The sequence below is a fragment of the Brevundimonas sp. genome (assembly GCF_041648055.1).
Lineage (GTDB): Bacteria > Pseudomonadota > Alphaproteobacteria > Caulobacterales > Caulobacteraceae > Brevundimonas.
In genome coordinates this window covers 284,565-325,435 of sequence record NZ_JBAZPS010000003.1, presented here as the reverse complement: position 1 = coordinate 325,435, position 40,871 = coordinate 284,565, and the positions used below count along the sequence as shown (strand labels likewise).

The window sequence follows — 40,871 nt, the reverse complement described above, 5'->3', positions numbered from 1 at the left end:
CTTCCAGCGATCCCAGATTTCAGCCCGTTGAGCCGCCGAATAATAGATCCGCCGCCGCTGCTTCATGACCCACGCTCCATCTCCGAAGAAAAGTTAGCGTGTTGCGGTCACCGGTTGAGGCCACCACCCATAGCGGACATTCGCTGCGTCCGCTGTTGGCCGAACTGAAGAGCGGTCCTACCACAGCCACGACCGTTTCTGACGTACCCGCATGCCAGACTGCTCTCCATGTCGATGAGCACGCAAATCAATCCCGCCGATTACGATGAGGACGGCGGCAACGTCTGGGATCATGCGCGGCGGGAATATCTCGCGGGCGTGAAGGCGACGCATATCTGTCAGCGGTACGGCATGTCGCTCAGTTCGTTCCGGCTGCATGCGCGGGTCGGGGGCTGGCGGCGGATGGATCAGCCGACCTGTGACGCCCCGCCCGAGCCCGGCGAATACCATCCCGACGACGCCGTCAGCTTCGCCGACCTGGCCCAGGAGGCCTTTCTGAACATTCGCCGCGCTCTGGGCACGGGCCGCGCGTCCGAGGCCTCGACCTGGCTGCGCGTCTATGACCGCCTCGCCGACAAGGCCCGCGCCCACGTCATGGCCGAACTGCCCGACATCGTCACCCCGCAGATCGAGTCCAACCGCGACCCGCTGACCCTGTTCGCCGTGGAAGACGAAAACACCAACGATCTGAATGCGATGGCTGAAAACTCAGAGGCAGAACTTCACGGATTGGACTCCTTGCACCCGGTTTTTCCGGAGTCCAAATCATAGCTCAGGCGTAGGGGCGGCCTCCGATCGTCGACCGCTATCCCTGCCGGGCCGCTGCCAGGATCGGGCCACCCGACGCTGTCTGAACCAGGATGGCCGTGCGCAGGCCGGGTCGGCCCGACACGGGCGTGGCAAAGCCGACCGTCTGGCCCCGCCATTGGCCCAGTTTCACCAGTTCGCGCACGACATTGGCGTGGGGCAGGGTGCGGCCGGTATTCTCGCCCCGCGCCACCGGCACCTCGATCGGTCGGGGCTCATAGCGGACCAGCCAGACATCGGCCGGTTGACGCGGTGCCTCGCCGCCCGCCAGGCCGACTCCTCGGCCCTGAAAGCGGATAGTGGGCCCGGTGAAGGCGCGGTGCCGCGCGATCTCCCGCTCGATCTCGCTCATGCGCCCGCCCACGACGTCTTCGCGTCCATCGACGACGATCTGCGGCGTCCAGACGTTGCCGTTGCCCAGGCCCCGCTGATAGTCGCGCTGGCGGGCGGTGAAGGCCGGCTGGCCAAACGTGTCGCGCCACCCCAGCTGGTCCCAGTAGGTCACGCCGAAACTGAGCGCCAGAATGTCCGGGCGGCCGGATAGCCGCAACAGATTGGCATTGGCCGGCGGGCAGGATGAGCAGCCCTGACTGGTGAACAGTTCCACGACGGTCAGCTCGGTCGGAGGGGGCGGCGACGCCTCCGGCCTCGCTGGAGCCACAGATACAGCCCCGACCGTTGTCGCCACCGTGACGGCTGCGGCCAGTCCGAGCAGGCGCAGCGACGGGAACCGTCGACGGCGCACTGATGCGGTTGGGATCGGATCAGTCGGCTGGCTCATACCCGGCTATTCGGCGCTACCGCCGGTCAGGTTACAGGACGACCTTCAGAGCGCCCGCTCCGCCACCTTGGCGGCGTCCCACAGGGCGTCCATCTCGGCCAGGTCGCTCTGCTCCGGCGTTCGTCCATCCCTCGCCAGCTCCGCCTCGATGAAGCCGAAGCGGCGGACGAACTTGGCATTGGCCCCGCGCAGGGCGTCCTCGGGCTCGACCCCCAGCTTGCGCGCCAGATTGGCGACGACGAACAGCAGGTCGCCCATCTCCTCGCGGGCCTTGTCCAGGTCGCCGGCGGCGATCTCGACCCGCAGCTCGGCGACCTCCTCGTGCAGCTTGTCGAAGACCTCGTCGGTCGAGGGCCAGTCGAAGCCGACGCGGGCGGCACGCTTGGTCAGCTTGGCCGCCCGCGCCAGGGCGGGCAGGCCGGCGGGCACGTCGTCCAGCACCCCATGCTGGGCCTTCGCGACCCGCTCGGCCGCCTTGATGTCTTCCCACCGCGCCTTCTGGGCAACGCCATCCGCCTTGGCGGCCTCGTCGCCGAAGACGTGGGGATGCCGCCGCTCCAGCTTGTCAGCCATGGCGTTGGCGACGTCGTCGAAGACGAACAGCCCCTGTTCCTCGGCCATGCGGGCGTGGAAGACGACCTGAAACAGCAGGTCGCCAAGCTCGCTCCTCAGGTCGTCATAGTCACCGCGCTCGATGGCATCCGCCACCTCATAGGCCTCCTCGATCGTATAGGGGGCGATGGTGGCGAAGGTCTGCTCCACATCCCACGGACAGCCGCCCACGGGGGCCCGCAGCCGGGCCATGATGGCGTTCAGGCGGTCGATGGGGGTGCTCATCCCTGCGCCTTCGCGTCCAGCGCCGCCCGGATCTCGGCATGGCGTGCCTGATCCAGCGGATAGCGGTGCAGCGCCACCGCCGCCACCAGCAGGCACAGCGCGGGCAGGCCGGCGAACATGATCTGCAGCCACATCAGGGCCGGGCCAGAGTTCTGTCCGCCCAGACCCGGATCGAACCCGGCCATCTGCAGCCCTGCGAACGTCAGGACCGAGACCGCATAGCCCAGCTTCGACGTCGCCGTCAGGATGGAGAACAGCAGGCCGGTCCGGTCCGCCCCGTCATCCAGCCGCACCTGATCGCTGACGTCCGCCATCATCGCTCGCAGCAGCAGGTCGCCCGAGGCGAAGGCCAGCCCCACCAGCGCCACCATCGCCCCAGCCATCATCAGGTCGGCATAGGGGGCCGGATTGCCGGTCATGGCCTCCAGCGCCGACCGCGCCGGCTCGACCAGCACGGGGGCCAGGAAGGCGGCGAACATCAGGGTGACGGCAAAATAGACGCAGGCCCAGATCAGCGCCTTGTGCTTGCCCAGCCTGACCGCCAGCCAGCTCCACGCCGGAGCCCCGAACAGGCCGAAGACGAAATAGACCAGCAGCAGGATCGAGGTCTCCGCCCGCTCGAACCCCCGCGCCGCCTCGAAGAAGTAGAAGAACAGGGCCCCGACCACGCCGCGCGCGATGCCCAGCGCCAGGTCCGCCCCCAGCAGCCGCTGGATCACCGGCCGCTTGAACAGGGCCAGATAGCCGAAACGCGTCTCGGCGGCGGTGGCCGGTCCGGGCGGCGGCTCGGGCGTGAAGGCGAAGGTGATGGCCAGCGAGACGGGCAGGGCGATGATGATGAACCACCCCTGCCACTGCACCGCCCGCGCATAGTCGCCCCAGCCCATGTTCTGGACCAGCACAGGCACCAGCAGGACCGCCAGCACGCCGATGATGTTGGCCGTCTGCCACCACCCATAGATGCGCGAGCGCTGGTTGTAGTCGCTCGACAGGGCCGAGGCCCAGCTCACCTGTGACAGCAGGCTGACCGAAAAGCCCAGCGACAGCACCACCAGCCAGACAGTCAGATAGGCCGGTCCCGCCCCGGGCCGCGCCATGAACAGCATGCCGACCGCCAGCATCAGCACCGGTGCCGCCAGCCCCATCCACAGCCGGTAGCGTCCGAAGCGGCTGTGGGTCCGGTCGATGACCATCCCCAGCGCCGGGTCTACGACGATGTCGGCCATCCGGATGATCAGAAAAATCAGCCCGACCACGGCCAGGTCGACGCCCACATGGCTGGCATAGAACTCCGGCAAGGTCACATAGACCGGCAGGCCCAGCGCCGCATAGGGTAGGCAGGCAGCGGAGAAGGCGGCCAGAACGCCATTGCTGCGACGCGGCGCGGCGGCTGTAGCGGCAGGGGAGGCGACGGTGGCGTCGGTCATGGACGGGTCCATCTGGAAAGCCGGTGAATCGGCCTGTCGCACCATGCCGCCTTTGCGGGCAGGGCGCGAGACGGGCGGTGACGCTTTCGTCACCGGCGGCGCGGAAATGGCCTTGCCGCCGCCACAGGGCTGGGGTCAGCATGCCTGCCATGTGGACTCGTCTCGTGCCCGGTCTCCTGGCCGCCCTGTGTTTGTTCGCTCTGGCGCAGCCGGTAGCGGCCCAGACACGCGATCAACCGCGCGATCAGGCGGAGGCCTGCGAGGCGACGTCGCCGGAGTGGGACGGCGCCGCCTTCGCCAACTTCATCTCGGTCAACTCGCTGGAGTGGACCCCCTTCAATCAGGTGGAGTGGGGCTGGCAGACCTATGTGCCCCTGATCCAGCAGGAGATCGGCACCCGTTGCGACGTCGGCACCGTCCGCTTCGCCCAGGCTCTGGCGCAGTTCCAGTCGCAGCGCGGGCTCATCGCCAACGGCATCTTCGACGACGCCGCTTTTCAGGTCTTCAAGGGCATCTGGCAGGAGCGCCGCCCCTTCATCATGGCGCGCGTGAGGGGAGAGCCTTGCCCCGCACCGCCGCCTCTGTCCGAACTCGGCTATCTGGTCGAGGAAGAAGAGCACGCTGACCGCCTGACCCGCCTGCTGCGCCGCGACGTACTGGTCGCCTATCGCCGGATGGTGCAGGCTGCCCGGCGCGAGGTGCCCGAGGTCGCGGCCAACCCCGAACTGCTGCAAATCTTCTCCGGCTTCCGCGACCCCGAGGCCGACGCCGCCCGATGCGCGGCCCAGGGCAATTGCGACGGCCTCAGGCGCGCGGTCTGTTCCGCCCATCGCACGGGCACGGCCGTCGATCTTTATGTCGGTCAGGCTCCGGGTCTGGGCGTCGACAACACCAGCCCGGCCAGTCGCGCCGCCATGAGCCAGACCCAGACCTATATGTGGCTGGTCCGCAATGCCCGGCGCTTCGGCTTCGTGCCCTATGCCTTCGAGCCCTGGCACTGGGAATGGATCGGTCCAACGGGCGAGAGCGGCGCGTCGTGATCCGGGGCCTGACACCGGGTGAGCAGGGGCTGGCGAGGGAGGCTCTGGGTGACGCGGTCGATCTGGCGACGGTTCGGTTCTTCCCGACGCCCTGGCCCTTTGATCGCGCCTTCGTGCCGGGGCGATGGTTTGGCCGCGACTGGATCGCCTGGCCGGTTCGGCAACTTCCCCGCGACTTCGCCGCTGCCCCGCTGAGGCTCCAGGCCGTCCTGATCCATGAACTGGTTCACATCTGGCAGGCCCAGACCGGGGTCAATCTGCTGACCGCCAAGCTGAGGGCCGGGGACCATGCGGACTCCTATCGGTATGCGGTCAGTGACGACTGCCGCTGGGACGCTTTGAATATTGAGCAGCAGGCCATGGTCGTAGAGCATCGCTTTCGGCTGTCGCGCGGAGAACGAACGCCGGCGGATCGGGCTTTCTATCACCGCGTCTGCCCACTGCCGGCCCACATGGCTTGAAATCCAAAGGGGCAAGATTATATCCGCTACAGATGCGGTTGCGAATTGGCGCGCCGTCCAAGCGGAGAGCGAAATGCCCAAGGTTCTGGTCCTTTATCATTCCACCTATGGCCATCTGGAAACCATGGCCGAAGCGGTCGCCGAGGGCGCACGATCGGTTGAAGGGGCCACGGTCGACATCAAGCGCGTTGCCGAGACGGTGCCAGACGAACTGGCCAAGTCGAGTGGCTACAAGCTGGATCAAGCGGCCCCCATCGCCAAGGTCGAGGACCTGGCCGATTACGATGCCATTATCGTCGGGGCAGGTACGCGTTTCGGCACGGTCGCCTCGCAGATGCGCAACTTCTGGGATCAGTCCGGCGGGCTGTGGTTCCAGGGCAAGCTGGTAGGCAAGGTCGGTGGCGTCTTCACTGCCACGGCGACCCAGCACGGCGGGCAGGAGACGACCCTGATCGGCATGATCCAGACCCTGATGCACCACGGCATTCTGGTGGCTGGTCTACCCTATTCCTTCCAGGGCCAGATGCGAAACGACGAGATCACGGGCGGCTCGCCCTACGGTGCGACAACCATCACCAACGGTGACGGCTCGCGCATGCCCAGCGAGAACGAACTGGACGGTGCTCGCTTCCAGGGCAGGCATATCGCCGAGGTGGCCAAGAAGCTCCTCGGCTAAGCCATCGGGTCCGCCGTCAGCACGTCTGGCGGCGGATGTTCGATCAGCGGCGGCGCTTGCCGCGGAGATTATCGACAGCCCAGGCTCCGGGCCCGGCGAAGATCAGGTAGAAGAAGACGAAGCAGTACAGTGCGGCCAGTTCGCCCTGATTGACGATAGGGTAGGGGCTCTGGGGCGCATGCACCATCCAGTAGGCCACAGCCATGAAACCGGACAGGATGAAGGCCGTGCCTCGCGTGAAGAGACCCAGGATGATCAGGACGCCACCGACCAGCTCGATCGGCCCTGACCATCCGGCGAGGGTAGAAAGATCGATGCCACCGCCCTGACCGCCCGGCGGGAAGTGCAAAATCTTCTGTGTCCCATGCTGCAGCAACAGCAGACCCGACACAATCCGGAGAGCGCTCAGTATGCGCGGTGATAAAGCGGAAAGGCTAGCCGTATTCATATTCGCTCCTTTTTATGCACTAAGATGGTAGTCCAGCTTCACAAAGACACAATAATCGGAGTTGTGGATAATACCTTTGGACTACATCATATCGTCTATCTTCATTGTTCGCTCCAACCATTCCACTATGGTCGAAGCCGCTTCTTTTGCGGAGGTCGTTGTCGTATCGATCACGATTTCTGCCGCGAGCGGAGGCTCATAAGGGCTGTCGATCCCCGTAAAATTTTTCAGATCACCCGCACGCGCCTTTTTGTACAACCCCTTGGGGTCGCGACTTTCAGCGACTGAAAGAGGCGTCGAAATGTAAACTTCGACGAATTCGTCTGCTTGCACTAAATGCCGCGCCATATCGCGTTCGGCACGAAATGGCGAAATGAAGCTGACCAGAACAATCAGTCCCGCATCGACCATCAGGCGCGAGACCTCGGCCACACGTCGAATGTTCTCGACCCTGTCCTCTTCTGTGAAGCCGAGATCACGGTTCAAACCGTGACGAACGTTGTCCCCATCAAGCAAATACGTGTGGCGACCCAAGCCGTGTAGCGCTTGTTCAACGAGATTTGCGACTGTGGACTTTCCGGCCCCGGACAGGCCTGTTAGCCATACTACCCGACCTTTCTGGTGTTTGGCTACGGCACGCGCACGCTTGTCGATGGTAATGGGCTGCCAGGAAATGTTGTGCGCACGACGCAAGGCAAAATTTATCAGTCCGCATGCGGCGGTCGCATTGGACGATCGGTCGATCAGGATGAAACCTCCGAGCACGCGGTTGTCTCTGTACGGCTCAAAGGCGACCGGACTCGTCAGGGAAAGATTGGCGAATCCCACTTCATTGAGCGCCAACTTCTTCGCGGCATGATGCTCTAGTGTACTGACGTCCAGTTTGTATTTCAGCTCGGAGATAGTCGCCTCCACCAAGCGCGTCCCGATTTTCATCAGGTATCGTCGCCCCGGCAACATGGGTTCATCGCTCAACCAGATCAGGGAACATTCGAACTGGTCTGCCATAACGGCCGGACTATCTGGAGCGCAGAGCATGTCCCCGCGCGCAACATCGATATCATCAGCGAGCGTCAGCGTGATGGATTGGCCGATGTTAGCCTCCCCCAGGTCACCATCAGCGGTCACCAATCGACTGACATGCGTCATGATGCCGGAAGGCAGGCTCATTATTCTATCGCCAGGCCTTATCGTACCGGCGGCGATTTGACCCGAGTAGCCCCGAAAATCCTGGTTTGGTCTGTTGACCCACTGGACCGGAAGTCGAAATGGGGCTGTCGCGACGGGCAAAGTAGTATCGAGAGTTTCGAGCAAAGCCAGCAGCGTGGGACCATCGTACCACGGCATGCTGTCGTTTTGCGACACCAGGTTTTGACCCAGTGACGCAGATATCGGCACGGCGTGGACCGATGCCCGCTCTAGTCCATCGCAGAAAGTCTTGAACTCTTGGGATATGCGCTCAAAGGCATCCGACGACCAGCCGACCAAGTCCATCTTGTTGACGGCCAAGATTAGATGACGAACGCCAAGCAAGGAAGCCAGATAGGCGTGCCTATGAGTCTGGGTAAGCAGCCCCTTGCGCGCATCCACCAGAACCACGGCGGCATCGGCTGTGGACGCCCCCGTCACCATATTTCGAGTGTACTGTTCATGCCCAGGGGTATCAGCGACGATAAATTTTCGCTGCGGCGTGGAGAAGTAACGATAGGCGACGTCGATCGTGATTCCCTGTTCACGCTCCGCTGACAGACCGTCAATGAGCAGTGCATAATCGACATCTTGGCCAGTGGTGCCATAACGCTGACTATCCGTTCTCAAGGCAGCGAGGTGATCGCTCAGGACGAAGCCGGCATCGTGTAGAAGCCGCCCAATCAAGGTGGATTTTCCGTCATCGACGGAGCCGCAGGTTATGAACCTCAACATGGGCCGGTCATCGGGAACATTCGGATTTCTGGCTGGCTCGCCCGACATCAGAAATAACCCTGCTGCTTCTTAATCTCCATCGAGGTCGCAGTGTCGTGGTCGATGAGCCGACCTTGGCGTTCTGAAGTTTTTGCCGCCGCCATCTCCGCAATTACGTCATCAAGGTTTGAAGCCTTGCTCAGAATCGCTCCGCTCAATGGGTAACAGCCCAGAGTTCGGAAGCGCACCGATTGGATGGAAGGGGACTCGCCGGGGCGGAGCCGAAAGCGTTCATCATCAACCATGATGAGTGTGCCGTTGCGTTCAATGACCGGCCGGTTTGAAGCGAAATACAAGGGAACAACAGGAATGGCTTCCCAGCGGACATATTGCCAGACATCCATTTCCGTCCAGTTCGATAGTGGAAAGACGCGCAGACTTTCGTCAGGTCTCTTTCGGGTGTTGAATAGCGCCCAGAGTTCCGGCCTTTGCTGGCGAGGGTCCCACTGGTGATCCTTGCCTCGAAATGAGCAAATACGTTCCTTTGCCCGCGATTTTTCCTCATCACGCCTCGCCCCTCCGAAGGCGGCGTCAAAGCCGTGCAGAGTGAGCGCCTGTTTCAGGCCGTCCGTTTTCCACATGGCGGTGTGACGATCCGGGCCGTCGTCGAAAGGATTGATACCAAGGTCTCTGGCTGCAGGATTTTCGTGAACTATCAACTCGATATCGGGCAGCGATGCGACCCGATCGCGATCCGCGTACATGTCCCGAAACTTCCAGGTGGTATCGACATGAAGCAGAGGGAAAGGTAGCGCCGCAGGGAAGAACGCCTTTCGAGCCAGATGCAGCATGACCGCTGAGTCCTTACCCATCGAATACAGCATCACCGGCTTCTGGGTCTCAGCGACGATCTCACGAAATATATGGATGCTCTGAGCTTCTAGTTCCCGCAGATGTTTTGGTGCAGCAGGAGACTTCATGGGATGCTTCATTTGGCACGTACGCACGTTTATGACGCGCGGCGATGCAGTTACGGTGTGAGGTCATGGACAAGTTGAATGTTCCAACCCACGCAATCTGGTCCCGGGATGCTCAGTCGTCCAGAAAAAGATCCCGCTGGGGACGCGCATCTGCGGGGACCCGGAACTGGCTTTCGTCCAGCAGGTGGCGCGGGGCGTCCAGGCCGTAACGTTTGACTGCGGCCCGAAAGCGGGTGGCGATCAGCTCGGCGACGGGACCGGTTCCCTTCATGCGCGTGTTCCAGTCGGGATCATAGTCGCGGCCGCCGCGCGTCTGACGGATGAGGGACATGACGCGGGCTGCGCGGTCCGGACGGGCGTCGGCCAGCCACTCGCGGAACAGATCCTTGATCTCCAGCGGCAGACGCAGGGTGACGTACATGGCCGTCGTGGCTCCGGCTTTGGCGGCGGCCTCCAGGACGGCTTCCAGCTCATGGTCGTTCAGACCGGGGATGACGGGGGCGAAGCCGACACCGACGGGCACCCCGGCCTCGGCCAGGCGCGAGATAGCCTCCAGCCGTTTGGCGGGCGTGGAAGCGCGAGGTTCCATGGCGCGGGCCAAGACCCGGTCCAGGGTGGTGATGGAGACGAAGGCCGAGGCCAGGCCGTCGCGGCCCATGGGTCCCAAGATATCGGCATCGCGCGTGATCAGCACGGATTTGGTGATGATACTGAACGGGTGGCGGAAGCGCTGCAACACTTCCAGCACGCCGCGCGTGGACTTCAGCTCGCGCTCGACCGGCTGATACGGATCGGTATTGCCGCCTATGTGAATGCGTTTGCAGACGTATCGGGGGCGGGTGAGTTCCTGCTCCAGCAGACGCGCCGCTTCGGGTTTCCAGAACAGTCGGCTCTCGAAATCCAGGCCCGGGGATAGGCCCATCCAGGCATGGGACGGACGGGCGTAGCAGTAGATGCAGCCATGTTCGCAGCCCTTGTAAGGGTTGATTGACCGGTCGAAACCGATGTCCGGACTGGTATTCCTGGCGATGATCGTCCGGGCGTGCTCGGGCGTCAGGGTCGTGCGCAGGGGCGCAGCCTCGGCATCCTGATCGGTCCAGCCGTCATCGAAGGCCTGAACAGTTTCCGGTTCGAATCGCCCGGTCGCGTTCGACCGTGCCCCTCGTCCCTTTTCCGCTTCAGCCATTCCAAGAGGATAGCACCGGAACGGAACAAATCAAGAACAACAACGGCCGCGCTTATCGACCGTGATAACGGCCTGTGCTTAGAGGGGCGGCCACCTAGCCCTCAAGCAGAAGTTCGCCGCGCGATGTGCGGTAGGGCAACATAGGTGGTGCGGATGAGAGGACTCGAACCTCCACGCCTTGCGGCGCTGGAACCTAAATCCAGTGCGTCTACCAGTTCCGCCACATCCGCATAGGTCTTGGAGACAGCCTCTAGGCGATGCCGCGCAAAAGCGAAAGGCCCGGGATCGCTCCCGGGCCTTTGCTGTATCGATAGGACTGAAAGGATCAGTCCTTCTGGTTGTCGACACCCTCGCCGAAGGCGGCGGCCGGTGAGGTGATGGTCGTCTCCTCGGTGATGTCGATGCCCTTGGCCAGCTTGGAGTTCCAATAGCCGTAAGCGATGTAAACCACAGCACCAACAATCGCATAGATGCCCAGGATGGTCAGGGGCAGCGGGTTGTCGTTGAGGGCGTGCTGAACCATCGGGATGAAGTTCAGACCGGCCAGGGCCGCACAGGCCAGGATGCCCAGCACAGCTGTGAAGATGCCGCCCGGAACCTTGAACGGACGCTCCATCTCCGGGTGCTTCAGGCGCAGCATGATCACCGACAGGCAGACGATGGCGAAGGCGCTGGCCGTACCCAGGGAGACGAGGTCGCCCAGGATGGAGATCGGCAGGAAGGACGCCGCCACCGCGATGACGATGCCTAGCAGGATGGTGCCGATCCAGGGGGTACGGAACTTCGGATGGATGATCGCAAAGGCTTTGGGCAGCAGGCCGTCACGCGCCATCGTATAGAAGACGCGCGTCTGACCGTAGCACAGCACCAGCATAACCGAGGACAGGCCGGTGATGGCGCCGATCTTGATCAGGAAGCTGATCAGGTTCAACTGCCCACCCGGCGCGACGGCCAGCGGGATGTTGGCCCACGTCAGGGCCATGCGATCGATGGCGACGGCGATCGGGGCGGGCGAGGCCAACTCCAGATAGGGCACCACGCCGGTCATGACAGCCGCAACGGCCATGTAGATCAGCGTACAGACCACCAGCGCACCCAGGATGCCGACGGGGACATCCTTGGACGGGTTCTTGGCCTCGGCCGCAGCGGTCGAGACCGCTTCGAAGCCGACATAGGCGAAGAAGATGATCGAGGCCCCACGGAAGATGCCACCGACGCCGAACTGGTCCCAGGTCGCGCCCTGGGCCGGGATGAAGGGATCCCAGTTGGCCGGGTTGATATACTGCACGCCCACCAGGATGAACGTCAGCAGCACGATGATCTTGATGACCACGATGGCGTTGTTGATGTTGGCCGATTCCGACACGCCGAGCACCAGCAGGCTGCAGACTGCAGCGATGCCGATGGCGGCGACCAGGTTGAAGGTTCCCGTCAGCGGGAAGCTGGAGCCAGCCTCGCTCTGGACATACTGGACCAGCGGCGTGGCCCACTGGGGTCCTTCGCCACCGGCGTACTGTATGGTCGGGAACAAATTCTCGGTCACGCCGAAGTCGGACAGGATCGAGATGACATAGCCGGACCAGCCGACGGCCACGGTCGAGGCCGCGACGCCATACTCCAGCACCAGCAGCCAGCCCATGATCCAGGCAAAGACCTCGCCCATCGTGCCGTAGGCATAGGTGTAGGCCGAGCCGGAAACCGGCATGGTCGAGGCCAGTTCGGCGTAGCAAAGGCCCGCAAGGCCGCAGGCGATGCCGGCCAGCACGAACGAGAACATGATCGCCGGACCGGCATGGGCCGAAGCGACCTGTCCTGTCAGCACGAAGATACCGGCACCGATGATGGCGCCGATGCCCAGGCTCATGAGGTTGAGTGGGCCCAAGGTCCGTTTCAGCTCGCTCTTGGCGGCTTCCTTCTGGATCTGAGCAATGGATTTCTTGAGGAAAAAGCGGTTCCCCTTGGGCCGAAGGCCGTCTGCGGACATAGAGTCTCGCCCCCTGATACTACGGTGAACCCTCCCCGGGCCACCTTCAATGGCGCGGACGCTAGCGGGGCAAGACCGCGCTGGCAACGCGGTTTAGGAATGGTGAAGGCCCGACGACGCTTTCGTGAAGCTGGTAGAGGCGTCTAAAGCACATCGCAGGATGCGCCTGGCGCACCTCGCATCTGTCGAGTCGCATGACCCTTCTGCCTATCCACGCTGTTCTGGAACCGCTTAAGGCCGCGCTTGTGGCCAGCAATGCCGTTGTGCTGGCTGCGCCGCCAGGAGCAGGCAAGACGACCGTCGTGCCACTGGCGCTGCTGGATCAGCCGTGGCTGGGCGATCAGCGCGTGCTGGTCCTGGAGCCACGCCGACTGGCGGCGCGAGCGGCGGCAGAGAGAATGGCGGCGACGCTGGGTGAGCAGCCGGGCGAGACCGTCGGCTATCGCACCCGCCTGCAAAGTCGGATCGGGCCGCAGACGCAGATCGAGGTGATCACCGAGGGCGTCTTTACCCGCATGATTCTGGACGATCCCGGTCTGGAGGGGGTCGGGGCAGTGTTGTTCGACGAGTTTCACGAACGCAGCCTGGATGCGGACCTGGGGTTGGCCCTGGCGCGCGAGAGTCAAACGATCCTGCGAGACGACCTGCGGGTGCTGGTCATGTCGGCGACGCTGGATATCGCGGGCGTGTCGCGGTTGCTGGCGGACGCCGACGGTGCAACTGCTCCCGTGATCCAGGCCGAGGGACGAGTATTTCCGGTCCAGACGCGCTACCTCGGGCGCAATCCGGTCGAGCGTCTGGAGGACGCCGTGACGCGTGCGGTTGTCCAGGCGCTGGGCGAGGAGACGGGGTCTTTACTGGTCTTCCTGCCTGGGCAGGGCGAAATCCACCGCACAGCGCAGAAGCTGGCCGAACGGCTGCGTGACCCAACGGTTGATTTGGTGACGCTGTATGGCGGGCTCGATCGAGCCGCTCAGGATCGGGCCATAGAACCTGCGGCACCCGGACGCCGCAAGGTCGTGCTGGCCACCTCGGTCGCGGAGACCAGTCTCACGATCGACGGCGTTCGGGTTGTAATCGATACGGGATTGTCGCGTGTGCCCCGTTTTGAGGCGGCGAGTGGCCTGACCCGACTGGCAACGGTCAAGGTCAGCAAGTCGTCGGCCGAGCAGCGGCGAGGGCGGGCAGGCCGGACGGAGCCAGGGGTCTGCCTGCGTCTGTGGGACGAGGAGCAGACGCGAGGACTGGTGCCCCATCAACGGCCGGAGATACTTGAGGCGGACCTGACGGGGTTCGCGCTTGACCTGGCGCGCTGGGGGCGAACCGATGTGGACGGGCTGATATTGCTGGATGCGCCACCTGCGGGCGCGTTTGCAGAGGCGCGGACGATACTCGGGCGACTGGGCGCGCTGGATGAAGCGGGGGCTTTGACCTCGCACGGACAGAGGCTGACGCGGATGCCTCTGTCGCCAAGGCTGGCGCATATGGTCTGTGTGGCCGCTGATGGCGGGGACGCCGGATTGGGGGCCAGGGTTGCGGCAGTGCTCAGCGAGCCTGGGCTAGGCGGGAATGCAGTCGATCTGGGCGACCGGTTGCAGGGTCTGGCCCGTGACCGATCGCAACGGGCGAGAGACGCCATGACGATGGCCGATCGCTGGGCGAGGGCAGCAAGGAGGGGGTCTGAAACCTCGGTAGTGGATGCAGATTTAGTTGAAGCTGGCTGGCTGTTGGCTGAAGCCTTCCCGGAGCGGGTCGCCAAGGCGCGGGGCAAGCCGGGAGAGGTGCTGTTGGCGTCCGGTCGCGGAGCTTTTCTGGACCCGACGGATGTGCTGGCGCGCGAGTCGTGGCTGGCGGTGGCGGAGATGGGGGGAGGGGATGCCCGTGATCGCATCCGTCTGGCCGCACCCGTCGATCCCTCACGGTTGGAGGCGCGGATCGAGGTCGAAGACCGATTGGTGCAGGAGCCGTCGGGGCGCATGACCGTGCGCCGCCTTCGAAGGATCGGAGCCATCGTTGTCGATGAGAGGGTGATGGGGCCGCCTGACCGGGCAACAATAACGCTGGCCTTGCAGGCACAGGTCGAGCGCGAGGAACTGATACAGATAAGTTGGGGTGAACGCTCAGCCAGCCTGCGGGCACGGCTGGCCTTCCTGCATGGGCTGGACGCCACCTGGCCGGATGTTTCCAACTCTGCGTTGCTGGCGACGCGACAAGACTGGCTATGGCCGCTTCTTGAGGGTGTTCAGGCCCTGTCGGCGATCTCCGACGCCGCACTGGAGCAGGGATTAAGATCACTGGTCCCATGGGATCGCCACCGGGCAATCGACACTCTGGCACCGGCGAGGCTGGATACACCGCTGGGCTCGGCCGTCATTGACTATGCGGCCGAGGGCGGGCCGCGCGTCGACATCCGGGTTCAGGAGCTTTTCGGTGTTACGCAACATCCGAATGTGGGCAGCGGATCGGTACCCCTGACCCTTGCCTTGCTGTCGCCGGCGCGCCGTCCGGTTCAGGTGACGAAGGACCTGCCTGGCTTCTGGGCCGGCAGCTGGGCAGCGGTTCGGGCGGAGATGCGCGGTCGCTACCCCCGCCACCCATGGCCCGAAGACCCGGCTATTGCAGAGGCGACGTCTCGTGCAAAGCCGCGCGGGACGTGACGCTTGCCTTTTATGCCCATCGCGCCTAGAGACGCCCGCACTTCACACGCAGGCGTGGCGCAAGTCGGGGAGACATCCCGGTTTGCACCGTTCCGAGGGTCATCTGACCTTTCAACGCCTGCGGCGGATCAATCGGATAAAGGACACTACCCTCATGGCTCTGCCAGAATTCTCCATGCGTTCGCTGCTCGAAGCCGGCGCACACTTCGGTCACCAGACGCACCGCTGGAACCCGAAGATGGATCGCTACATCTTCGGCTCGCGCTCCAACATCCACATCATCGACCTGTCGCAGTCGATCCCGCTGCTGCACCAGGCTCTGGTCGCCGTGCGCGACGTGGCCGCCAAGGGGGGTCGCGTGCTGTTCGTCGGCACCAAACGCCAGGCCGCCGATCCTGTCGCCGAGGCCGCCAAGCGTTGCGCCCAATACTACATGAACAACCGCTGGCTCGGCGGCACCCTGACCAACTGGCGTACCGTGTCGGGCTCCATCGCCCGCCTGCGTGAATTGGACGCCCTGTTGGAAACTGGTGGCGAAGGCCGGGTCAAGAAGGAACTGCTGACCCTGACGCGCGAGCGCGACAAACTGGAACTGTCGCTGGGCGGCATCAAGGACATGGGCTCCGTGCCGGACATCATGTTCGTGATCGACACCAACAAGGAGGCCATCGCCATCCTTGAAGCGCGCAAGCTGAACATTCCGATCATCGCCATCCTGGACACCAATTCCGACCCGGACGGCATCACCTATCCGATCCCCGGCAACGACGACGCCGCCCGCGCCATCCAGACCTATTGCGACCTGATCGCCGATGCCGTCCTCGACGGTCTGGCGGCCGGTGCCTCGCAGTCGGGCGTGGATCTGGGTGCCGCCGTCAACCCGGACGAGCCCATGCTGCGCGAAGCCAAAGCCCCCAAGGTTGAAGCCGAAGCCGCCCCGGCCGGTACGGAGGCCGTCGCCGCTGATATGGAAGCCGCTGCTGAACCGGCCGTCGCCGATGAAGCCGCTCAGGCTGCAGCGTCCGACGCCAATGACGCCGTCGAAACCGAGAAGGCCGCGGTCTGAACCGACCCGCCCGTATCTGACGGCGAAAACTGACATACGGCCGGGCTAAATCAGCCCGGCCGTTCCCGCATTCGAATACCCAAGGAGCTATACAATGGCCGAGATCACAGCCGCCCTCGTCATGGAACTGCGCGCCAAGTCGGGCGTCGGCATGATGGACTGCAAGAAGGCGCTTCAGGAAACCGACGGCGACATCAATGCCGCAGTCGACTGGCTGCGCGCCAAGGGCCTGTCCAAGGCCGCCAAGAAGGCTGACCGCGTGGCCGCCGAAGGCCTGGTCGCCGTCGCATCGAAGGAAGTCGGAGCCGGTGAAGTCGGAGCCGCCATCGAGTTCAACGCCGAGACGGACTTCGTTGCCCGCAACGAGCTGTTCCAGAACGCCGCCAAGTCTTTTGCCCAACTGGGCCTGGAGCACGCCACGGTCGAGGGCTTGCACGGTGCCGAACTGGAAGCCGGCAAGACGGTCCAGGACGAGGTCACCAACCTGATCGCCACGGTCGGCGAGAACATGCAGCTGCGTCGCGCAGCTCGCCTGTCGGTCGATGAAGGTGTCGTGGCGTCCTACGTCCACAACGCCGTATCGCCCGGGGTGGGCCGTATCGGTGTGCTGGTTGCCCTGCACGGCGGTGGCGACAAGGCTGCCCTGCGTGAACTGGGCCGCAAGATCGCCATGCACGTGGCCGCGACCGCTCCGCTGTCGCTGAACACGGACGATCTGGATCCCGCCGCCATCGAGAAGGAACGTCAGGTCCTGACCGAAAAGGCCAAGGAAGAAGGCAAGCCCGAGAACATGATCGCCAAGATCGTCGAAGGCCAGATCAACAAGTTCCAGAAGGACGTCGTGCTGATCAAGCAGCCCTTCGTCATGAACCCGGACGTGACCATCGAACAGCTGGTTGCCGACACAGGCAAGGAACTGGGCGCGCCCGGGCTGCACCTGGCCGGTTTCGTCCGTCTGGCGCTGGGCGAAGGCGTCGAGAAGGTCGAAGGTCCTGACTTCGCCTCGGAAGTCGCCTCCATGATGGGCGGCAACTGATCGAGCCAGCCTTGCGGCTGAACTAACGAAATGAATGGGCCGGTGGCGATGTGTCACCGGCCTCTTTTGCGTTCAGGGGGCGGCAATTCTCGAGGCAGTCGCTATAGCGCCGCGATGAGACATCCAGAGACGATTCGGCGGACCAGACTGCTGCTGGTTACAAGCGCGGCGGCATGCTGGGCCATGGCGTCGCAAGTCGCTGCGCAAAGCGCCGATCCGACCGCCTTGGACGATGTGGTGGTGACCGGCTCGCGTCTGGCGGGGGGGCAGCGTGTGGCCCCTATTCAGGTGATCGATCGCGAAACCCTGGACCGCGTGGCCGTCGCAGAGCCGGCGCAACTACTGACTTTGCTGACGGCAAACTCGGGGTCCGAGGCTCGCGTCGATCAGTTGAACCAGCCCCAAAGCTCGGGCACGGCGCAGTTCAACCTGCGCAATCTGGGACTGGGGTCGACGCTGGTGCTGGTCGATGGGACGCGCTGGACGACCAGTGCGGCGGTGGCCACAGACGGTTCCACGTTCGTCGATATCAATGCTCTGGTGCCGGTGATCGCAGTCGAGCGGGTCGAGGTGATCAAAGATGGGGCCTCGGCCATCTATGGCTCGGATGCGGTCGCCGGGGTGGTGAACTTCGTGACCCGAATGGGGCCAATGCGGCCGGAGGTTCGAGTACGCCAGGCCATCGCGGATGGAGGCGATGAGACGACGATCGAGGCTCTCACCGGCTTTTCGCTGGGTGGCGGCCAACTGGTGCTGGCCGCATCGCATCTGCGACGGTCTTCGATCGGGTCGGACGAGCGCGATTTTACGCAGGCCGAACGCTATGGTCTGGCACCGTGGACGGCTGTGACCAGCTATGGCCAGCCCGGATCGTACTTCAGACCGAGCCAGGGTCGGTTCGCGCCAGACCCCGACTGTGACAACGCGGCCTTTGCCAGCGCTTTTCGAAATGGGCCGAGCGACAGCTTCTGTCGCCTGGACTATTCCGATTTCTTCGATCTGTCGCCGGAGGAAGAGCGGACGCATCTGTTCGCCGATTATCGACGTCCGATAGGCGATCTGAGTTTCCATCTTCAGGGGGCTTGGGCGGCGACCCACACGCGGGCGAGACAGTCGCCGTCATTGCCTATTCTGGCGCGCAGTCCGGTCGTTCCAGCCAGTCATCCGGACAACCCCTTCGGTGAGGATGTGCTGTTTCGAGGGCGGCTGCTGGGGGCAGAGGCGGGGGCGTCGGTCGCGGATTTCGACTACCGGACCTGGCGTCTGTCGACCGGATTGTCGGGTCGGCTGGCGTCAGGTTGGAACTGGACCCTGGATGCCACGGCCAGTCGTCAGCACATCGCCTATGACAAGCCGGATGTGATCGGCAGCGCGCTCGATGCGGCATTAAAAGGGTTTGGCGGACCGGATTGCGACAGGATCCGCGGTTCGCCCGGCGCGGGCAACTGTCGCTATTTCAACCCATTCGGCAGCGCCATTCTGGGCACCGGAACGACCAACGATCCGGCGCTGATAGACAGTCTGATCGGTTCTACCGGATTGCGAGGGGCGGCCCGATTGCTGACGCTCGATGCCCAGACCTCGGGGCGTGTCGCAGACTGGACCGGAGGCACGCTCGATCTCGCGCTTGGTCTGCAGTATCGGCAGAGTGGCCTGCGTCACGACTGGAGCGACCTGGTGAACGCCGGCGACCTGCTGACGGCAGGGTTTTCTCCCGATTTCGAGGGCGATCAGGCTGTGGCCGCAGCCTTTGCTGAAGCGCGCCTGAGCCTGGGCCAGACGTTCGATGCCCAGTTCGCCGTGCGACAGGAGGCTTATGAAGGCGGAGAAGACGCCGTCAGTCCGCGCGTGGCGTTCGGCTGGAGCGCGATGGACAGCCTGAGCATCAAGGGATCATGGAGCCAGGGCTTCCGTGCGCCTTCGGTCTACACCCTGTTCGGGGCACAGGCGTCGCAGCCTTCGGTGTTCGATCGGGGAGCCTTCGTTTTTGTGAACACGCTGGCGTCCGGCGATCCGGACCTGAAGCCGGAACGCTCTGAAACCCTGTCATTAGGTGCGGTCTGGCAGCCCAGTGAGGCGCTGACGTTCAGCCTTGATGCCTGGCGGATCGATTACCGCGAACTTATCGTCAAGCCGTCGGCCCAGGCCGTGATCGACGCTGCGGCCGCCGATGATGCCGCTGGACGCACGGGAACCCCGGCCCAGATGCAGGTGACGCGCTCGCCCAGCGGCGCTCTGACGTTCGTGGCCCTGCGCTTCATCAATGCGTCTTCGGTCGAGACACGTGGGTTGGATCTGTCCGCGCGCTACGAACGCGAAGTGGCCGGCGGACGACTGTCGGCCACTGCCACTTGGACCTACGTCGATCGTTACGACATTCAGGTGGCGGAGGGGGCCCGCAGGGTCTCTGGCGTCGGTTCCACGAACCTGAACACTCTCGGGCGTTCGCTGCCAAGGAACCGAGGCGAGTTGGCGCTATCCTGGAGAGGGGCGTTAGATACGATTACCGCTCTGGCGCACCATACCGGGCGCTATCGCAACGATCGTGCGGGCATCACCGATGCGCGCATCGAGGCATCGACGATGGTCGACATGCACTTCAGCCATGTCCTGACGCGGTCGCTGGATCTGTCGCTGTCGGTGGAGAACGTGGCGGATAGCGACCCACCGCTGGCGCAGTTTGCCCTGGGCTATGATCCGGTCGTCGCCGATCCACGCGGTCGGGTCATCAGCCTGGGCATAAGGCATCGGTTTTGATCGAGCGCATCTGCCTGCGACGATCCATGTCCCTTTGCGCGGTTCGACAGACCCGCTAAGTCCGCGTGATGATCGGAAAACTGAACCACGTCGGCATTGCCACGCCATCCATCGAGGTTAGCGTCGCGATGTATCGTGACCTGCTGGGAGCCACCCAAGCGCATCCGCCGTTCGACCTGCCGACGCAGGGGGTGCGGGTATGTTTTGTGGACCTGCCGAATGCACAGATAGAACTGATCGAGCCGCTGGGCGACGATTCGCCGATCCACGGCTTTCTGGCCAAAAACCCGAAGGGCGGGCAGCATCACATCTGTTTCGAGGTCGAAGATATTCTGGCTGCGCGTGATGCGCTGTGCACCAAGGGTGCGACCATCCTGGGTACGGGCGAGCCGCGCATCGGGGCGCACGGGACGCCGATCCTGTTCCTGCATCCCAAGGACATGGGTGGCGTGCTGGTCGAACTGATGGAAACGCCCAGAGAAGGAGCGCACTGATGCCGATCGGTCCCGTCACGATGTTCGCCATCTACGTCGTCTGCTGGTGGGTGGTGCTGTTCACCGTCCTGCCGCTGGGGACGTCGCGCGAAGTGCATGAGCCGCCGACCGACGGCCGTCAGTGGGGCGCACCCGAAGCGCCGAATCTGAAGCGAAAATTCATCACCACCAGCTGGGTCTCGGCCTTGGTTTGGCTAGTGGTCATGGCGTTGGTCTACATCGGCTGGATGCCCTTGCCGGATCTCGCGCCGCCCGTTTGAGGTGGTGGCCTAGCTTTCGCCCCCGTCGCCCGGCTAAAGCACTTGTCCCTGATTGATTGCCGGATTCTCGCCCATGCGCCTGTCGCGCTATTTTCTGCCCACGCTGAAAGAGGCGCCTTCTGACGCCACCATCGTTTCCCACCAGCTGATGCTGCGTGCGGGTATGATCAAACAGGAAGCTGCGGGCATCTATGCCTGGCTGCCGCTGGGCCTGCGGGTGCTGCGCAAGATCGAGCAGATCGTGCGCGAGGAGCAGGAGCGAGCAGGCGCGGTCGAACTGCTGATGCCGACCCTGCAACTGGCCGATCTGTGGCGCGAGAGCGGGCGCTATGACGCCTATGGGCCCGAGATGCTGCGCATCACCGACAGGCACGAGCGCGAACTCCTTTACGGGCCCACGAACGAAGAGATGATCACCGACATCTTCCGGGGCTTTGTGAAGAGCTACAAGGCCCTGCCGCTGAACCTGTTTCACATCCAATGGAAATTCCGCGACGAGCGCCGGCCGCGGTTTGGCGTGATGCGCGGCCGCGAGTTCCTGATGAAGGATGCCTACAGCTTCGACATCGACGAGGCGTCGGCGCGCAAGGCCTACAACCGCATGTTCGTGGCCTATCTGAACACCTTCGCGCGGATGGGTCTGAAGGCTGTGCCGATGCGCGCCGACACCGGGCCGATCGGCGGCGATCTGAGCCACGAGTTCATCGTGCTGGCCGAGACGGGCGAGAGCGCGGTCTTCTGTGACCGCAGGCTGGCGGAAATGCCCGTTCCCGGTTCAGACGTCGATTGGAACGATTTGCAGGCTGTCGTGGACCAGCGCACGGCCCTGTACGCCGCGACCGAAGAAATGCACGACGCCGCCCAGTTCGAGACCCAGACGCCTGAGGCAGATCGCCTGACAGCGCGCGGCATCGAGGTCGGCCATATCTTCTATTTCGGCACCAAATACTCTGCGCCGATGAAGGCCAGGGTCGCCGGGCCGGACGGTCAGGACACAGAGGTCCACATGGGCAGCTATGGCGTCGGGGTGTCGCGCCTGCTGGGGGCGATCATCGAGGCCAGCCATGATGAGGGGGGCATTATCTGGCCCGACGCCGTGGCCCCGTTCGATGTGGCGGTGATCAACCTGCGCAACAGCGACGAGGCCGTGAACGCGGCCTGCGACGAGGCCGTTCGTCGGTTGGAAGCTGCCGGCCGCGAGGTGCTGTATGACGACACCGACGAGCGTCCGGGCGGCAAGTTCGCGCGGGCCGACCTGATCGGTGTGCCGTGGCAGCTGACCATCGGGCCCAAGGGCTTGGCCGAGGGCACGGTCGAACTGAAGCGTCGGGCGACGGGCGAGAAGACGTCCGTGCCACTGGACGAAGCGATCTCGAGGCTGCTGGCATGACCGACGCAGTTGTGGCCAAGGCCACGAAGCCGGCCGGGCCGTTCTCGGCCTGGGAGGTCGGGCTGGCGCTGCGCTATCTGCGGGCCAAGCGCAAGGAGGGCGGGATCGCCATGATCGCCGTCATCTCCTTCGTCGCCATCGCTCTGGCCGTCATGGCCCTGATCGTAGTGATGAGCATCATGGCCGGGTTCCGCTCGACCCTGCTGGACCGGATGCTGTCCTTCAACAGCCACATGTACGTCCAGGGTCAGATTCTGAACTCGCCGGATCGCGAAGCGGCGCTGGACCGAATCAGAACCGTGCCCGGCGTCATCAGCGCCGCCCCCATGATCGAGGCCCAGAGCCTAGTGCGGGCCGGCGGCATGACGACAGGGGCCATCGTCAAGGGCATCCGCCCGGACGACCTGCGCTCGCTCAACTATGTCTATGACAGCCTGGCCCCCGAGGCCCGCCGCACATTCGGGCAGGGTGCTTATGGCGGCGACAACATCATCATCGGCCGGGCCCTGGCCGAGGGCATGGGCCTGCGGGTTGGTGACGCCATCACCCTGTATTCCCCGACGGGGGCCGACAGCGCGTTCGGCAATCTGGGTGGGCTGGAGAAGAGCTATCGCATTGGCGGGCTGTTCACCTCGGGCACGGCAGACTTCGACCGGGCCTTCATCTTCATGCCGCAGGAACAGGCACAGCTGTTCTTCGGCAAGGAGGGCGTCTGGGACGTCATCGACGTCAAGGTCGCCAAACCCGACGAGGTCGGTTCCATGATCGCGCCCGTGCGGGACGCGGCGGGGGCAGGGGCCTTCGTCACCGACTGGCGCGATCGCCTGGCCGCCTTCTGGGGCGCGTTGAAGGTCGAGCGGGTGGCCATGAGCATCATCCTGGGCCTGGTCGTCGCCATTGCGGCCCTGAATATCATTTCCGGCATCGTCATGCTGGTGAAGAACAAGACGCGAGACATCGCCATCTTGCGCACCATCGGAGCCAGTCAGTCATCTATGCTGAGGGTCTTCTTTATGGCCGGGGCGACGATCGGTGTGGCCGGCACGATCACGGGCCTTACGCTGGGTCTGCTGTTCTGCCTGAACATCGGCTCGATCCAGCATTTTCTGGAGTGGGTGTTCCAGACCAAGCTGTTTGATGCAGACGTCTATATGCTGGACGCCGTGCCAGCGCTGGTGGACCCTCTTGACGTGTTCTGGGTCACGTTGTGGTCCACCTTCATGTCCTGCGTCGCAGGTCTGATCCCATCCTGGCAGGCGGCCAAGCTCGATCCGGTGGAGGCGCTGCGTTATGAGTGAGACCTTGACCCCCGACGCTTCCATACATGGTAATCCACAGGCTTATCCCCAAGGAGCGGTGTTCTCGGCCCGCAATGTGACGCGGACGTATCCGACTGCGTCGGGCGGGCTCACGGTGCTGAAAGGCGTCGACCTGGACATTATGCCAGGCGAGATCGTCGGTCTGATAGGCCCATCGGGGTCTGGGAAATCGTCGCTGCTGCATGCTGCGGGCCTGCTGGAGCGGCCGACGTCAGGCAAGATACGCTTCGACGGCGAAGATGTCGGCTCCCTCAGCGAGCGCGAACGGACGCATATCCGCCTGGCGAGCATCGGCTTTGTCTACCAGTTCCACCATCTGCTGCCGGAGTTCGACGCGCGCGACAACGTCGCCCTGCCGCTGCGGATCGCGGGCGTCAGCCTTCCGCAGGCCCGCAAACGTGCCGATGAGGTTCTGACCAGCCTGGGCCTGGGTGAGCGGCTGACGCATCAGCCGTCCGAGCTGTCTGGTGGCGAGCGTCAGCGCGTTGCCGTGGCCCGGGCCCTGGCCAATCGGCCCCGCCTGCTGCTGGCCGACGAGCCGACGGGCAATCTGGACCCGGCTACCAGCCAGACCGTGTTCGAGGCGCTGCATGATCTGGTCAAGCAGACCGGCGTGGGCGCCCTGATCGCCACCCACAACATGGAGCTGGCCGGTCACATGGACCGCGTCTTCGCCTTGAGAGACGGCCATCTGGAAGAGCGTCCGGCGCAAAGCCAGACCTACTGAGCCCTTCGTGCCGGGCTATTTCTTGCCCGGCGGTGTTGTGAAGGGCGAACTGCCCACGCTGACGGGCAGCTTGGCCTTTTCCGCCTTAGGTTTGCGGACTTCCTTGTTGCTGCGGACCTGACCCTTGGCCATGCGCTTGTCTTTCATGACGCCTGCCGCCGAGTGGCGGGCAGGGCGGCGTCAAACCCCGCCTACAGCAAATTTGCCGTCGATGCTCTGGGTGACCGAAATGGAAACACGGAGGCATGTCGCCAGGCGGTTTCGCCTAGTGTGCCAAGTGCGATCTCCATCTGACGATGGCCCGCCCATCGAAGGAGCATTTCCAGTTCGATAGGGTCCGCCAATCCCACGCCGAGGGCTTGGTCGATCCACTCAGCTTCGGGGGGCAACAGGCGTGCAGGATTTACGACGAGCGGTAGCCTGGCTCTTGCGCCGATGGATCGATGGCCGAGGAGTTTGAATTTGGCGCCGTGTCGCCTTTCCAGCTTAGCAATCAATGCTTTTAGTTGAGCCGCTTCGCCCTCCAGCATGATCAGATGACCCGATGCCACCGTCACGATGGCCCCTGAGGCTGTATCGTCGATCTCCGGCTGGAATGAGCGGAGGTCGAGGCGGTTATCGCTATCCGGCTCCAACCACGAGGCCAGCCACAGTATGACTGCATAGAAGTCGTTCATGCCGAGCCCGTCGCCCGTCAACAGGCCTTTGAGCCCGGGTTAGACGTCACGGACCACGGCAGCAATTGCGTGTGACTACGAGGTTTCGATGAGGGCCCCTGCCCTGTAACGTCGGTCTGTCATGATCTCGAGGTCAGGACTAAAGTACCCGGACAGGGGACGAAGAGTGACTGTGATTTCGACCATGCCACGCCCAAAGCCGACCCCAGGCTCTCTGCTACAGACCCGTCCCATCGACATCGCTCCCTTTCGCAGGCTCTAGGGCCTGGCCTCATGAACAGGGAAATTCTGATCATCGATGATGATCCATCGATCTTGCAGACTCATATGCTTGCGCTGCGGGTAAGTGGATACGACCCGGTCGGTTTCACCGATCCGCTCGATGCCTTGATGTGGGCTTCCGACGCCGAGCCGACCTGTATCGTCGTCGATCTCAAAATCCCGGGTGTAGAGGGCCTCGATCTGGTCGCAGCCTTCTGTGCCCTTGGTCGGCATGCCGTCATACTGATCAGCGCATTCGTGGACGTGACGACGACGGTCGATGCGATGCGCCTGGGCGTCGATAACGTCCTTCAAAAACCTTCGGATCCGGAGCGACTGATCGCTGCGGTGGAACGTGCACTTCTGGCTCTTGCCAAAACCCCGTCGCAAGATTTTCTGACCTTCACTCGGCGCGAGCGGCAGGTGGCTGATCTGATTGTCGCGGGACGCACGACAAAGCAGATCGCTCAGTCCCTTTCCCTGAGCCCCCGTACTGTGGAATTCTTTCGGGGTAGCCTGCTTCGCAAGACTCAATCGCCCAATACGGCTGCCCTAGCATCCGCGCTAACGCGCCTAGGGTTTATCCCTGACTGACTTGACGAGAACAAAGCCGCAACATAGAACATACAGGCAACATTCAATCTGGGGACAAGATCATGGCGCGTTGGACGAGAGATATGCTGTCGCTTGCGTCGTGCGGCGGCTTCGTCTGGATGACTTGGCAGGCCGCCTATCTGATTCAGTGAGTCGGTAAGATGGGCCTGTTCAAGGAGAGCCAGGCCATCGCCACTGCATCTGCCCAGTTCGTCCATCTTCGGGTCCGTTCCGCTTATTCGCTGCTGGAAGGCGCGATCAAGGCAGGCAAGGTCTCGACCCTGGCGGCGGACGCGGGCATGCCGGCCGTCGGTGTCACCGACCGGGCCAATCTGTTCGGAGCGCTGGAGTTCAGCGAAGGGGCCAAGGCCGCAGGCGTCCAGCCGATTCTGGGATGCGCCCTGCCGGTGACCGGCATAGGCGGGCAGATCAATCAGCGTTGGGCCAAGGTGCCGACCGTTGTTCTTCTGGTTCAGAACGAGGCCGGTTGGCTGAACCTGTCGGCCCTGTCGTCTTCAGCGTTTCTGGATGCCGGTGCGACCGACGAGCCCAGCGTGCCGTGGGACAAGGTGGTCGCCCATTCCGAGGGTCTGTTGCTGCTGTCGGGCGGGCCAGACGGGCCGGTCGATCCCCTGTTCGTCCAGGGCAAGGCCGCCGAAGGTCAGGCGGCCCTGGCGGCCATGCAGGCAGGGTTCGGCGACCGCTTCTATGTCGAGCTTCAGCGCCACGGCCTGGCCAGCGAGCAACAGGCCGAGCGTGGTTTGGTCGACTGGGCCTATGCCCATGACGCGCCGCTGGTCGCCACCAATGACGTCCACTATGCCAAGGCGGCGCAGGCCAAGTCGCACGATGCCCTGCTGTGTATCGCTGACGGTGCCTTCGTCGGGCAGGACGACCGTCGCAAGATCACGGCGGAGCACTGGTTCAAGCCGGCGGCAGCCATGCGCGAGCTCTTCGCCGACCTGCCCGAGGCCTGCGACACCACGATCGACATTGCCCGGCGCTGCGCTTTCCTGGCCCCCACGCGCGCGCCCATCTTGCCACGTTTCGATGCCGGGGCAGGGCGGTCCGAGCCAGACGAACTGATGCATCAAGCCCGCGAGGGGCTGAAAGAGCGGCTGAAACAGGTCGTGCCCGCCGCGCCCGAGGCCGACTACTGGACCCGTCTCGAATGGGAGGTCGGGATCATCCAGCAAATGGGCTTCCCCGGCTATTTCCTGATCGTGTCGGACTTCATCAAATGGGCCAAGACGCACGGGATCCCGGTGGGGCCGGGGCGGGGATCGGGGGCCGGGTCGCTGGTCGCCTGGGCCCTGACCATCACGGATCTGGATCCCTTACGGTTCGGCCTGCTGTTCGAGCGGTTCCTGAATCCCGAGCGGGTCTCCATGCCCGACTTCGACATCGACTTCTGTCAGGAGCGGCGCGAGGAGGTCATCGACTACGTTCAGGACCGCTATGGCTCCGACCGGGTCGCCCAAATCATCACCTTCGGCACACTTCAGGCACGCGCCGTGCTGCGGGACGTCGGCCGCGTGTTGCAGATGCCGCTGGGTCAGGTGGACCGCCTGGCCAAGATGGTGCCGGCCAACCCCGCCAACCCCGTGACCCTGGCCCAGGCTATCGAGATCGAGCCCCGCCTGCGCGAGGCGCGCGATAATGAGGCGTCGGTGGCGACCCTGCTGTCGACCGCGCTGGAGTTGGAAGGGCTGTACCGCAACGCCTCGACCCATGCCGCCGGTATCGTGATCGGCGATCGGCCTCTGGTCGAACTGGCCCCCCTGTACCAAGACCCGCGGTCCACCATTCCGGCCAGCCAGTTCAACATGAAATGGGTCGAGGCGGCCGGTCTGGTCAAGTTCGACTTCCTGGGTCTGAAGACCCTGACGGTGCTGGATCGTGCGCGTCAGTATCTGGAGCGTCGCGGGGCCGCGCCCGACTGGAACGCCCTGCCACTGGACGATCCGGCGACCTATGAACTGATGGCCTCGGGGCAGACAGTCGGCGTGTTCCAGCTGGAATCCCAGGGCATGCGCGACACCCTGCGCAAGATGCGCTGTGGCTCTATCGAAGAGGTCACGGCGCTGATCTCGCTGTATCGCCCCGGCCCGATGGAGATGATCGACACCTATATCGACCGGAAGTTCGGCCGGCAGGAGGTCGACTATCTGCATCCCAGCCTGACCGAGGTTCTGACCGAGACCTATGGCGTCATCATCTACCAGGAGCAGGTGATGAAGATCGCCCAGATCCTGGCGGGCTATTCGCTGGGGGAGGCTGACCTTCTGCGCCGGGCCATGGGCAAGAAGAAGAAGGAGGAGATGGACTTTCAGCGCGCCCGCTTCGTCAAGGGCGCGTCCGAAAAGGGAGTCTCGGAAACTCAGTCGGGATACATCTTCGACCTGGTTGCCAAGTTCGCAGGCTACGGTTTCAACAAGTCACACGCCGCCGCCTATGCCTTGATCAGCTTCCAGACCGGCTGGCTGAAGGCGACGCATCCGGTCGAATTCATGGCCGCGTCCATGTCGCTCGATCTCAGCAATACCGACAAACTGGCTGTATTTTATCAGGATTGTCGCCGGTTCGAAGTACCGGTCAAATCACCGGATGTGAACCGCTCCTCCGCAGATTTCGATGTGGCTTGGGACGAGCAGGCGGATGGCACCAAGGTCGGTTCGGTCCTTTACGCGCTGGGGGCCATCCGCAATGTTGGCCTTGAGGCCATGAAGCACCTGGTTCAGGTGCGCGAAACCGGCGGGCGCTTCACCGACATCTTCGATTTCCTGGAGCGGGTCGATCCGAAGTTCGTGAACAAGCGGGCGATGGAAAACCTCGCACGAGCCGGGGCCTTCGACAGCTTCCACACCAACCGCCGCCAGCTGGTCGAACAGGCCGACACCCTGATGGCCTATTGCCAGAGTGTGGCGGCGGAACGGGCCTCGTCACAGGTGTCGCTGTTCGGCGGCGATCAGGCGGGCGCAGCGCGGCCACGGCTGAAGCCGGTCGAGCCCTGGATGGGACCGGAGCGGCTGGATCAGGAACTGTCCGCCGTCGGTTTCTACCTGTCCGGCCACCCGCTGGAGGACATGGCGGCAGCGCTGAAACGCAAGCGTGTGACCTTTGTCGCCGAGGCCACGGCCCTGGCCGAAAGTGGGCACGAAGCCTTCATGATGGCGGGTGTCGTACGCCGTCGTCAGGAGCGGGCCAGCGCCAAGTCGGGCGAAAAGTTCGCCTTCGTCACCTTCTCGGACCCGACCGGTGAGTTCGAATGCCTGTTCCCGCCGGAACAGCTGCGCAAGTGCCGCGAAATCCTGGAGGTCGGGGCGTCGATCATGGTTCGGGTCCGGGCCAAGAGCGCGGATGGCGAGGTCCGGTTTTTCGGCGACGACGCCAGCCGTCTGGACACCCTGATCGATGACGGGGCCATGGGGCTGCGTATTCACGTCTCGACCCAGACGATTGAGGCTGTCGAGGCCTTGAAGAGCCGTCTCGACCGAGCCAAGGCCAATGGCAAGGGCGGGGAAGTGTCCCTGATCGCCGCCGTTGATACGCCGTCGTCCGGACGACGCGAGATCGAGATGAAGCTGCCTGGGCGCTATCGCCTGGACGGAGCCTTACGCGGGGCTTTGAAATCGGCACCCGGCGTGGTGCTGTTGGAGGATGCGTGATGACGACACATCAGGGTTCGTGCCAGTGCGGGTCGGTGGCCTATGAAGTCGAGACCGAACTTGACGGTGTGTTCGAGTGCAACTGCTCGCACTGTTATCGCAAGGGGCTGGCTCTGGTTTTCGTCTCGCCGGACGCCTTTCGCCAGACGGCTGGCGAAGGCGCGTTGAGCGAGCACACCTTCAACACCCACAAGATCACTCACCTGTTCTGCAAGACCTGCGGCGTTCAGGCCTTTGCAAGCGGCGTGGCCCCGAACGGCGAGCCGATGGTGGCCGTCAATGTGCGGACGCTGATCGATGTCCAACCATGGAGCTGGACCGCCCAGCGTGTGGACGGGCGCAGTTTCTGACGCTCAAGCATCGTCGGTCACCGCATAGACCATGATGCCGGTCGCGACGGCAAGGTTCAGGCTGTCAGCACGGCCTCGCATCGGAATCTTGACGTTGACGTCGCAGGCTGCGGCCAAGGCGTCGGTCAGTCCGGCCTGCTCGTTGCCCATCAGGATGAGGGCCGGATGCCGAAGTGAGGCTTCGCGGTAGCCATGAGTAGCGTCCAGCCGAGTGCCGATCACGCTGCCCGGCCAGGTGTCACGCCAAGCCAGGAACTCTGCGGGCGTGGCGCGGGCTATGGCGACGGCGAAGACCGAGCCCATGGTGGCGCGCACGGCCTCCACAGAATAGGGATCGACACAGTCTCCGATCAGGATGACGCCGCCACATCCGGCAGAGTCGGCCGTGCGAATGATGGTGCCCAGATTGCCGGGGTCGCGTACCTGCTCCAGCGCCACCCAGGCCGGTGCCGATGTGGGCTGAATGGCCGACAGGGGGGTGTAGACCTGATCGAAGACGCCCAGCACCGTCTGCGGGTTGTCACGGCGGCTAATCTTTTCCAGGATCGGATGGGTGACCACGACGACCTCGCCACCCGCCGCGCGAGTCGCGCCTTTGGCACGGTCCAAGATGGGATGTTCGCGCGCCTCCATGCCGACCAGCAGCAGACGGGGAATGCGACCTTGATCCAGCGCCTCGCCGATGAATTTCAGTCCCTCAGCCAGGAAGTGGCCTGTAGTCTCGCGCTCCTTGCGCATATGCAAGGCGCGCACTGCCTTGACCGTGTCGTTGGTCAGGGAGGTGATCAGCCGGTCGTCGCTCATGCCGACCATCGCGCGAAGAAGCTGAGGCCGATGGCTCGTCCATCCGGACCATCCTCGGCCAGGGCCAGTTCGCCCCAGTCGATGGTGCCGCCGCGATCAGCCGTCGCCTCCGCCATCATATGTGACAGCGAAAGGCCGGAAATCCGCGCCGCATAGGCGTTGAGCAGCAGGAACGAGGCGTCATCCGACAACAGGGCCGCACAATCCTTCAACAAACCTGGCAAGTCTTCGAACAGTCGCCAGACCTCGCCCGTCGGCCCACGACCATACTTAGGCGGGTCCAGGATGATCCCATCGTACTTGACCCCGCGCCGGACTTCGCGGGCCGCATATTTGCGAGCGTCCTCGACGATCCAGCGGATCGGCCGATCGGCCAGGTCGGAAAGTTCGGCATTCTCGCGCGCCCAGGCTACGGATTTCTTGGAGGCGTCAACGTGGGTGACCTCGGCTCCCGCTGCTGCGCAAGCCAGGCTTGCTACGCCCGTATAGCCGAACAGATTGAGGATGCGGGGGGCGGGCCGTCCTGGTTCTGAGGCTAAGGTCCTGATCCGGCTGTCCAGCCATTCCCAGTTGGCAGCCTGCTCCGGGAAAAAGGCCAAGTGCCGGAACGGCGTGAAGCGACTGGTAAAACGCACATCACGCCAGGCCAGAGGAAACGTGTCGATGAGCTTTCCCGCGAAGCGCCAACGCCCGGACTCATCCTCGTCGGTTGGATCGAACACGGCGTCGGCCTGATCGAACGCGCCACTATCGCGTGCGGACCAGAAGCACTGAGGTTCGGGCCGAACGACGGTATAGCGACCATATCGCTCCAGTTTTCGCCCTCCACCACTGTCCAGCAGCGCGTAATCGGCCCAGGCGCGGGTGACGAGTGTTTCAGGCAGTGGGTTCAGACGCGGCGACATGTGACGCTGATAGGCGGACAGGCAAGGGCACGTCCAGTCTGACATCCACTGGAGAGTGCTGATCTTGATATTGGACCGGCTGGTCTGGCGCGTGCGGGGTCTTGTCCCAAGCAAAGGGTTCGCGGATCAGACGCCAGGCGGCGTGGACAAATGCCAAACTGAGCAAAGACCAGTAAAATGGTGCCGCCAGCATATCCTTGACTTCATACGCGACGCCTGCCCGTCTGGTACCGATTGCACAGCTCAACCAGGCAGAGGCTGTGCCGACACTTAGGACGCAGATCGCAAAAGCAGGCGTTTGAGGCGACAGGCCAGCGATGCTGTAGACGCCCACCGTCGTGACGAACCACGCCAGAGACGGACCATATAGTGCGGCGGACACCAGACCCGCTCCCAGCGTCGCAGCTAGGGCAAATCCACCACGAAAACCCAGTTGCAGGGGGTGCCGCGTATGGGTTCCCCAAGTTTGCATATACCCCTTCAGCCACCGCGTTCGCTGCGGAAGCCAGCAGGCGAGTCCGCCAGGAGGCGTTTCCCATGTTGGTCGCGTAATGACGTCCAGCCGCCAGCCATGACGCCACAGTCGGAACCCGAGGTCTGCGTCTTCGGTGACGTTGAAGGCATCCCACCCTCCGACTTTTCTCAAAACATCGACCCGAAAATGATTGCTGGTACCTCCCAACGGAAACGGCAGACCCAGCTTGGCCATGCCCGGCAGAGCGGTTTCAAACAATGAGGCATATTCAGCCGCAAACTGCCTATCAAGAAAGGGCGTTGGTGGGGCGCTGGCGTAGTTGCGTCGGATGCGTAAAGGCGCTTGCAGGCACGCGAGCCGACCCGATGTATCGGATGCGAACCTTGAAGCCGCTTCCTTCAACTGCTGAGGATCGGGATCATCTTCGGCGTCGTAAACGGTCAATATCTCCCCGGTCGCAATCGGCAAGGCGCAGTTCAGAGCTCTCGGCTTTGTTCGTGGTGTCCCAGCGGGGGCGATGAAGATATCCAGCCAAGGGGGCCGTGGTGTGCAAAGTGCCGCCTGGATCGTGGTGTGGTCATGCGCTTCCAGCACCAGAAGGCCCTGTAGGCGATCGGCAGGGTAGTCGATCTTGCTCAATCTCTCGATCAGTTGCCCGACAACTTTCGCCTCGTCGTGAAGTGCCGCCACGATAGAGTATCTGGGCCAGACCTCCGGGGCGTCGGCCTCCGGTGGCGATCTCATGCTCACGATGATCAGAGCCAGTCGCCACATCGCATTGGCAAGGAATGTTACTGCTGCAGTAATAAGGACGATGCTTCCAACCTGATCCGATGCGTAGATCAGCCCGATCACTATCGCAGCAATCAGGACTGCAAGCGCCAGTAGCTGGCCGATTGTTGGCCAGCGCATTGATGCGCTGTCCCCGGGTGCAAGCCCATGCACAGCGCTGACGCATCGCTCTTCCACGTGCTGACCCCCGTCCGCTCCAGCTGAAACGGGTAACGCGTCGGCTTAACAACGACAAGTGGTGTTCAGCTGCCAGGCGATTGGCAAGGGGCGGCGATTGCCGCTATTCACATGGACGTTCCGGAGTTTCCGATTGACCGTGTCTGCAAGCCAAACTCGATCCCAGCGCAAGCCGAAAGGCGAAGGTCACGCTCGCCGGGCTGAAATTCTGGCGGCAGCCGAACGGATATTCGTCGATCACGGCTACGAAGGAGCTACGATCAGGAAGATCGCAGACGAGGTCGGCCTTTCGTCCACGGCGCTCTACATGCACTTCTCCGAGAAGAGCCAAATCCTTCACGAAATCTGCGAGCGGGCTTTTGAGCAACTGCTGGTCATGAATCGCGCTGTCCTTGCCGATGCAGGGACGCCGGAGGAGCGGATGCGACGGCTGATGCAGTCTTACGTGCAGTTCGGGTTTGAGAATCCGAACGCCTATCGCCTGGTCTATATGACGCGTCCGCAGGAGGCACAGGAGGCGCAGAGTGCGGCGCAGAGCCTGGGGGGCGAGTTGTTCGGGGCCTTTGTCTGCGTAGTGGAAGAGGCGGCTGCGCAGGGCCGTTTGCGCGGAGAACCTCGGGCGACGGCCCAGGCCCTGTGGGCGGGCGCGCACGGTGTGGTGTCACTGATCATCACCAAGCCGTATTTCGACTGGGTCGAGAAGGACCTCTTGGTCGACACCCTGCTGGACGCACTATTCGTCGGTTTGCTCAAGCCGTGAGAGGGGCATTCGGGGGGGCGGCACTGGCGGCCGGTTTTGTGATTTCGACCTCGGCAGAAGCCGCACCACTCCGGGTCATGTCGCTGGATCAGTGTGGGGATCAATACGTTCTGGCGCTGTCGCCCGATGCCACGCTTGCCTTGTCGCCGCGTGCGGACGATCCCGATTCATGGATGAAGGCGCAGGCCGCAGGTCGACGCCGCATCAGGCCCACGCTGGAGGCCGCGATCGCCTTTCGCCCCGATGTCGTCGTGCGTTACTGGGGCGGGGAGCCGCGGCTCCTTGCGGCATTGGAGCGTCGAGGCATCACGGTGCTGACCATCGATGATGCCACGACGATGCAAGGTGTCCATGACAACATCACCAGAGTGGCTGACGGCCTGGGCCAGCGTCAGCGTGGAGCACATCTGTCAGCATTGATGCAGGGGCGACTGGCGAAGGCTTCGCCACGCACGAGCGATAGCAACTCGTCGGCGCTGTATCTGACTCCTGGCGGCTTCACGGCCGGCACAGGGACCTTGATCGACGCCGTTCTGAAGGCGGCAGGGTTTTCCAACCTGGCGACTTCACCCGGCTTTGCTCCAGTGAGTGTAGAGCGGGTGGCGCTTTCGCCGCCCAGACGGTTCGTCCTGGGCTTCTTTGATCTGTTTCGCTCAGACTGGCGCGGGCCGGGGCGTCATCCCGTCATGCAGCGTGCGTCTGATGGACGGGTAGCCGCCAAACTCCCTGCGGCGGTTCTGACCTGTCCGGCCTGGTTCGCTGCAGACGCCGCCGTGATGGTAAGCCAAGGGCAATGAATCGTCTGCTCTGGGGTCTGGTCCTGCTGATCATTGCCGCCGCCGTTTCCGGCATTGGCATGGGCGAAAGCGTGCTCGGCGCAGAGCAATGGCGTGCGGCTTTCACAGATCCGGCGTCGGGGCCGGCCGAGGTGTTGTGGCAGGTCAGGGCTCCGCGCGTCATGACGGCGCTGATGGTGGGTGCAGCCCTCGGTCTGGCCGGGGCGGTGATGCAGGGGCTTTTACGCAATCCGCTGGCCGATCCAGGCGTTCTGGGCGTGTCAGCTATGGCGGCACAGGGGGCGGCCCTGGCCATAGTTGCGGGGGCAGCCGCCTTTCCGGGAGCAGTCGAGACGGCGGCCTTGGTGGGGGCGGGACTTGCGGGCGGGCTGCTGATTCTGTTTTCGGCGAGGGTCAGGTCGCCAGAGGCCCTGATCCTGTTCGGGGTGGCCCTGTCCAGTTTCGCGGGCGCGGCGACGGCGCTGATCTTCAATCTGTCGCCTTCGCCGATAGCCACCGCCGAGGTCATGAGTTGGTTGCTGGGGTCGGTTCAGAACCGAAGCTGGATCGATGTGGCCTGGGTAACGCCGGCGATCATGCTGTCCGGCGTGCTGGCAGCGATCGCGGCACCCGGCCTGCGTATGCTCAGCCTGGGTGAGGAGACGGCGCGGACATCTGGCCTGCCGATGGCGCGGCTGAGGTTGATGGCTCTACTGGCAGCGGCATTGGCGACTGGGGCGGCAGTAGCCGTGGCGGGCGTCATCGGCTTCGTCGGGCTGGCCGCGCCACATCTGGTGCGGACGCTGGTGAAGGGTGATCCGGGGCGGGTGCTGTTCCCATCGGCGTTGGCGGGCGGGTTGATGCTGGTGGTCGCGGACCTGCTGGCGCGAATGACACCGACGGATCAGGAACTGAAGCTGGGTGTGTTCACGGCGCTGGTCGGCGCGCCACTGTTCGCCCTGATCGCCTGGCGGGCCGCGCGAGAGTGGCGGCTGTGACGGCTCTGGTTCTGGAGCAGGCGACGGCCCGGCTGGGCAAGCTGACCGTGCTGGAAGCGGTGTCGCTGACAGTCCGTAAAGGCGAGCTTGTAGCGCTGGTCGGCCCGAACGGCGCGGGCAAGTCCAGCGTCATCCGTGCGCTGGCAGGCCTTCTACCGCTTGTCGACGGGACAGCTTCCACGATGGGGCAGCCGGTAAAGGCGCTGAGCCCGAGCGCGCGTGCCGAGCGCGTCGCCTATCTGCCGCAGGAGAGGCGCGTGGCGTGGAACATGCCAGCGGTTGAGGTGGCGGCGCTGGGCGCGCCATTCCTGTCGGCAACCAAGGCGTTGATCCGCGCACATGAGGCGCTGAACGCCGTCGAGGCTGATCATCTGGCGGATCGCGGCGTGGCCCAGATGTCCGGCGGCGAGAGGGCGCGCGTTCTACTGGCCCGTGCGCTGGTCGCACAAAGCGATGCCCTGCTGGTCGATGAGCCGATTGCCGGGCTGGACCCGGACGCCCAGTTGATGGTGCTGGATCTGTTACGCGTCCGTGCCAAGGCCGGGCAGGCGGTGCTGGTCAGCCTGCATGATCTGGGGCTGGCCGCCCGATACGCAGCCCGTGTCATCGTCATGCATCAGGGCAAGGTCGTCGCCGACGATGCACCTATGCAGGCCCTCACGCCGCAGATCCTGTCCGAAGTATTCGGCCTGACAGCTCGCTGGATCGACGGGCCGGATGGACCGCTTCTTAGCCAGAGCCGCTACTCCGAGGGCTCGCCAGCGGGCGTATACTGTTCGCCGGAGCCGACATAGCTGTAGGGCTGGGCCGAGCCGCGTGGCGTGCCTCGACGCAGGTCCTGTGACAGGGTCAGGGGTGCCGAGCCGCCGTTGAGGCGAGCCTTGTAGACCGACATGTTTTCCATGACCCGCATCATGTAGTTGCGCGTCTCGGTGAAGGGCGCACATTCGATGAAGTCGACTGGATCGACCTGCCCCGCCCGCGGATCACCGCACCGTGCCGTCCACTGCGGCACGCGGCCAGGACCGGCATTGTAGCCCACCGTCGTGAGCAGCATGGAGCCGTTGAAGTTGTTGGTCAGGTCCGCCAGGTGGAAACTGCCCAGCGTCATGTTGAAGTCGGGATCATACAGCCGCTCGTCGCTGTAGGGCAGGCCAAGCTGGCGGGCGACGCGGCTGCCGGTCGAAGGAAGGAACTGCATCATGCCGCGCGCATCGGCCCCGGAGCGCGCACGGGGGTCGAAGCTGGACTCCTGGCGCGTGATGGCCAGGGTGAACTCCAGCGGTGCGGCACCGGCGACGGGCGGCGGCAGGCGAACTGGGTACTGACGCTCAGGCATCAGGAAGCCACGCTGGCTGGCGGCACGGCCGATCATCATGGCCGTAAAGCCTTCGCCATAGTTACGCGACATATCCATCAGAAGGGCCATGTCGCCAGCCGTCGGCAGGACGTCATCCAGTTGGTAGGCGAAGACGCGGAACAGGCTGGTCTCGCCCGTCTCGCCCAGAATGCGCATGGCGCGGACCATCTCGTTAGCTTCGAACGATGCGATCTCGGCTTGGCTGGGGGCCGGGTCGCCGGGCAGGGTGAGTGTGGTCTGACCGGCCTTCTCGGCGGCGAGTTGGCCGTAGAAGGTCTGGATGTGGCGCGAGCCCGCCTGATAATACTCCACCGCCATCGGCGTGTTGCCGTTCGCCTCTGCTGCGCGACCCAGCCAGTAAAGAGCACGGCCCTGGGTAATCGGTGTCGAGGAGGCTTGGCGCAGAACCTCGAAATGGGCAGCGGCGCGTGACGGATCATTCAGCTTGGTCAGGGCGACCCAGCCGGCGAAGAACTCCGCATCGACCTTGCGCTCTCCGGAGGGGAAGGCGTGGCCGTTCATGGCGTCATAGGCCGCCTGCCAGTTGCGGACCTGAAGGGCATCCAGAAAATAGTTGCGGCGCTCGCTCCACAGGGTGTTCTGACCCTCGGTATGCGAGGGGGCGGGGGGCAGGGCGGACAGAAGGGCAAAGCCCTCTGACTGACGATTCTGCGAGCGCAGGATGCGGACCCGCTCCAGCGCAACGTTCGGGTCGCGTGCCTGGGAGGCGCTTAGCGAGGCCACCATCGCGTCGGGGCTATAGGCCGTACGCAGGGCCAGGACGGCGTTGGCGACCGACTGGCGCTCAGGCGAAGCCAGCGCCATCATCGCCCGCGTTGCTGGGCCATGCGGACCGGACAGCAGCATGGTCAGGCGGGCATCGTGGTCGCCCTGGTTCAGCCATCCACTCCAGCGGCCCAGGATGCGGCTCTGGCTGGCGTCATCGAACGAACGGGTGCGCCACCAGTCGGTGATCAGGGCGCGGGCCTCGTCGCGGCGGCCGGTCTGCTCATAGGCTCCGGCCAGAGCGATGGCCCCTTGCACTGTGGACGGCGGAGTCTGGGCGAACAGACGCAGGGTCGCCTCGGCATTGGCATAGCCACCGTCCAGGGCCCGCTCGGTCGCGGCGCGGCGACTGTCGCTGCGGGGCCAGCCGGCGAAGGTCGAATCGGCGACGGCCAGATCGCTGAACCCCATCTGTGAGGCCGAGGTGTCCAGCAGCGCCCATTCGATCAGCTTGCGACCCGCTGGATCGCGCATGTTGGCGGCGGCGTTGCGGGCACCCGCGATGTCGCGGGCGCGGGCGGCCGCCAGACCTTGACGGAAAAGCGCCGTGTCCTGATCGTCCAGCACACGCGGTTGATTGCTGACGTTCGGGGCCACCGACGTGTAGGGAACCGCCTGTGGCAGCAGGGTTTCAGGAGCGGGGCCGAGTAGGGCCAGCGCGGCTGCCAGGGAGGTCATCATCATGCCGTGTCTTATCCTCATGCGTCGTGGTTGCGGTCAGGCGACCGGCAACCTACCCTTTGCGCCCGCTGTCGGCGTGTGCCGTCACTTCCTCGCAGGACCATCGTTTCAATGACCGCCCCTTTGTTCAAGGGCGTGATCACCGCCCTGATCACACCTCTTCGTGACGGAAACGTGGACGAAGCCGCCTTCGCCACCCTGATCGAACGCCAGATCGCCGCCGGCGTCGACGGCGTCGTGCCCATGGGCACGACCGGAGAGGGGGCCAGCATGGACCTGGATGAGCACAAGCATGTGATCGACCTGTGCGTGCGACTGGTCGCCGGGCGGGTGCGGGTGATCGCGGGCACGGGCTCGCCCTATACCAAGGAAGCCATCGACCTGGCCCGCCATGCCAAGACGGTCGGGGCAGACGGCGCGCTTATCGTGACACCCTATTACATTCGCCCGTCGCAGGCGGGGCTGGCGGCACACTTCGAAGCGATCGCCGATGCGGTCCAGCTACCGATCCTGCTCTACAATGTGCCCGGTCGCACCGGGATAGATCTGGCCAATGAGACGGTGGCTCGGCTGGCGAAACACCCGAACATCGTCGGCATCAAGGACGCCACCGGCGACATGAGCCGGGTCAGCTGGATGCATGCCAACATCGACGGTCAGTTCGACCTGATCTCCGGTGATGACCCCAGCTACCTGGGCTATCTGGCCTATGGCGGGGTCGGGCTGATCTCGGTCGCCTCCAATGTCGCACCCGAAGCCATGGTGGCCCTGCACAAGGCGGCGGTGTCGGGCGATGCGGCCAAGGCACGGGACTGGCAGGATCGTCTGATCGGCCTGCACAAGGCGCTGTTCCTCGACAACTCGCCGTCACCGACGAAGTACGCCTTGGCGAAGCTGGGCCTGTGTACCGAAGAGGTCCGCCTGCCCCTCTCGCTGACCGCAGACGCGGTCAAGCCCGCCATCGACCGCGCCATGGCGGATGCAGGCGTCGGCTGATGGCGGCTGAAAAACCCAAGACCAAGTTGCTGGCCGAGAACCGGCGGGCCAAGTTCGATTACTTCCTGGAGGATTTCGTCGAGGCCGGGATCCAGCTGCTGGGCACCGAGATCAAGGCCCTGCGCGACGGACGGGCCAATATCGCCGAAAGCTATGTCTCGCCCGAGGGCCGGGACCTGGTGCTGATCAACGCCGACATCCCGCCGTACAAACAGGCCAACCGCTTCAACCACGAACCGCGCCGCCCGCGCCGTCTGCTGCTGCATCGCAAGCAGATCGACCGGATGATCGGCGCGGTCCAGCGCGACGGCCAGACCATCATCCCGGTGCGCCTGTATCTGAACGAAGCCGGCAAGGCCAAGATCGAGATCGCCATGGCCAAAGGCAAGAAGCTGCATGACAAGCGCCAGGCCAGCGCGGACCGCGACTGGGCGCGGGATAAGGCGCGACTGATGAAGGAGCGGGGTTAGGCGTTGATCGCCGCCTTCGCCCGCTCGAAAATCTCCTCGAACATTCTCGCCGTCAGCCGGCCAGTATTCGTGTTGAGCCGCGAGCAGTGGTAGCTATTGATCAGGGTATAGCCAGCGACCTGGCCTTCGACGCCGTGGCCGGGGGGTATGGCGGTGCCGGGCAGGCCCAGCGTCTTCAGGATGCTGCGGCGCGAGACGTCGCCCAGGGTGACGATGACCTTCAGTCGGGGCAGTTCGGACAGGCGGGTCTTCAGGAAGGGGCGGCAGGTCGCCTCCTCGACCGGCAGGGGCTTGTTCAGCGGCGGGGCGCAGCGAACGGCATTGGTGATCATACAGTCGACCAGTTCCAGATCGTCATTCCCGTCCGGATCGTAGTGGCCGCGTGCGAAGCCGGTCTTCTTCAGTGTCTCGTACAGGATGATGCCCGCACCATCGCCGGTGAAAGGCCGACCCGTGCGATTGGCCCCGGTCCGGCCGGGGGCCAGCCCCGCGATCAGCAACCTCGCCTTCGGGTCGCCGAACGACGGGGCCGGGCCGTTCCACCAGTCGGGATGCGCGGCCTGATTCTCAGCCCTGTAAGCGACCAGACGGGGGCACAGCGGGCAGTCGCGGGGTGGTTCGGGCGGGAAGGGGCTCATCGGTCGCTGATACACCGAGCCTGCACGGCGTCACACTCCCGCAATGTCTGCGATTGGAGTAGGGTGTTTGGATGGAACGCTATGACGGCCCTCTGGATGACGCAGTGATCGTGGCTCTGGGCTGCAACGACTGCGGCGTCTGGCGCGACTGCCGCGAGGCGCTGGAGGCGGCGCTGGCGCGGTTCCGGGCCGAGGGGATCGATGTGCTGGCCCGGTCGTCTTGGTGGTCGTCGCTGGCCTGGCCGGACCCGACCGATCCGTCGTTCCTGAACGGCGTCGTCATTGTGCGCAGCGACCACGACCCGCATGGCCTGATGCAGGCGCTGGGGCGGATAGAGGAAGCCTTTGGCCGTCAGCGCCATCAGCAGAATGCCCCACGAACCCTCGATCTGGATCTGATCGCCCACGGTCGGCTGAGTGGCGACCTAGACGGCCTGATCCTGCCTCATCCGCGGGCGGCAGAGCGTC

Annotated in this window: 38 protein-coding genes and 1 tRNA gene (1 of these 39 only partly in view); 23 read left to right on the top strand and 16 right to left on the bottom strand. The window is 64.1% G+C overall.

The features are described 5' to 3' along the window. Positions 1-234: 234 nt before the first annotated feature. Complete coding sequence (locus WC585_RS09710) at positions 235-771, top strand: hypothetical protein (protein WP_373257679.1); 537 nt, start codon at positions 235-237, stop codon at positions 769-771. Positions 772-805: 34 nt separating this feature from the next. Here the strand turns inward: WC585_RS09710 and WC585_RS09705 are convergent, their stop codons facing one another. Genes WC585_RS09705 through WC585_RS09695 form a run of 3 tightly spaced genes read right to left on the bottom strand, consistent with a single transcriptional unit; the run spans position 806 to position 3,852 of the window. Further along, complete coding sequence (locus WC585_RS09705; RefSeq protein ID WP_373257677.1) at positions 806-1,588, bottom strand: DUF1223 domain-containing protein; 783 nt, start codon at positions 1,586-1,588, stop codon at positions 806-808. A 45-nt stretch (positions 1,589-1,633) separates the two neighbouring features. After that, positions 1,634-2,425, bottom strand: coding sequence for a nucleoside triphosphate pyrophosphohydrolase (gene mazG / locus WC585_RS09700; protein WP_373257676.1), 792 nt, complete (start codon positions 2,423-2,425; stop codon positions 1,634-1,636). Beyond that, positions 2,422-3,852 carry an MFS transporter gene (locus tag WC585_RS09695; protein ID WP_373257674.1) on the bottom strand — a complete coding sequence of 477 codons (1,431 nt, stop codon included), beginning with the start codon at positions 3,850-3,852 and terminating at the stop codon, positions 2,422-2,424. Before WC585_RS09695 ends, mazG begins: the two co-directional genes overlap by 4 nt. Positions 3,853-4,016: 164 nt before the next feature. Between WC585_RS09695 and WC585_RS09690 the strand changes: the two genes are divergently transcribed. From WC585_RS09690 to wrbA, 3 genes are all read left to right on the top strand, one after another. Next, positions 4,017-4,892 carry a D-alanyl-D-alanine carboxypeptidase family protein gene (locus WC585_RS09690; RefSeq protein ID WP_373257672.1) on the top strand — a complete coding sequence of 292 codons (876 nt, stop codon included), beginning with the start codon at positions 4,017-4,019 and terminating at the stop codon, positions 4,890-4,892. Then, on the top strand, positions 4,856-5,353 hold the full coding sequence (locus WC585_RS09685) for a hypothetical protein (RefSeq protein ID WP_373257671.1): 498 nt from the start codon (positions 4,856-4,858) through the stop codon (positions 5,351-5,353). Before WC585_RS09690 ends, WC585_RS09685 begins: the two co-directional genes overlap by 37 nt. A gap of 73 nt (positions 5,354-5,426) precedes the next feature. Beyond that, positions 5,427-6,029, top strand: coding sequence for an NAD(P)H:quinone oxidoreductase (gene wrbA / locus WC585_RS09680; protein WP_373257669.1), 603 nt, complete (start codon positions 5,427-5,429; stop codon positions 6,027-6,029). A 43-nt stretch (positions 6,030-6,072) separates the two neighbouring features. Here the strand turns inward: wrbA and WC585_RS09675 are convergent, their stop codons facing one another. The 6 genes from WC585_RS09675 to WC585_RS09650 all read right to left on the bottom strand — a co-directional run bounded on the left by WC585_RS09675 (position 6,073) and on the right by WC585_RS09650 (position 12,529). After that, the gene (locus WC585_RS09675) at positions 6,073-6,477 is read right to left on the bottom strand and encodes a DoxX family protein (protein WP_373257668.1); all 405 of its coding nucleotides are present in this window, start codon (positions 6,475-6,477) and stop codon (positions 6,073-6,075) included. A gap of 81 nt (positions 6,478-6,558) precedes the next feature. Continuing rightward, positions 6,559-8,400, bottom strand: a complete 1,842-nt coding sequence (gene cysN / locus WC585_RS09670) for a sulfate adenylyltransferase subunit CysN (RefSeq protein ID WP_373257666.1) — start codon at positions 8,398-8,400, stop codon at positions 6,559-6,561. 47 nt (positions 8,401-8,447) lie between these two features. Continuing rightward, positions 8,448-9,359 (bottom strand): sulfate adenylyltransferase subunit CysD, encoded by a 912-nt coding sequence (gene cysD, locus WC585_RS09665; protein WP_373257665.1) that lies wholly within the window; start codon positions 9,357-9,359, stop codon positions 8,448-8,450. A 112-nt stretch (positions 9,360-9,471) separates the two neighbouring features. After that, a complete protein-coding gene (locus WC585_RS09660; RefSeq protein WP_373257664.1) occupies positions 9,472-10,545 on the bottom strand; it encodes a PA0069 family radical SAM protein in 1,074 nt (357 codons plus the stop codon). A 145-nt stretch (positions 10,546-10,690) separates the two neighbouring features. Next, a tRNA-Leu gene (locus tag WC585_RS09655) sits at positions 10,691-10,775 on the bottom strand. Positions 10,776-10,870: 95 nt separating this feature from the next. Beyond that, the gene (locus WC585_RS09650; protein ID WP_373257662.1) at positions 10,871-12,529 is read right to left on the bottom strand and encodes an amino acid permease; all 1,659 of its coding nucleotides are present in this window, start codon (positions 12,527-12,529) and stop codon (positions 10,871-10,873) included. Between the two features lie 194 nt (positions 12,530-12,723). Between WC585_RS09650 and hrpB the strand changes: the two genes are divergently transcribed. The 9 genes from hrpB to WC585_RS09605 all read left to right on the top strand — a co-directional run bounded on the left by hrpB (position 12,724) and on the right by WC585_RS09605 (position 24,235). Beyond that, positions 12,724-15,186: an ATP-dependent helicase HrpB gene (gene hrpB, locus WC585_RS09645; RefSeq protein WP_373257661.1), complete on the top strand. Its 2,463-nt coding sequence runs from the start codon at positions 12,724-12,726 to the stop codon at positions 15,184-15,186. 154 nt (positions 15,187-15,340) lie between these two features. Further along, complete coding sequence (gene rpsB, locus WC585_RS09640) at positions 15,341-16,252, top strand: 30S ribosomal protein S2 (protein ID WP_373257660.1); 912 nt, start codon at positions 15,341-15,343, stop codon at positions 16,250-16,252. Positions 16,253-16,346: 94 nt separating this feature from the next. Next, the gene (tsf, locus tag WC585_RS09635) at positions 16,347-17,288 is read left to right on the top strand and encodes a translation elongation factor Ts (RefSeq protein ID WP_373257659.1); all 942 of its coding nucleotides are present in this window, start codon (positions 16,347-16,349) and stop codon (positions 17,286-17,288) included. A gap of 183 nt (positions 17,289-17,471) precedes the next feature. Next, positions 17,472-20,045 (top strand): TonB-dependent receptor plug domain-containing protein, encoded by a 2,574-nt coding sequence (locus WC585_RS09630; protein WP_373257657.1) that lies wholly within the window; start codon positions 17,472-17,474, stop codon positions 20,043-20,045. Between the two features lie 68 nt (positions 20,046-20,113). Beyond that, on the top strand, positions 20,114-20,539 hold the full coding sequence (mce, locus tag WC585_RS09625) for a methylmalonyl-CoA epimerase (RefSeq protein ID WP_373257656.1): 426 nt from the start codon (positions 20,114-20,116) through the stop codon (positions 20,537-20,539). Then, positions 20,539-20,799, top strand: coding sequence for a DUF1467 family protein (locus tag WC585_RS09620; RefSeq protein WP_373257654.1), 261 nt, complete (start codon positions 20,539-20,541; stop codon positions 20,797-20,799). Before mce ends, WC585_RS09620 begins: the two co-directional genes overlap by 1 nt. A gap of 73 nt (positions 20,800-20,872) precedes the next feature. Then, on the top strand, positions 20,873-22,189 hold the full coding sequence (gene proS, locus WC585_RS09615; protein WP_373257653.1) for a proline--tRNA ligase: 1,317 nt from the start codon (positions 20,873-20,875) through the stop codon (positions 22,187-22,189). Then, positions 22,186-23,487 (top strand): lipoprotein-releasing ABC transporter permease subunit, encoded by a 1,302-nt coding sequence (locus WC585_RS09610; protein WP_373257651.1) that lies wholly within the window; start codon positions 22,186-22,188, stop codon positions 23,485-23,487. Before proS ends, WC585_RS09610 begins: the two co-directional genes overlap by 4 nt. 58 nt (positions 23,488-23,545) lie before the next feature. Then, entirely contained in the window at positions 23,546-24,235 is a 690-nt protein-coding gene (locus WC585_RS09605) for an ABC transporter ATP-binding protein (RefSeq protein WP_373257694.1), read from the top strand. A gap of 15 nt (positions 24,236-24,250) precedes the next feature. Here WC585_RS09605 and WC585_RS09600 read toward each other — a convergent pair whose 3' ends face one another. Both WC585_RS09600 and WC585_RS09595 read right to left on the bottom strand, forming a co-directional pair. Next, entirely contained in the window at positions 24,251-24,367 is a 117-nt protein-coding gene (locus WC585_RS09600; protein WP_373257692.1) for a hypothetical protein, read from the bottom strand. A gap of 59 nt (positions 24,368-24,426) precedes the next feature. Continuing rightward, positions 24,427-24,912: a hypothetical protein gene (locus tag WC585_RS09595; RefSeq protein WP_373257649.1), complete on the bottom strand. Its 486-nt coding sequence runs from the start codon at positions 24,910-24,912 to the stop codon at positions 24,427-24,429. A gap of 273 nt (positions 24,913-25,185) precedes the next feature. Here WC585_RS09595 and WC585_RS09590 point away from each other — a divergent pair, with 273 nt between their 5' ends. From WC585_RS09590 to WC585_RS09580, 3 genes are all read left to right on the top strand, one after another. Beyond that, the gene (locus WC585_RS09590) at positions 25,186-25,767 is read left to right on the top strand and encodes a response regulator transcription factor (RefSeq protein WP_373257647.1); all 582 of its coding nucleotides are present in this window, start codon (positions 25,186-25,188) and stop codon (positions 25,765-25,767) included. A gap of 188 nt (positions 25,768-25,955) precedes the next feature. Next, positions 25,956-29,435 (top strand): DNA polymerase III subunit alpha, encoded by a 3,480-nt coding sequence (gene dnaE, locus WC585_RS09585; RefSeq protein WP_373257691.1) that lies wholly within the window; start codon positions 25,956-25,958, stop codon positions 29,433-29,435. Further along, positions 29,435-29,785, top strand: a complete 351-nt coding sequence (locus WC585_RS09580; RefSeq protein WP_373257645.1) for a GFA family protein — start codon at positions 29,435-29,437, stop codon at positions 29,783-29,785. The genes dnaE and WC585_RS09580 overlap by 1 nt, the downstream gene beginning before the upstream one ends. Positions 29,786-29,788: 3 nt before the next feature. Here the strand turns inward: WC585_RS09580 and WC585_RS09575 are convergent, their stop codons facing one another. Genes WC585_RS09575 through WC585_RS09565 form a run of 3 tightly spaced genes read right to left on the bottom strand, consistent with a single transcriptional unit; the run spans position 29,789 to position 32,881 of the window. Then, complete coding sequence (locus WC585_RS09575) at positions 29,789-30,589, bottom strand: TrmH family RNA methyltransferase (protein WP_373257644.1); 801 nt, start codon at positions 30,587-30,589, stop codon at positions 29,789-29,791. Continuing rightward, on the bottom strand, positions 30,586-31,494 hold the full coding sequence (locus WC585_RS09570; RefSeq protein WP_373257643.1) for a class I SAM-dependent methyltransferase: 909 nt from the start codon (positions 31,492-31,494) through the stop codon (positions 30,586-30,588). The genes WC585_RS09575 and WC585_RS09570 overlap by 4 nt, the downstream gene beginning before the upstream one ends. Continuing rightward, positions 31,466-32,881 carry a glycosyltransferase family 2 protein gene (locus tag WC585_RS09565; RefSeq protein ID WP_373257641.1) on the bottom strand — a complete coding sequence of 472 codons (1,416 nt, stop codon included), beginning with the start codon at positions 32,879-32,881 and terminating at the stop codon, positions 31,466-31,468. Before WC585_RS09565 ends, WC585_RS09570 begins: the two co-directional genes overlap by 29 nt. 196 nt (positions 32,882-33,077) lie before the next feature. Here WC585_RS09565 and WC585_RS09560 point away from each other — a divergent pair, with 196 nt between their 5' ends. The 4 genes from WC585_RS09560 to WC585_RS09545 are packed head-to-tail and all read left to right on the top strand — an operon-like array spanning position 33,078 to position 36,266. Next, positions 33,078-33,698: a TetR/AcrR family transcriptional regulator gene (locus WC585_RS09560; protein WP_373257690.1), complete on the top strand. Its 621-nt coding sequence runs from the start codon at positions 33,078-33,080 to the stop codon at positions 33,696-33,698. After that, the gene (locus WC585_RS09555; protein ID WP_373257640.1) at positions 33,695-34,495 is read left to right on the top strand and encodes an ABC transporter substrate-binding protein; all 801 of its coding nucleotides are present in this window, start codon (positions 33,695-33,697) and stop codon (positions 34,493-34,495) included. The genes WC585_RS09560 and WC585_RS09555 overlap by 4 nt, the downstream gene beginning before the upstream one ends. After that, the gene (locus tag WC585_RS09550; RefSeq protein WP_373257639.1) at positions 34,492-35,472 is read left to right on the top strand and encodes a FecCD family ABC transporter permease; all 981 of its coding nucleotides are present in this window, start codon (positions 34,492-34,494) and stop codon (positions 35,470-35,472) included. Before WC585_RS09555 ends, WC585_RS09550 begins: the two co-directional genes overlap by 4 nt. Further along, positions 35,469-36,266 (top strand): ABC transporter ATP-binding protein, encoded by a 798-nt coding sequence (locus WC585_RS09545; RefSeq protein WP_373257638.1) that lies wholly within the window; start codon positions 35,469-35,471, stop codon positions 36,264-36,266. Before WC585_RS09550 ends, WC585_RS09545 begins: the two co-directional genes overlap by 4 nt. Here WC585_RS09545 and WC585_RS09540 read toward each other — a convergent pair. Continuing rightward, positions 36,215-38,302, bottom strand: a complete 2,088-nt coding sequence (locus WC585_RS09540) for a transglycosylase SLT domain-containing protein (RefSeq protein WP_373257637.1) — start codon at positions 38,300-38,302, stop codon at positions 36,215-36,217. The genes WC585_RS09545 and WC585_RS09540 overlap by 52 nt on opposite strands. 108 nt (positions 38,303-38,410) lie before the next feature. Between WC585_RS09540 and dapA the strand changes: the two genes are divergently transcribed. Together dapA and smpB are read left to right on the top strand one after the other, a co-directional pair. Continuing rightward, positions 38,411-39,295, top strand: coding sequence for a 4-hydroxy-tetrahydrodipicolinate synthase (gene dapA / locus WC585_RS09535; RefSeq protein WP_373257636.1), 885 nt, complete (start codon positions 38,411-38,413; stop codon positions 39,293-39,295). Then, positions 39,295-39,765, top strand: a complete 471-nt coding sequence (smpB, locus tag WC585_RS09530) for an SsrA-binding protein SmpB (RefSeq protein WP_373257635.1) — start codon at positions 39,295-39,297, stop codon at positions 39,763-39,765. The genes dapA and smpB overlap by 1 nt, the downstream gene beginning before the upstream one ends. Here smpB and WC585_RS09525 read toward each other — a convergent pair. Then, positions 39,762-40,403 carry a uracil-DNA glycosylase gene (locus tag WC585_RS09525; protein ID WP_373257634.1) on the bottom strand — a complete coding sequence of 214 codons (642 nt, stop codon included), beginning with the start codon at positions 40,401-40,403 and terminating at the stop codon, positions 39,762-39,764. The two genes, smpB and WC585_RS09525, sit on opposite strands and share 4 nt — an antisense overlap. Before the next feature lie 71 nt (positions 40,404-40,474). Between WC585_RS09525 and folK the strand changes: the two genes are divergently transcribed. After that, positions 40,475-40,871: the 5' portion of a 2-amino-4-hydroxy-6-hydroxymethyldihydropteridine diphosphokinase gene (folK, locus tag WC585_RS09520; RefSeq protein WP_373257633.1), read on the top strand. It continues 116 nt past the right edge of the window; only the first 397 of its 513 coding nucleotides appear in the window; the start codon lies at positions 40,475-40,477; its stop codon lies beyond the right edge, outside the window.

Bases quoted from the DNA above. Each gene is read 5' to 3' on its own strand.
- WC585_RS09710 (WP_373257679.1), top strand. From the start codon at position 235: ATGAGCACGCAAATCAATCCCGCCGATTACGATGAGGACGGCGGCAAC.
- WC585_RS09705 (WP_373257677.1), bottom strand. From the start codon at position 1,588: ATGAGCCAGCCGACTGATCCGATCCCAACCGCATCAGTGCGCCGTCGA.
- mazG (WP_373257676.1), bottom strand. From the start codon at position 2,425: ATGAGCACCCCCATCGACCGCCTGAACGCCATCATGGCCCGGCTGCGG.
- WC585_RS09695 (WP_373257674.1), bottom strand. From the start codon at position 3,852: ATGACCGACGCCACCGTCGCCTCCCCTGCCGCTACAGCCGCCGCGCCG.
- WC585_RS09685 (WP_373257671.1), top strand. From the start codon at position 4,856: ATGGATCGGTCCAACGGGCGAGAGCGGCGCGTCGTGATCCGGGGCCTG.
- wrbA (WP_373257669.1), top strand. From the start codon at position 5,427: ATGCCCAAGGTTCTGGTCCTTTATCATTCCACCTATGGCCATCTGGAA.
- WC585_RS09675 (WP_373257668.1), bottom strand. From the start codon at position 6,477: ATGAATACGGCTAGCCTTTCCGCTTTATCACCGCGCATACTGAGCGCT.
- cysN (WP_373257666.1), bottom strand. From the start codon at position 8,400: ATGTTGAGGTTCATAACCTGCGGCTCCGTCGATGACGGAAAATCCACC.
- cysD (WP_373257665.1), bottom strand. From the start codon at position 9,359: ATGAAGTCTCCTGCTGCACCAAAACATCTGCGGGAACTAGAAGCTCAG.
- WC585_RS09660 (WP_373257664.1), bottom strand. From the start codon at position 10,545: ATGGCTGAAGCGGAAAAGGGACGAGGGGCACGGTCGAACGCGACCGGG.
- WC585_RS09650 (WP_373257662.1), bottom strand. From the start codon at position 12,529: ATGTCCGCAGACGGCCTTCGGCCCAAGGGGAACCGCTTTTTCCTCAAG.
- hrpB (WP_373257661.1), top strand. From the start codon at position 12,724: ATGACCCTTCTGCCTATCCACGCTGTTCTGGAACCGCTTAAGGCCGCG.
- rpsB (WP_373257660.1), top strand. From the start codon at position 15,341: ATGGCTCTGCCAGAATTCTCCATGCGTTCGCTGCTCGAAGCCGGCGCA.
- tsf (WP_373257659.1), top strand. From the start codon at position 16,347: ATGGCCGAGATCACAGCCGCCCTCGTCATGGAACTGCGCGCCAAGTCG.
- WC585_RS09630 (WP_373257657.1), top strand. From the start codon at position 17,472: ATGGCGTCGCAAGTCGCTGCGCAAAGCGCCGATCCGACCGCCTTGGAC.
- mce (WP_373257656.1), top strand. From the start codon at position 20,114: ATGATCGGAAAACTGAACCACGTCGGCATTGCCACGCCATCCATCGAG.
- WC585_RS09620 (WP_373257654.1), top strand. From the start codon at position 20,539: ATGCCGATCGGTCCCGTCACGATGTTCGCCATCTACGTCGTCTGCTGG.
- proS (WP_373257653.1), top strand. From the start codon at position 20,873: ATGCGCCTGTCGCGCTATTTTCTGCCCACGCTGAAAGAGGCGCCTTCT.
- WC585_RS09610 (WP_373257651.1), top strand. From the start codon at position 22,186: ATGACCGACGCAGTTGTGGCCAAGGCCACGAAGCCGGCCGGGCCGTTC.
- WC585_RS09600 (WP_373257692.1), bottom strand. From the start codon at position 24,367: ATGGCCAAGGGTCAGGTCCGCAGCAACAAGGAAGTCCGCAAACCTAAG.
- WC585_RS09595 (WP_373257649.1), bottom strand. From the start codon at position 24,912: ATGAACGACTTCTATGCAGTCATACTGTGGCTGGCCTCGTGGTTGGAG.
- WC585_RS09590 (WP_373257647.1), top strand. From the start codon at position 25,186: ATGAACAGGGAAATTCTGATCATCGATGATGATCCATCGATCTTGCAG.
- WC585_RS09580 (WP_373257645.1), top strand. From the start codon at position 29,435: ATGACGACACATCAGGGTTCGTGCCAGTGCGGGTCGGTGGCCTATGAA.
- WC585_RS09575 (WP_373257644.1), bottom strand. From the start codon at position 30,589: ATGAGCGACGACCGGCTGATCACCTCCCTGACCAACGACACGGTCAAG.
- WC585_RS09570 (WP_373257643.1), bottom strand. From the start codon at position 31,494: ATGTCGCCGCGTCTGAACCCACTGCCTGAAACACTCGTCACCCGCGCC.
- WC585_RS09565 (WP_373257641.1), bottom strand. From the start codon at position 32,881: ATGCGCTGGCCAACAATCGGCCAGCTACTGGCGCTTGCAGTCCTGATT.
- WC585_RS09550 (WP_373257639.1), top strand. From the start codon at position 34,492: ATGAATCGTCTGCTCTGGGGTCTGGTCCTGCTGATCATTGCCGCCGCC.
- WC585_RS09540 (WP_373257637.1), bottom strand. From the start codon at position 38,302: ATGATGATGACCTCCCTGGCAGCCGCGCTGGCCCTACTCGGCCCCGCT.
- dapA (WP_373257636.1), top strand. From the start codon at position 38,411: ATGACCGCCCCTTTGTTCAAGGGCGTGATCACCGCCCTGATCACACCT.
- smpB (WP_373257635.1), top strand. From the start codon at position 39,295: ATGGCGGCTGAAAAACCCAAGACCAAGTTGCTGGCCGAGAACCGGCGG.
- WC585_RS09525 (WP_373257634.1), bottom strand. From the start codon at position 40,403: ATGAGCCCCTTCCCGCCCGAACCACCCCGCGACTGCCCGCTGTGCCCC.